General features: G+C 59.0%; 52 protein-coding genes, 1 tRNA gene and 1 riboswitch. Of the genes, 22 read left to right on the top strand and 31 right to left on the bottom strand.

What is annotated here, in order from left to right; genetic code table 11:
- Positions 1 to 34 precede the first annotated feature (34 nt).
- Positions 35 to 931, bottom strand: a complete 897-nt coding sequence (locus tag HYZ49_07875; protein MBI3242195.1) for a hypothetical protein — start codon at positions 929 to 931, stop codon at positions 35 to 37.
- 153 nt (positions 932 to 1,084) lie between these two features.
- Between HYZ49_07875 and HYZ49_07870 the strand changes: the two genes are divergently transcribed.
- Entirely contained in the window at positions 1,085 to 2,434 is a 1,350-nt protein-coding gene (locus HYZ49_07870; protein ID MBI3242194.1) for a tetratricopeptide repeat protein, read from the top strand.
- A 186-nt stretch (positions 2,435 to 2,620) separates the two neighbouring features.
- Positions 2,621 to 8,533, top strand: a complete 5,913-nt coding sequence (locus HYZ49_07865) for an Ig-like domain-containing protein (GenBank protein ID MBI3242193.1) — start codon at positions 2,621 to 2,623, stop codon at positions 8,531 to 8,533.
- Between the two features lie 182 nt (positions 8,534 to 8,715).
- Here HYZ49_07865 and HYZ49_07860 read toward each other — a convergent pair whose 3' ends face one another.
- Positions 8,716 to 8,862, bottom strand: a complete 147-nt coding sequence (locus HYZ49_07860) for a hypothetical protein (protein MBI3242192.1) — start codon at positions 8,860 to 8,862, stop codon at positions 8,716 to 8,718.
- A 41-nt stretch (positions 8,863 to 8,903) separates the two neighbouring features.
- Positions 8,904 to 9,059: a hypothetical protein gene (locus tag HYZ49_07855; protein MBI3242191.1), complete on the bottom strand. Its 156-nt coding sequence runs from the start codon at positions 9,057 to 9,059 to the stop codon at positions 8,904 to 8,906.
- Positions 9,060 to 9,257: 198 nt separating this feature from the next.
- Between HYZ49_07855 and HYZ49_07850 the strand changes: the two genes are divergently transcribed.
- From HYZ49_07850 to HYZ49_07830, 5 genes are all read left to right on the top strand, one after another.
- The gene (locus HYZ49_07850) at positions 9,258 to 9,581 is read left to right on the top strand and encodes a hypothetical protein (protein ID MBI3242190.1); all 324 of its coding nucleotides are present in this window, start codon (positions 9,258 to 9,260) and stop codon (positions 9,579 to 9,581) included.
- 63 nt (positions 9,582 to 9,644) lie between these two features.
- Positions 9,645 to 9,751: riboswitch (glycine riboswitch) on the top strand.
- Positions 9,752 to 10,034: 283 nt separating this feature from the next.
- Positions 10,035 to 10,424: a glycine cleavage system protein GcvH gene (gcvH, locus tag HYZ49_07845; GenBank protein MBI3242189.1), complete on the top strand. Its 390-nt coding sequence runs from the start codon at positions 10,035 to 10,037 to the stop codon at positions 10,422 to 10,424.
- A gap of 79 nt (positions 10,425 to 10,503) precedes the next feature.
- Positions 10,504 to 11,844 (top strand): aminomethyl-transferring glycine dehydrogenase subunit GcvPA, encoded by a 1,341-nt coding sequence (gene gcvPA, locus HYZ49_07840; protein ID MBI3242188.1) that lies wholly within the window; start codon positions 10,504 to 10,506, stop codon positions 11,842 to 11,844.
- Positions 11,845 to 11,914: 70 nt separating this feature from the next.
- Positions 11,915 to 13,396: an aminomethyl-transferring glycine dehydrogenase subunit GcvPB gene (gcvPB, locus tag HYZ49_07835; GenBank protein MBI3242187.1), complete on the top strand. Its 1,482-nt coding sequence runs from the start codon at positions 11,915 to 11,917 to the stop codon at positions 13,394 to 13,396.
- Positions 13,397 to 13,543: 147 nt separating this feature from the next.
- Positions 13,544 to 14,884: a PD40 domain-containing protein gene (locus HYZ49_07830; GenBank protein ID MBI3242186.1), complete on the top strand. Its 1,341-nt coding sequence runs from the start codon at positions 13,544 to 13,546 to the stop codon at positions 14,882 to 14,884.
- An 88-nt stretch (positions 14,885 to 14,972) separates the two neighbouring features.
- Here HYZ49_07830 and HYZ49_07825 read toward each other — a convergent pair whose 3' ends face one another.
- The 5 genes from HYZ49_07825 to HYZ49_07805 all read right to left on the bottom strand — a co-directional run bounded on the left by HYZ49_07825 (position 14,973) and on the right by HYZ49_07805 (position 22,119).
- Entirely contained in the window at positions 14,973 to 16,874 is a 1,902-nt protein-coding gene (locus HYZ49_07825; GenBank protein MBI3242185.1) for an AAA family ATPase, read from the bottom strand.
- A 76-nt stretch (positions 16,875 to 16,950) separates the two neighbouring features.
- Positions 16,951 to 17,565: a histidine phosphatase family protein gene (locus HYZ49_07820; protein MBI3242184.1), complete on the bottom strand. Its 615-nt coding sequence runs from the start codon at positions 17,563 to 17,565 to the stop codon at positions 16,951 to 16,953.
- Positions 17,566 to 17,640: 75 nt separating this feature from the next.
- Entirely contained in the window at positions 17,641 to 20,769 is a 3,129-nt protein-coding gene (locus HYZ49_07815; GenBank protein ID MBI3242183.1) for a serine hydroxymethyltransferase, read from the bottom strand.
- 637 nt (positions 20,770 to 21,406) lie between these two features.
- On the bottom strand, positions 21,407 to 22,030 hold the full coding sequence (locus HYZ49_07810; GenBank protein ID MBI3242182.1) for a DNA-3-methyladenine glycosylase 2 family protein: 624 nt from the start codon (positions 22,028 to 22,030) through the stop codon (positions 21,407 to 21,409).
- Positions 22,031 to 22,045: 15 nt separating this feature from the next.
- Positions 22,046 to 22,119: transfer RNA gene (locus HYZ49_07805), tRNA-Val, on the bottom strand.
- A gap of 123 nt (positions 22,120 to 22,242) precedes the next feature.
- Here HYZ49_07805 and HYZ49_07800 point away from each other — a divergent pair.
- The 3 genes from HYZ49_07800 (at position 22,243) to HYZ49_07790 (ending at position 24,821) form a co-directional block, all read left to right on the top strand.
- Entirely contained in the window at positions 22,243 to 22,995 is a 753-nt protein-coding gene (locus HYZ49_07800; GenBank protein ID MBI3242181.1) for a fumarylacetoacetate hydrolase family protein, read from the top strand.
- A gap of 51 nt (positions 22,996 to 23,046) precedes the next feature.
- Positions 23,047 to 23,601, top strand: coding sequence for a dCTP deaminase (locus HYZ49_07795; GenBank protein ID MBI3242180.1), 555 nt, complete (start codon positions 23,047 to 23,049; stop codon positions 23,599 to 23,601).
- A gap of 101 nt (positions 23,602 to 23,702) precedes the next feature.
- On the top strand, positions 23,703 to 24,821 hold the full coding sequence (locus HYZ49_07790; GenBank protein MBI3242179.1) for a site-2 protease family protein: 1,119 nt from the start codon (positions 23,703 to 23,705) through the stop codon (positions 24,819 to 24,821).
- Between the two features lie 419 nt (positions 24,822 to 25,240).
- On the opposite strand, the gene HYZ49_07785 is transcribed toward HYZ49_07790, so the two are convergent.
- The 4 genes from HYZ49_07785 to HYZ49_07770 form a co-directional block, all read right to left on the bottom strand.
- Complete coding sequence (locus tag HYZ49_07785; protein MBI3242178.1) at positions 25,241 to 25,465, bottom strand: type II toxin-antitoxin system HicA family toxin; 225 nt, start codon at positions 25,463 to 25,465, stop codon at positions 25,241 to 25,243.
- Positions 25,466 to 25,723, bottom strand: a complete 258-nt coding sequence (locus HYZ49_07780; GenBank protein MBI3242177.1) for a type II toxin-antitoxin system HicB family antitoxin — start codon at positions 25,721 to 25,723, stop codon at positions 25,466 to 25,468.
- An 85-nt stretch (positions 25,724 to 25,808) separates the two neighbouring features.
- The gene (locus HYZ49_07775; protein MBI3242176.1) at positions 25,809 to 26,723 is read right to left on the bottom strand and encodes a homoserine kinase; all 915 of its coding nucleotides are present in this window, start codon (positions 26,721 to 26,723) and stop codon (positions 25,809 to 25,811) included.
- A 42-nt stretch (positions 26,724 to 26,765) separates the two neighbouring features.
- A complete protein-coding gene (locus HYZ49_07770) occupies positions 26,766 to 27,815 on the bottom strand; it encodes a threonine synthase (GenBank protein ID MBI3242175.1) in 1,050 nt (349 codons plus the stop codon).
- 52 nt (positions 27,816 to 27,867) lie between these two features.
- Between HYZ49_07770 and HYZ49_07765 the strand changes: the two genes are divergently transcribed.
- The 6 genes from HYZ49_07765 to HYZ49_07740 all read left to right on the top strand — a co-directional run bounded on the left by HYZ49_07765 (position 27,868) and on the right by HYZ49_07740 (position 32,423).
- On the top strand, positions 27,868 to 28,545 hold the full coding sequence (locus HYZ49_07765; GenBank protein MBI3242174.1) for a hypothetical protein: 678 nt from the start codon (positions 27,868 to 27,870) through the stop codon (positions 28,543 to 28,545).
- Between the two features lie 143 nt (positions 28,546 to 28,688).
- Positions 28,689 to 29,333, top strand: coding sequence for a YdcF family protein (locus HYZ49_07760; GenBank protein ID MBI3242173.1), 645 nt, complete (start codon positions 28,689 to 28,691; stop codon positions 29,331 to 29,333).
- A gap of 60 nt (positions 29,334 to 29,393) precedes the next feature.
- On the top strand, positions 29,394 to 29,834 hold the full coding sequence (locus tag HYZ49_07755) for a hypothetical protein (GenBank protein ID MBI3242172.1): 441 nt from the start codon (positions 29,394 to 29,396) through the stop codon (positions 29,832 to 29,834).
- Positions 29,831 to 31,654 carry a hypothetical protein gene (locus HYZ49_07750; protein MBI3242171.1) on the top strand — a complete coding sequence of 608 codons (1,824 nt, stop codon included), beginning with the start codon at positions 29,831 to 29,833 and terminating at the stop codon, positions 31,652 to 31,654. The genes HYZ49_07755 and HYZ49_07750 overlap by 4 nt, the downstream gene beginning before the upstream one ends.
- Before the next feature lie 36 nt (positions 31,655 to 31,690).
- Positions 31,691 to 31,942, top strand: coding sequence for a UPF0175 family protein (locus HYZ49_07745; GenBank protein MBI3242170.1), 252 nt, complete (start codon positions 31,691 to 31,693; stop codon positions 31,940 to 31,942).
- Entirely contained in the window at positions 31,929 to 32,423 is a 495-nt protein-coding gene (locus tag HYZ49_07740; protein ID MBI3242169.1) for a DUF3368 domain-containing protein, read from the top strand. Before HYZ49_07745 ends, HYZ49_07740 begins: the two co-directional genes overlap by 14 nt.
- On the opposite strand, the gene HYZ49_07735 is transcribed toward HYZ49_07740, so the two are convergent.
- The 5 genes from HYZ49_07735 to HYZ49_07715 form a co-directional block, all read right to left on the bottom strand.
- Positions 32,420 to 34,855 (bottom strand): hypothetical protein, encoded by a 2,436-nt coding sequence (locus HYZ49_07735; GenBank protein MBI3242168.1) that lies wholly within the window; start codon positions 34,853 to 34,855, stop codon positions 32,420 to 32,422. The genes HYZ49_07740 and HYZ49_07735 overlap by 4 nt on opposite strands.
- Positions 34,840 to 35,487 (bottom strand): hypothetical protein, encoded by a 648-nt coding sequence (locus HYZ49_07730; protein MBI3242167.1) that lies wholly within the window; start codon positions 35,485 to 35,487, stop codon positions 34,840 to 34,842. Before HYZ49_07730 ends, HYZ49_07735 begins: the two co-directional genes overlap by 16 nt.
- Positions 35,484 to 36,059: an AmmeMemoRadiSam system protein A gene (gene amrA, locus HYZ49_07725; protein ID MBI3242166.1), complete on the bottom strand. Its 576-nt coding sequence runs from the start codon at positions 36,057 to 36,059 to the stop codon at positions 35,484 to 35,486. The genes HYZ49_07730 and amrA overlap by 4 nt, the downstream gene beginning before the upstream one ends.
- Before the next feature lie 23 nt (positions 36,060 to 36,082).
- Positions 36,083 to 36,562, bottom strand: coding sequence for a flavin reductase family protein (locus HYZ49_07720; protein ID MBI3242165.1), 480 nt, complete (start codon positions 36,560 to 36,562; stop codon positions 36,083 to 36,085).
- A gap of 72 nt (positions 36,563 to 36,634) precedes the next feature.
- Positions 36,635 to 37,837 carry an MFS transporter gene (locus HYZ49_07715; GenBank protein MBI3242164.1) on the bottom strand — a complete coding sequence of 401 codons (1,203 nt, stop codon included), beginning with the start codon at positions 37,835 to 37,837 and terminating at the stop codon, positions 36,635 to 36,637.
- Positions 37,838 to 38,205: 368 nt separating this feature from the next.
- On the opposite strand from HYZ49_07715, the gene HYZ49_07710 reads away from it, so the two are divergent.
- The 4 genes from HYZ49_07710 to HYZ49_07695 all read left to right on the top strand — a co-directional run bounded on the left by HYZ49_07710 (position 38,206) and on the right by HYZ49_07695 (position 41,724).
- Complete coding sequence (locus tag HYZ49_07710; GenBank protein MBI3242163.1) at positions 38,206 to 38,943, top strand: hypothetical protein; 738 nt, start codon at positions 38,206 to 38,208, stop codon at positions 38,941 to 38,943.
- A 79-nt stretch (positions 38,944 to 39,022) separates the two neighbouring features.
- Complete coding sequence (locus HYZ49_07705) at positions 39,023 to 39,334, top strand: hypothetical protein (protein ID MBI3242162.1); 312 nt, start codon at positions 39,023 to 39,025, stop codon at positions 39,332 to 39,334.
- 10 nt (positions 39,335 to 39,344) lie between these two features.
- Positions 39,345 to 41,393, top strand: coding sequence for a DUF262 domain-containing protein (locus HYZ49_07700; protein MBI3242161.1), 2,049 nt, complete (start codon positions 39,345 to 39,347; stop codon positions 41,391 to 41,393).
- A gap of 148 nt (positions 41,394 to 41,541) precedes the next feature.
- The gene (locus HYZ49_07695; protein ID MBI3242160.1) at positions 41,542 to 41,724 is read left to right on the top strand and encodes a hypothetical protein; all 183 of its coding nucleotides are present in this window, start codon (positions 41,542 to 41,544) and stop codon (positions 41,722 to 41,724) included.
- Between the two features lie 154 nt (positions 41,725 to 41,878).
- Here HYZ49_07695 and HYZ49_07690 read toward each other — a convergent pair whose 3' ends face one another.
- From HYZ49_07690 to HYZ49_07675, 4 genes are read right to left on the bottom strand one after another with little or no spacing between them, the layout of a single operon-like run.
- Positions 41,879 to 42,787 carry an alkaline phosphatase family protein gene (locus tag HYZ49_07690; protein ID MBI3242159.1) on the bottom strand — a complete coding sequence of 303 codons (909 nt, stop codon included), beginning with the start codon at positions 42,785 to 42,787 and terminating at the stop codon, positions 41,879 to 41,881.
- A complete protein-coding gene (locus HYZ49_07685) occupies positions 42,784 to 43,401 on the bottom strand; it encodes a class I SAM-dependent methyltransferase (GenBank protein ID MBI3242158.1) in 618 nt (205 codons plus the stop codon). The genes HYZ49_07690 and HYZ49_07685 overlap by 4 nt, the downstream gene beginning before the upstream one ends.
- Positions 43,398 to 44,003, bottom strand: coding sequence for a flavin reductase family protein (locus HYZ49_07680; protein MBI3242157.1), 606 nt, complete (start codon positions 44,001 to 44,003; stop codon positions 43,398 to 43,400). The genes HYZ49_07685 and HYZ49_07680 overlap by 4 nt, the downstream gene beginning before the upstream one ends.
- 48 nt (positions 44,004 to 44,051) lie before the next feature.
- A complete protein-coding gene (locus tag HYZ49_07675; protein MBI3242156.1) occupies positions 44,052 to 44,768 on the bottom strand; it encodes a hypothetical protein in 717 nt (238 codons plus the stop codon).
- A gap of 83 nt (positions 44,769 to 44,851) precedes the next feature.
- On the opposite strand from HYZ49_07675, the gene HYZ49_07670 reads away from it, so the two are divergent.
- Together HYZ49_07670 and HYZ49_07665 are read left to right on the top strand one after the other, a co-directional pair.
- On the top strand, positions 44,852 to 46,930 hold the full coding sequence (locus tag HYZ49_07670; protein MBI3242155.1) for an elongation factor G: 2,079 nt from the start codon (positions 44,852 to 44,854) through the stop codon (positions 46,928 to 46,930).
- 86 nt (positions 46,931 to 47,016) lie between these two features.
- Positions 47,017 to 47,325: a cupin domain-containing protein gene (locus HYZ49_07665; protein ID MBI3242154.1), complete on the top strand. Its 309-nt coding sequence runs from the start codon at positions 47,017 to 47,019 to the stop codon at positions 47,323 to 47,325.
- Positions 47,326 to 47,549: 224 nt separating this feature from the next.
- Here the strand turns inward: HYZ49_07665 and HYZ49_07660 are convergent, their stop codons facing one another.
- The 10 genes from HYZ49_07660 to acs all read right to left on the bottom strand — a co-directional run bounded on the left by HYZ49_07660 (position 47,550) and on the right by acs (position 56,931).
- Positions 47,550 to 48,113, bottom strand: a complete 564-nt coding sequence (locus HYZ49_07660; protein MBI3242153.1) for a hypothetical protein — start codon at positions 48,111 to 48,113, stop codon at positions 47,550 to 47,552.
- Positions 48,114 to 48,123: 10 nt separating this feature from the next.
- Complete coding sequence (locus tag HYZ49_07655) at positions 48,124 to 48,558, bottom strand: hypothetical protein (GenBank protein MBI3242152.1); 435 nt, start codon at positions 48,556 to 48,558, stop codon at positions 48,124 to 48,126.
- A gap of 194 nt (positions 48,559 to 48,752) precedes the next feature.
- A complete protein-coding gene (locus HYZ49_07650) occupies positions 48,753 to 49,100 on the bottom strand; it encodes a tetratricopeptide repeat protein (protein ID MBI3242151.1) in 348 nt (115 codons plus the stop codon).
- 105 nt (positions 49,101 to 49,205) lie between these two features.
- On the bottom strand, positions 49,206 to 49,883 hold the full coding sequence (locus HYZ49_07645) for a transcriptional regulator (GenBank protein ID MBI3242150.1): 678 nt from the start codon (positions 49,881 to 49,883) through the stop codon (positions 49,206 to 49,208).
- Between the two features lie 182 nt (positions 49,884 to 50,065).
- Positions 50,066 to 51,490: a CpaF family protein gene (locus HYZ49_07640; GenBank protein ID MBI3242149.1), complete on the bottom strand. Its 1,425-nt coding sequence runs from the start codon at positions 51,488 to 51,490 to the stop codon at positions 50,066 to 50,068.
- Positions 51,491 to 51,552: 62 nt separating this feature from the next.
- A complete protein-coding gene (locus HYZ49_07635; GenBank protein ID MBI3242148.1) occupies positions 51,553 to 51,837 on the bottom strand; it encodes a hypothetical protein in 285 nt (94 codons plus the stop codon).
- A gap of 55 nt (positions 51,838 to 51,892) precedes the next feature.
- Positions 51,893 to 53,056, bottom strand: a complete 1,164-nt coding sequence (locus tag HYZ49_07630) for a hypothetical protein (GenBank protein ID MBI3242147.1) — start codon at positions 53,054 to 53,056, stop codon at positions 51,893 to 51,895.
- A gap of 11 nt (positions 53,057 to 53,067) precedes the next feature.
- A complete protein-coding gene (locus HYZ49_07625) occupies positions 53,068 to 54,354 on the bottom strand; it encodes an ATP-binding protein (GenBank protein MBI3242146.1) in 1,287 nt (428 codons plus the stop codon).
- Between the two features lie 112 nt (positions 54,355 to 54,466).
- Positions 54,467 to 54,877, bottom strand: a complete 411-nt coding sequence (locus HYZ49_07620; protein ID MBI3242145.1) for an OsmC family protein — start codon at positions 54,875 to 54,877, stop codon at positions 54,467 to 54,469.
- A gap of 146 nt (positions 54,878 to 55,023) precedes the next feature.
- Entirely contained in the window at positions 55,024 to 56,931 is a 1,908-nt protein-coding gene (gene acs, locus HYZ49_07615; GenBank protein MBI3242144.1) for an acetate--CoA ligase, read from the bottom strand.
- Between the last annotated feature and the right edge of the window lie 179 nt (positions 56,932 to 57,110).

Raw genomic sequence — 57,110 nt, 5'->3', positions numbered from 1 at the left:
GGAGCTATCCGACGATACATAAGACGGCATGATTTCACGGGGTCGCCGTCTCTGTCGCAGTCGCCGTCGCTGTAGCCGACTCGTCAATTGTTGGAAACGGCGTGAGGGTTCCATCGGGTGTAGACGTGAACAGGGTCGGGTCGGGAGTCGGCGTCCCCGTGTCACACACTAGTTGAGCGGCGGCCCGTTTGTCCTCAGTCGGCTGATCAAAATTGATTTCGAGGGCCGCCGCATATTCCAGAGCCGCGCCGCACGGGTCGCCGCCTGCATCTAAAAACTGCGCGTAGCCCAGGTGGGCATCGTGCAGGCGGGTGATCGTATCACGGAAATAGGGGGCAAGGGTGTAAAGCAGTTGAAAGGTTTCAACCGTCTGGCCCCAGTTGAGGCCCCAGTACGACACGCCGGAGATGTAGATGGCCGCCCACTGTTGATATTGCCGGGCCTCTTCGTCGAGCAAGCCGTAGCGGGCGGCCTGATCAAGATCGGTCAGGCCTAGTTCCAGCGCCCCGTCGTTGATGGCCTGGATGCCGCGGCCACGATAGGCCTGATAGAGTCTGTTGCGAACGGCGGCGCTTTCGTAGTTCGGGTCGGCGATTTGCACGGCTTTGAGTTTTTGGATGGCTGCGTCCCAGCTTTTGGCGTCGAGGTCGGTCTGGGCTTCGGCGAACATGGCTGGCGCGTCCTGCGGCTCGACGGTGATGGCCGGCAGGGTGGGCGTAGTGGCTGGGGCGGGCGCAGTGGCGTTTAGGGTGGCGCGGGCCTCAACGAGGCGCGACGCGGCATCCAGATAATTGGGATTGAGGCTCACAATGTATTCAAACCGTTGAGCGGCCAGCAGGTAACGGCCCGCGTCCATGTCTTCCAGGCCCAGGTTGTATTGCCGCTCGATTTCTTCGACTTGAGCGGTGGCGGCGGCGTTGCGGGAGCGCATGATAACGGCCTGAGGCGGGTCGGGGCCAATTCGAGGGCGAAGCGGATGTTTGACTGTGAAGCGTATGATGAAAATAGGCTGAGAGCGAAGATTGACGAATCTTTTTGCCTTCTAGTGTGGTATAAAAGTAACGAAGGAGCACAGTACATTGTCATGTATCTGAGTCGCGGCGGCTTCAACTTGCGCAAGGTGCGGCGCAATAATCCCAATCGGATGGCGCTTTACCTCGTTCTGATTATTGCCGGGTTGTATGTGCTCAACTTGAGGAAGGAAGGCGTTATTGATCCGATTGGAGTGTTCACGCCCACTGCCACCCGCAACCCGGTGTCTTACAGCGAAGAGGCCGAGACCCAGTTCTCCGCCGGGCAGTTGGACAAGGCCGTTGAAGCCTATCTCAGGGCTATTCAGTTAGACACCAAAAATGTTGAGTACCGGATTCGGTTGGCCCGGATTCAGGTATACGCCAACAAGCCGGAGGACGGGGTGAAGACTGCCGGGGACGCCCTCCTGTTGGCGCCAGAGAACAGCACTGCCCATGCCGTCCATGCCCTGGCCCTGGATTGGACGAGCGAGTACGAAGCCGCCAGCGACGCCGCCGTGCGCGCTATCCAACTTGACCCGAACAACGCCCTGGCTCACGCCTACTATGCCGAGATTCTCACCGACCTGCAACGCTACGCTCAGGCGCGGGACGAAGCCAGGGAGGCCCTCAGGCTCGACCCGAACAGCATGGATGCTTACCGAGCTTATGGATGGTATCTCGAAAGCACCAGTAATTACGAAGAGGCGATTGAAGCTTACAAGTCGGCAGTTCAAATCAACCCCTATCTGCCGTTCCTGTACATGCAAATTGGCGTCAACTACCGGGCTATCTTCGAATACGATCTGGCCGTTCAATATTTCCAGCGGGCCAGTTCCATCAACCCGAACGACATCGGCCCCTACCTCTCGATCAGCCGCACGTATTTTCAGACCGGCGAGTATGGTCGCGCGTCACAGTATCTTGAGTCGGCGCTGGAGATTGACCCGGCCAACTCGGCCGTTCACGGCCAGTTGGGGCTGGTGTACTTCAAGTCGCTGAACTACGAGAGCGCCATTCTGGAACTTGGCTGTGCGGTGGACAGTTGCGCCTGGCAGGAAGGCAATGTAATCCGGGTGAACACCGACGTGGTTAAGTTAGGCTGTTCGTTTTTAGAGAAAGGTTGCCCGGAGAGTGACAAGCCCGAAGTTCAGGTGGAAGGGCTGGCGCTCGATAAGTCGTCGCTCGAAACCTATTACACCTACAGCTCGGTGCTGGCCGCCCTGGCCGTGCCCGGCGAAGGCAAGCCTTATTGCAACCGCGCCCGCCCGCTCTTCCAGCAAATTCTGGCCTCATTCTCCGACGATACGGTTGTAGTCAACATCATGCAAGAGAATGAAAACGTTTGCCAGATTGCCGACAACGGCGGAACCAACCCTGTGGCCGCCGCCACCCCCGCCCTGGCGGTTACTCCAACACCGTAGTTAACCACCCCGTAACCCCTCATTACCAAACCGTAACACCCCCCCGCGAAGCCACGTAACACAGCCTGAGGTACAATTCCCCTCAGAAACGGAACTGCGAACCGAGAAATCCGTCTTACCAACATATCTGTCGCGTCCGCTGCCCAATCTCTAATTCTCCAATTCTCTAATCTCCAAGAGTTCACCATGCGCCTCTCCCGCCTCTTCCAAGCCCTCTCCCTCCTCGTCATCGTCGCCCTCGCCTGCCAGTGCGGGGGCGGCATCACTACACCCACGCCCACAGCGCCGACCAAGCCGCCGCCCGTCGCCAACGTCACCTTCAAGCCGGTGGTGGCCGATCACTTCCCCGGACGCGGCGACGAACTGCAAATTGACGGCGCGATTGACGTGTACTTCGACCAGCCAATGGATCGGGCCTCGGTGGAGGCCGGGTTCGCCGTCTCCCCGACCATGGCCGGGTCTTTCGAGTGGCTGGACGACTCAACCGTGCGCTTCACGCCCTCCAACCCGCTGGAGCGGGCGACGCGCTACACCGTCACCGTCAACGCCGAGGCCAAAAACAAAGGCGGCCTGGCGCTGGGCGAGCCGTTCTCGTTCAACGCCGACACCGTCGGCTTCCTCGAAGTGACTCAGGTTCTGCCCGCGCCCGACACAATTGACGTGGAAGTGAACTCGATCATCACCGTCATGTTCAACCGCCCGGTCGTGCCGCTCGGCCTCTCGGAAGATGCCGGCAACTTGCCGAACCCGGTGACGTTTGAACCGGCGATTGAGGGCAAAGGCGAATGGCTCAACACCAGCATCTACGTCTTCAGACCCAAAGTGTTGGCGGGAAGCACGGCCTACACCGCCACCGTGAAAGGCGGCCTCACCGACACCACCGGCGGCTTGCTCGAAGACGATTTTAGTTGGTCGTTCACCACCATCCCGCCCCAGGTCACCACCTCCGACCCGTTCTTCGGCGCGTTCGACGTGGCCCTCCGGCAACCGATCACCGTCACCTTCAACCAGCCGATGGACAGGGCCAGCACCCAGGAGGCGTTTACGGTGAAGGCCGGCGATGAAGCAGTATCGGGCCGCTTCCAGTGGAATGATGACAATACGGTGATGACCTTCACCCCGGCGGGCATGGAGCTTGCCAAAACTTACGTGGCGACCGTCGCCACCACCGCAAAGGCGGCTGACGGTCAGACCCCGCTGGCCGAAGTATATTCGTGGTCGTTCAACACCGTTCTCTTCCCTGGCATCCAGTCCACCCGGCCAGCCGACGGCGGCACGCTGGACACCTACGGCGGCTTCCAAATTTTCTTCAACTCGCCGATGGACGAGAAGACGTTGATGGACAATGTCACCATCATTCCCGAAGCGACCGCCGTTTACACCTACTACAGCCAGTACGACAAATCGCTCTACATCAACTACAACTTCAAGCCATCCACCGATTACACGGTGACGCTCGGCCCGGACATGGCCGACCCATATGGCAACAAGATCGGCGCGACCACAATCGTCAACTTCACTACCCGGCCTTACGACCCGCTCTTCCAATTGAACACGCGCGGCGAGGCGGGCACTTACTCGGCTTACCTGCCGACCTCGCTTTACGCTACTTACCGCAACTTCTACGATCTCAACTTCACGCTTTACCGGATGAGCCTGAACGACTTTGGCAAATACACCAGCCCGGACAATTACATCTTCCGCCAGTCGTATCAGCCAGGTGACGTCCTTCGCGAGTGGAGTTTGAGCGTTGAGCAGTTCCCCAACGACAACGCTTACGTCAAAGTGCCGATGACCGAAGATGGGAGCGCCCTGACGCCCGGCCTCTATTTCCTGCGCGCCCGGACTCCCTATCCTGAACCTGCTCAACATCTCCTGGTGGTTTCGAAGATCAACCTGACCGTGAAGACCACGTTCGACGAAGCGCTGGTCTGGGCCACCGACCAGCAAACCGGCCAGCCCGTTCCCGAATTACCAATTACCGTTTACGACCGGAACTTCAATGCCGTCGCCAGCGGCACAACCGACGCCGACGGCCTCTTCCGCGCCGACACCCCCAAACTGCCCGACCTGTGGACGACGGTTTACGCCGTCGCCGGTTCCGAGGGCACCGACAATTTCTCGGTTGGCCTCTCGCAGTGGTCGAACGGCATTGACGGGTTCGACTTCCAGCAACCAACCGACTACTACCCGCGCTTCGGCCAAATCTACCTTTACACCGACCGGCCCGTGTACCGCCCCGGCCAGGAAATATCGTTCAAAGGCGTCGTCCGCGCCGAGAATGACGCCCGCTTCTCTCTGCCCGACTACAGCCGAATGTTCGTGAACATCACCAACGATCAGGGCGAGTCAGTTTACAACGAAGAGTTGACGCTGACCGAGTTCGGCACGTTCGCCGCCCAGTTCACCCTCGCCGACGAAGCCGGAACCGGCTACTACAACCTCAGCGCCTTCTTCGACGAGCGCGTGAGCAGTAACCTCGGCTTCCTCGTGGCCGAATATCACAAGCCCGAATTTCAGGTGACCGTCACCACCGACGAAACCGAAGTGGCCCAGGGCGACACCATCCACGCCACCGTCGAGTCGCAGTTCTTCTTCGGCGGCGCGGTGTCGAACGCCAACGTCGAGTGGACTCTGCTCTCGGCCAACTCCTTCTTCCAGTACGACGGCCCCGGTTACTACGACTTCATTGACTTCGACTATACCTCCGGCGAAGGCACGCCATTCTATGGCGCGTTCGGCGAAGTGATCGCCTCCGGCTCAGGTGTTACCGACTCTGCCGGGAAGCTGGCGATCAACATCCCCGCCGACATCGGCAAGAAGACAACGTCGCAGTTGTTCACCCTCGAAGCCACCGTCACCGATGTCAACAACCAGTCGGTGAGCGGGCGGACGTCGGTCACCGTGCACCAGGGCGATTTTTACCTCGGCGTCGGCCCCGAAGAATTCCTCGGCCTGACCGGAGAAGAATCAACGTTCAACCTCATCGCCCTCGGCTGGCACGGCGAGCCGCAGGCCGGCCAGCAAGTGACCGTCACTTACTACGACCACGAGTGGCTCAGCGTACAAGAGGAAGACGAGTTCGGCAACAAGGTTTGGACGTGGACGGTGAAGGACACGCAAGTGGGCGACCCCGACACGGTGACGACCGACTCGAAGGGGTTGGCCGTCTCAACCTTCACCCCCGAAACCGGCGGCACCTACAAGATCGCCGTCACCGCCAAAGACTCCGGCGGGCGCACGATCCGGTCGGCGACGTACATCTGGGTCGCCTCGCGAGAGTTCATCTCGTGGCGGCAGGAGAACAACAACCGCATCAGCCTTGTGCCAGATCGCAAATCGTACAAGCCCGGCGACACGGCCAGCATCCTGATTCCGTCGCCGTTCCAGGGTGAGACGACGGCGCTGATCACCGTCGAGCGCGGCGGCTTCTACAAGACCGAAGTGCTCACCCTCACCAGCAACAGCACCACTTACCAATTACCAATCACCGCCGACTACGCCCCTGATGTCTTTGTGTCTGTAGTCATTATGAAGGGCATGGACGAAACCAACCCCGTCCCGGCCTTCCGCATGGGTCTGACCAAGCTCACGGTCAGCCCTGAGCAACAGGTCATCAACGTCGAACTTACGCCTGACAAAACCAAAGCCGGGCCGCGCGACGAAGTGACCTACAAAGTGAAGGCGACGAACTACAAGGGCGAGCCGGTGCAGGCCGAGTTCTCGCTGGGGCTGGCCGACCTGGCCGCCCTGTCGCTGGCGGCCCCCAACAGCGGCCCGCTCCTCGACGCTTTCTACGGCGAGCGCGGCCTGAGCGTGCGCACCGGTGTCGGCCTCACCCTCTCGGTGGATCAACTGAACGTGGAGACGGCGGCCATCAAGGGCGGCGGCGGCGGCGGTGATGCCGGCTTCGCCGACGTGCGCGGCGACTTCCGCGACACCGCTTACTGGAACGCCACCGTCGCCACTGACGCCAATGGCGAAGCCTCGGTCACGATCAAGTTGCCCGACAACCTGACCACCTGGCGGCTCGACGCGCGCGGCGTCACGAAAGAAACCCTCGTCGGCCAGAACACGGTAGACATCGTCGCCACCAAAGATTTGCTCATCCGCCCTGTTACCCCGCGCTTCTTCGTCGTCGGCGATCAGGCCGAGTTGGCGGCGGTGGTCAACAACAACACGGACTCCGATCTTACGGTGGATGTGAGTCTAAGTGGATCGGGCTTCACGTTGGCCGACCCGGCGCAACAAACGGTGACGGTGAAAGCCAGAGACCGGGCGCAGGTGGAGTGGTCGGCGACGATTGCCGATGTAGCCGTCGCCGATTTGACCTTCTCTGCCGTGAGCGGCGCCCTGTCCGACGCCTCCAAGCCGCCTCTCGGCCAGCCGCCGGATCAATTGATTCCCGTTTACAAATACTCCGCGCCCGAAACTGTTGGCACGGCGGGCGAGTTGGACGGGCAGGGGTCGATCACCGAGTTGATCGCCCTGCCGCGCCGCTTCGACGCTTCGCAGGGCGACCTGACGGTGAAGCTCTCGCCGTCGCTAGCGGCAGGCATGATTGACGGCCTCGACTACCTCGAGCACTTCCCTTACGAGTGCACCGAGCAGACCATCTCGCGCTTTCTGCCCAACGTGCTGACGTATCGCGCCCTCAAAGAGTTGGGCGTGAACGACCCGGCGCTCGAACAGCGCCTCACGAGTCTGGTGAACTTTGGTGTGCAACGCCTGCTCTCGCAACAACACGCCGACGGCGGCTGGGGCTGGTGGTCCACCGATCAGTCCAACGCCTTCATCACTGCTTACGTGTTGTTTGGGCTGAATCAGGCGAAACAGGCCGGGTTCAACGTGGGCGACTCGGGCAGTGGCGGCGACACCCTGGATCGGGCGGCCAGTTTCCTCGAGTCGCAGATCAAGTCGCCGCAAAATCTCAAATCATCGTGGCAACTCAACCGGCAGGCCTTCATGCTCTACGCCCTGGCTGACTATGGCCAGCCCGACACCAGCGCCACGGTGCTGATGTACGAAGACCGCGACCGGATGGACACTTACGCCCGCGCTTACCTGGCGATGACGCTCCACAAGATTGACGAAGGCGACTCGCGCATCAAGACGATTCTCTCGGATATCAACAACGCCGCCATCGTCTCGGCCACGGGCGCGCACTGGGAGGAGAGCGGGCGCGACTGGTGGAACATGAACACCGACACGCGTTCGACGGCCATCGTGCTTTCGGCGCTGGCCAAACTTGATCCCGAAAACAACCTGAACCCAAACGTGGTGCGCTGGCTGATGGTCGCCCGCAAGGCCAACGGCGCGTGGGAGAGCACGCAGGAGACGGCCTGGGCGCTGATTGGCCTGACTGACTGGATGACAGCCACCGGTGAACTCAAGGCGAGTTACGATTACAAGCTCACGCTCAACGATCAGGAGTTGCAGTCCGGCTCGGCCAATGCCGACAATTTGCGGCAGACGGTTGACCTGCAAGTGAAGGTGGCCGACCTGATCAAGGATCAGGCCAACCGCCTGGTGTTCGACCGCACGGCGGGCGACGGCCGGCTGTATTACACCGCTCACCTGCAAGTGTATCAGGCCGTGCAGGACATCAAGGCCCAGAACAAGGGCATCATCGTCGCCCGGCAGTACACCATCCCCGGCCCCGACTGCGGCGGCAAGAATCAGCCGGCCTGCCCGGCGGTCACCTCGGCCAAAGTGGGGCAGGACATTCTGGTGAAGGTTACGCTCATCGCCCCGAATGATTTGTACTATGTGATCGTTGAAGACCCGATCCCGGCTGGGGCAGAGCCGGTGGACACGAGTTTGCTGACGACGAGCGTCGTCGGCGAAGCGCCGCAGTTGAATTTAGCCGATCCGCTTTACTACGGCTGGGGCTGGTGGTGGTTCTCCAACACCGACCTACGCGACGAAAAAGTGGTGCTCTCGGCCACCTACCTGCCGAAAGGCACGTACGAGTACACCTACACCCTGCACGCCTCGCTGGCTGGCACGTACAACGTCATCCCGACGACGGCCAACGAGTTCTACTTCCCCGAAGTTTCGGGGCGGGGAGATGGGGTAGTGTTTACGGTGGAGCCTTGAACCTGATGCTGTTTAGTTTGGCCGGTCTAATCCGCCCACTACCTTTGGCTCCAACTTCTCCCTGCCTCTGCCGGGAAGCCGCCGCCGTAGGAACAAAGGTGAGGCGAGGATCAGGAAGCCTAATGGATAGGGGAGTTTGTTGAGAATGAAAAAGAGCCGACGGATAAGTCGGCTCTTTTGATTCATATGCTAAAAATCAACCCCTGATTGATCTGCTGTATCTTATCCAACTCCGACACCAGCAGGTAGAGCAGGGCGCAGGTACACAGGGCCACAAAGGCCAGCATCAGGCTCACGCTTGCGAGTTTGAGGAGACGATCTCTGTTCATGTCCCGTTCAATCGTAAGGCGAATTGGCAATTCGCCTAACATTACAGCGTGGGCGTGATGATGTTTGAGAACACGTTGCCAATGGCCGGGCCTAAGAGAGCCAGCACCATGATTACGGCCACGGCCACACAACAGACCAAAAGCACCAGAATGACGACGGCGGCAATAATAATGGCAATTGTTCGTCCGGTATCCATTTACAAGCCCTCCTTTCAAGCCAGAGTGTAGCCGCTTTTGAGAGCCGATGCAAATTGCTGGCGGGTGGCCCCGGCGAACGCCTATGCCAAAACCTGCTTGAGGTATAAAATCGGAGGCAGGGGAGAGACCAGATCGCCGAAGACACTGTTCAACTTACAATACAGGTTGATCTCGAAGATGGCGACGACCAAGAATTGATGACGCTCACGAAACAGGTGGCGGACGAACTCAGGGAGTTGGAAATTGAGACGGTGGAGTTGGGCCGCAATGAAGCGCCGCCAGGCGCGATGTCTGGGCCGGGCATTGACTGGAGTCTGGTGCTGGTCACACTGGCGGCTTCGGGCGGGGTGCTCACCACCGTCATCAATTTGCTTCAGGCCCGGCTCTCTCGCGACGAGCGCCGCAGTGTCACCGTTGAGATCGGCGGCGACAAGCTGACGCTGACCGGCGTTTCTTCTGAACAACAACAGCAGTTGATTGACGAATGGCTCAAGCGGCAAGCGAAGGGCGGCAAGAAGTAGCTTTTGGAAGTTTTTGCTTGACACTTATCACGCCGGGTTATAAAATCCTCGGCGTACGAATTTGACGGTGGCGGGGGAGAGATTCCCGTTTTCGGGAGCGCCGAAGGGGCAAGACCAGGCTGTGCCGCAGGCTGGCCGAAACTCTCAGGCAAAAGGACCTCGCCGCCGTTTCCTCTGGAAAGTTATCGCCGCAATGGTGGCGACACCGATGGGGCAAACCCTTGCCCTGAGCGAAGTCGAAGAGTCGCTCAGGCGGGGCGAATCTCTCAGGTCCAAGACAGAGGGACGCAAATGGCTTCGGGCCGTTTGTGTCCCTTTTTGATTCTGAAGGGCTAATACCTTTTACCACGAAGACATCAGGGCACAAAGTTGCACAAAGAAAACTTTGTGGACTAGTGGCTTTGTGCCTTCGTGGTGAATCGTTCTAACTCTACACTCTAACAGGAGAAAGCCATGAACATTCCATCCGATCTGAAATATACCAAGAACGACGAGTGGGTGCGCGTCGAAGGGGAGACCGGCACGGCCGGCATTTCCGACTATGCCCAGAACCAGCTTTCCGACATCGTCTTCGTCGAACTGCCCTCTGTCGGGGCAACCCTCAAGCAGGGCGAGTCGTTTGCTTCGGTTGAATCGGTGAAGGCCGCCAGCGACGTTTACCTGCCCATCGGCGGCGAAATCACCGCCGTCAACGAAGCCCTGTCCGACTCGCCCGAACTCGTCAACCAAGACCCGTATGGCAAAGCCTGGATGGTGAAGTTCAAAGTGGCCGACATGAGCGAGCTAAATGGCCTGATGGACGCGACTGCCTACCAGGCTTATTGCGACGAGCGCGCACATTAATTCTCCAATTCTCTAATTCTCCAATGCTCGAAAAATCCAGATTGGAGAATTAGAGGATTAGAGATTGTCGGAGTACCCCATGTCCTACATTCCCAACACCGACGCCGACCGCAAGGCCATGCTGGCGACTATCGGAGTCAAAAGCGTCGAAGAACTATTTGACGACATCCCGGCCAGTGTCCGCTTCCCCGACCTCGATCTGCCGGGGCCACTCTCCGAGCCAGAGACTCTTCGAGAACTGGGAGAGTTGGCCGAGTCCAACGGCCACACCGGCAACTCGCTTTGTTTCCTCGGAGCCGGGGCTTACAACCACTTTATCCCCTCGGTGGTCAACCATACGATTTTGCGCGGCGAGTTTCTAACAGCTTACACGCCCTACCAACCCGAAGTGTCACAGGGCACTCTGCAAACCATCTACGAATATCAATCCATGATTTGCGCCCTGACCGGCATGGAAGTGGCGAATGCCAGCCACTATGACGGCGCAACTTCGCTGGCCGAAGCCGTCATTCTGGCCGTCAACCACTTCAAGCTTAAGCGCCGGAAGGTGCTCATGTGCCCGCGTGTTCACCCGCAATACCGGGCTGTGGCGCGCACCTACACTCAGGGCATGGGCCTCAATCTCACTGGCGATGACGAGGCCGACCTGCTGGCCCAGGACCTCCTGCCTCAACTCGATGCGGACACAGCCCTGTTCGTGGTGCAATACCCCAACTTCTTCGGCGGCATCGAAGACCTTAAACCCATTGCCGAAGCCGTTCACGCCGCCGGGGCTTTGCTCTGCGTTGTGACCAATCCGATCGCCCTCGGCCTGCTCACGCCGCCCGGCGCGTTCGGGGCCGACATTGTGGTGGGCGAAGGCCAGCCGCTCGGCGTTCCGCTTTCTTACGGCGGGCCGTATCTCGGCTTCTTTGCCACCAAGAAGGATTATGTGCGCAAGATGGCGGGGCGGCTGGTGGGCGAGACCACGGACGCCAACGGCAAGAAGGGCTACGTGCTGACTCTTGCCACTCGTGAGCAACACATTCGCCGTGACAAGGCCACGTCCAACATCTGCACCAACCAGGGCTTGATGGCGACAGCGGCGGCAGTCTACATGTCGGTGATGGGCAAGCACGGCTTGCGCCGGGTGGCCGAAGTGTGTTACCACCGCGCCCACCACGCCGCCGGCCGCATTGCCGAGATTGACGGTTACACCGTCATCCATGACCAGCCCTTCTTCCACGAGTTTGTCGTCAAGTGTCCGCGCCCGGTGTCCGACATCAACGCCGACTTGTTCAATGAGCACGGCATCATCGGCGGCTACGACCTGGGGCAGGACTACGCCCATCTCGACGGCCACATGCTCCTGTGCGTCACCGAGTTGAACACGCCGGACGATATTGAAGAATTGGTGGAAGCGTTGGAGCATTTAGCCTGAGGAATACCCAATACAGAATACCGAATACTCAATAATATTGGGTATTGAGTATTGTGTATTGAGTATTGAAATGAAAATGACCGAACCTCTCATCTACGAACTTTCATCTCCCGGTCGCGTCGGCATAGCCCTGCCTGAGCCGGACGTGCCTCTGGCCGAGTTGCCTGCCGGGCTGGTGCGCGACGCCGACTCGTTGGATTTGCCCGAAGTGTCGCAATTGGACGTGGTGCGCCACTTCAACCACCTTTCGATTTTGAACCACTCGATTGATCGCGGTTTCTACCCGCTCGGCTCTTGCACCATGAAGTACAACCCGCGCCTCAATGAAGACACGGCCCGCCTGCCGGGCTTTGCCTTCTCACATCCTTTGCAAGACCCCGGCACGGCTCAGGGCAACCTGGCCCTGATGTATCAATTGCAGGAATGGTTGAAAGAGATCGGCGGGTTTGTTGCGGTGACGTTGCAACCGGCGGCGGGCGCGCACGGTGAGTTCACCGGCATTCTGATGATGCGCGCCTATCACCTGGATCGGGACGACACGGCCCGCAAGAAGATTCTGATTCCCAATTCGGCGCACGGTACCAACCCGGCCAGCACGACTATGAGCGGCCTCGAAGTCGTCGAACTGCCGTCGGACGACCGGGGCAACATTGACCTTGAGGCGCTTCGCAACGCCTGCGGCCCGGACGTGGTTGGCCTGATGATCACCAATCCCAACACGCTCGGCCTGTTTGAGGAACACATCGAGCAGGTGGTGAAGCTGGTTCACGAGTGCGGCGGCCTTGTTTATGGCGACGGGGCGAACATGAATGCCATCGTCGGCGTGGCCCGCCCCGGCGACCTGGGCTTCGACGTAATGCACTACAACCTGCACAAGACGTTTTCCACCCCGCACGGCGGCGGCGGCCCGGGCAGCGGGCCGGTGGGCGTGTCTGAGCGGCTCAAAGATTTTCTGCCCGCGCCTCTCATCGGCATTGTCGAAGAAGGCGACGACGACGAGCCGCCACTGTATGGCTTCGTCACGCCCAAGAAGAGCATCGGACGAGTGAAGGCCTTCAACGGCCAGTTTGGCATGCACGTCCGCGCTTACACTTACATTCGCGTTCACGGCGCGTCTGGCCTGCGAGAGAACTCGGAAGCGGCGGTGCTGAACGCCAATTACCTGCTGGCCAAACTCAAGGGCGCTTACAAAGTCGCTTATGATCGCGTTTGCATGCACGAGTTCGTGCTGGAAGGCCACTGGGCCGACGCGCCCGACGTTCACGCCCTCGACATCAGCAAGCGGCTGATGGACTTCGGCATCCACCCGCCGACCAACTACTTCCCCCTCATCGTCAAAGAGGCGCTGATGATCGAGCCGACCGAGACCGAGAGCAAGGAGACGCTCGACCAGTTTGCCGAAGCGATGCTGGTGATTGCCAGGGAAGCGCACGAAAGCCCGGAAGTGCTCAAGACCGCGCCGCACGTCACGCCCGTGGCCCGGCTTGACGAGGTGCGGGCCGCGAAGGAGTTGGTGCTGTGTTGCCGGCCAATACCTGAGTGGGCGGAGTAACCTGATCCAGACCCCAAAGGTTTTTTGAAACCTTTGGGGTCTTTTTATCTGTCCAAATGGACGATACAGTCGCCGCTCCCCGTGTGATAAAATCCTCCCAATCTTGTATTCTTTGGGGCGCATCACAGGGGTGAAAGGCGGCTTACTATGTTCGGCAAAACCAAACTTTTCAGTTTCATCCTTATCCTCACCGCGTTCGTGCTCGCGGGCTGTAAACAGCAGGAACAAGCTACTGACCAGCGCGGCCTGCGCCTGCCCGAAAGCCCGCTCCTCACCTTCCTCGAGCACAAGTCGGGCCTAATTGCCTACGTCGGCTCCGACGGTAACGTCTACACCGTCAACCAGACCGGCAAGAACCCGGCCCAGATCACGGACGATGCCGCCGTCGAGGGCGACAGCCAGCGCTACTATCAATACCCCACCTGGTCGCCCGACAGCAAGTCGCTGACCTTCTTCAGCCTCAGCGGCTCGGACCAGAGCGATCTGGAGACGGCCATTTACGTGGCCGACGATGACGGCCAGAACAAAGTTGAGGTCTACAAGGCGGATGACGGCAGCCGCCCGGTCTATCTCTCCTGGTCGCCCGACTCGGCCAACATCACCTTCATCGCCACCATCGCCGGCAGCAGTGGACTGTCGTTCAACATGGTTCCGGCGGCAGGCGGCGAGATTCAAGTGCTCGACACCGGCTCGCCCTATTATTGGGACTGGCGGCCCGACGGCTCCGGCATGTTCATTCACGCTGGCGGCGCGCGGACGGCCGACCCGCTGGCCCGGCTCTCGTTCCTCAGTTTGGCCGACGGCGTGGTGGAAGACGGACTCTTGCTCAAACCCGCCACTTTCCAGTCACCCGCCTTCTCGCCCGACGGCGCCCGGCTCTTGCTGGCCGCCGAAAATGCCGACGGCAAGAATGCGCTTTTGCTCACCGACCTCTCCGGCGAAATTCAAAATGAATTGACGACGTTTGAAACCTCGGTGGCTTTCGACTGGTCGCCCGACGGCAAGCAGGTGGCTTTCATTCACAGCACCGAAGCGTCGTTCACAGTTGGCAAGTTGAATTTGGTGGACGCCGACGACCCGACGAAACTGGTGGAAGTGGATCAGGAAGACATTGTGGCCTTCTACTGGTCGCCCGACAGCAAGAAGGTGGCCTATTTTGTGCCGGTGCGAGCGCCCGTCACCGACTCGTCGGGCCAGCCTACCCAGGACACTCAGCTTATCTTGAAGATGTACGTGGCCGACGCCATCACCGGCAAAAGCACCTTGCTGTGGACGTTCGTTCCCACCCAGGAGTTTTTGCAGACCATGCTCTTTTTCGATCAGTATGCGCGCTCGTCCACTATCTGGTCGCCCGACAGCCAGAATCTCGTCGTCCCCATCTTCCTCCCGGATGAAAGCGCGGCGGGCATCATCCTGGTTCCAGCCAGCGGCAACGTGCAACCGCGCTTTTTGCAACAAGGCACCATGGCCTTCTGGTCGTGGAAATGAGAAGTTAGAGCGATAAGTAAGAAATAGAAGAGCCGCCAGCGATTGAAACGCTGGCGGCTCTTTTGTGTCCTGTTGTTCTAACTCTAACTCAATCTGCCGCCGGGGCCGGCTCAAGTTCTTCCAACTTCGCAGGTTGGCGCTGATGCTCGGGGAGCAGTTGCATCATCATCGGCGGCAGGCCTTCAGGAACATGTTCGCCTCGAGCGATAGCTTCAAGGCGCGCATTCTCCATGATTTCCAATGCTTCTGTTCCGCTCAAGTCGCTGCGTTCCAGCAAGGCATTGACTAAGGAGTGAACCTCCGACGCATGTGCGCGCAGCAAATTTTCTACCTGGGTTTCCAAAGTTCGCCAATACTGTTCAATTATTTTGTCTTTTTCGCCCTGTGATATGCTACTCTCGCCTGCCATCATTGAAACCATTGCCTGGCCTTTGAGTGGCGGGCCAAACATGCCTGACACATATAAGACCCAAAGATTGTTGCGGATATTAGCGTAATCCCCGCCTACGCTGGCAAAAGGCTCTCCAAAGAAAACGTTCTCTGCCGCGCGTCCTGCCAGAGAGACCATCATATCTACGACGAAACGACGCAAAGGGACGATGTGCCACTCCTTTGTATCCACCGGCAGTACGTAGCCATAAGCCCGGCCACGCCGGATAATGGACACTCGCACAATGCGCTGGTCAGGCATCACATAATGCTGAACGACTGCATGTCCGGCTTCGTGATACGCCAACACTCGTTTCTGATCTTCTTCCATCTCTTCAATTGGGTTCTCAATGCCAAAATACTGTTCCTGGAAAGCCAGGTCAATGTCGCGTTGGCCAACCAGCCTCTTTCCAGAGAACAACGCAATACGCACTGAATCTTTGGTGATGGCTGACATGATTCGCTCCGGCGTTGCGCCATTGGTGTCGGCAACAATTGCTTCAACATCAACTGTCTCATCATGAGTAATTTTGCTCAGGTAATATTGAACGATCTCACGGCGGCCAGTTTTGTCAGGAGCGCTGACTTCAATTGAACGATCAAAACGTCCAGGCCGGGTGAGGGCCGGGTCGAGCACATCAGGCCGGTTGGTGGAACCCATGTAAAGCACGTGCCAGTTGCGCACCGGCGGTTTTTTGCCAAAAAATCGGTAGAGGCGGCCTTGTAATTTTTCCCAGCGGGTCACTTCGCCGATACCGTCCATTTCGTACAACAAACGGGTGAGTGAGCCGCTGCCGCCGCCCATCATGCCCATCATACCGCCGCCGCCCATCACGCCGCCGCGGCTGGCGCCTACGGCATCAATCTCGTCAATGTAGGCGATGCAGGCCCCATACTCACGAGCCAGCTTCTTGGCTTTGTTGCAGAAAGCAATCATCTTCAGCACGTCTACGCCAAAAAACATGGCGCGGAAGCCTGAGCCTTCCATTGACATGAAAGCGATCCCGGCCTCGCCGGCCATGCACTTCGCCAGCATCGTCTTGCCGGTGCCGGGCGGGCCGTAGAGCAAGAGGCCGTTGATAAAGTTACCACCCATCTTCTGAAACTCGGTTCGGTCAGAGAGGAGCGAAATCCATTCTTTCACCAGTTTAACCAACTGCTTCTGGCCTTTGTAGTCGTCCAGGGTCAACGATTTCGGGTCGCCCGGCAGAATGACCTCGGTCTTGGAGCGGGCCATAAACCAGAAAATGCCCACGAACATAAGAATATTAATGCTGAGGGCAAAGATAAGCCGGAAAAGAAACTCTACGGAAACCTGCAACCCGGATAAATAAAAATTCAGGGCATCTCTGCTAATATATGACAAGATAACGGCTAGCAAGGCCAGGCCGCCGATTAACCATATCCACCAGAAAGACTTCACAAAGCGAAATAGCTGGTTATACCAACGGCGATGGCGGGAGCCGATATCGTTCTTACTTTTAGGTTGGCCTGACGGCTCGTCGGGCGATTTGAGAGGCTTGCCCAGCCAGTTGGTGCGTGGGGCGGGTAAATTACTCATGGCAGTCTCCAGTCCGGTGGCGGTAAAAAGGTTAAGAAAGTGTAACCGATTTTTCTCCGTCTGACACACACTCTAACTAATTTCTCATGCCTTCCAGGTGAGACTCTTCGCCCAGGCTGAGCAGGTAAACGTTCTCGCCGCGCACGCTCAGCCGGGCCAGACTGCAATTGCTAAAACGAAACCCGACCGGCTTTTCCGGCGGAATTCCCAGCAGGTAAGCCAGATAAGCATTTAGCGTGCCGCCATGACTGACGATGGCAACCGCCTGATCGGGGTGGACGGCGAGGATGCTCCCCACAACCTCGGCGGCCCGACCCGTCAACTCCGCCTGACTCTCGCCGCCGGGCGGCCCGTCTACTCGCCAGTCGCGCCCTCCGTTTTCGGGGAAGCGGTCTCTGGCTTCGTCGCCCGTCAATCCCGTCCATTCGCCCAGGTGGCGCTCCATCAATCGGTCATCAAAGACGAGCGGCGGCTGAACGGCACGGGAGGCGATTAGAATTTCGGCGGTCTCGCGGGCGCGGGCGAGGGGACTGCTGTACACGGCGTGAAAAGTTTCGTCCTTCAAACGCTCGGCCAGAGCTTGTGCCTGCGCCCGGCCCGCCTCGTCCAGTGGCGGGTCGGCCTGGCCCTGCATTCGGCCTGCGGCGTTCCAGGTAGAGCGGGCGTGGCGGATGAGGTAGAGAAGAGTCATGCGTATTGCGTATTCCGTATTGCGTATTGCGTAGCCACCTCGCGACGGAACACGCAATACGAAATACGATTGGCTCTATTTCTTCTTCAGAAACCTGCTCAACACCGTCGCCGCCTCCGGCAGTGTCACCTTCTCGCCCACCTTCAACCCTTTGCGCGCCTTCTCTGGCTTGTCGCTGGCCGACTGGAAGATATAAATCGGTGTGCCCTCGCTGGTGTGCCTGAGTTCGAGGTAGGCCTGGCCGGAGCGATAGCCCTCGGTGTCAATCGAGCAACAGGTCACTTCGCCGATGACGCGGCCTTTATCGTCCAGCACCGGGTCGCCGTTGTGAGCCATGCGCCCGCTCTTGGCGTTGAAGCGGAAGCGGGCTACTTCGCCTTTGCGATTCTTCTCTTGTGCGATAAAGGCTTTGCGCCCGACGAACCAGGGCTTGTGTGTCTTCACGTAGCTCTCAAAGCCGGCGTCGCCCACACCCAAATCCAAATGCCCGGCCATTTCGTCGCCGTAGAGCGGCAAGCCGGCCTCGGTGCGGAGCGAGTCGCGGCTCGCAAGACCACAGGGCTTCAGGCCTAGCGGCGCGCCAGCCTTCATCAGTGCGTTCCACAGATCAACCACATGATCAGGATGCACGAACAACTCGAAGCCCATCTGCTCGCCGGTGTAGCCAGTGCGGGCGACGATCAGATCGAATCCGCCGACGGTGGCCCGGCAGAGTTCGGTTCGTTTTAGTTTGGTGATGAGTGATTTGTTATTGGCGCCGAGCGCGAGGAGAATCTCACGCGACTTGGGGCCTTGCAGGGCAATGTCCACGCGCATGTCGGTTTCAGAGGAGTCGGCGCGCAGGTTGCGGAGAGTCACAGCTTCACGGCCAGGGGCGGCCACCCGGGGGCGGGCTTCGTCCACCATCACTTTGCCGTTCTTCACCGCGTTCACCCACGCCCAGTCCTTGTCGTCGTTGCTGGCATTCACCACAATCAAGTAATGTTCGGCGGCCAGCATGTAGATGTAACAGTCGTCGAGCACGTGCGCGTTCGGCGCGAGAAATTGCGAGTACATACTTTGGCCGGGCCGGAGCGCGGCGGCCTCGTTCGTCGTCACCGCGTCGAGGAAGGCGCACGCGCCCGGCCCTTTAGCGTCCCACACGCCCATGTGACTCACGTCAAACAGACCGGCGGCCTGTCGCGTAGCCAGATGTTCTTCCAGCACGCCGGAATATTGCACCGGCATCTCCCAGCCTGCAAACGGAACCATGCGCCCGCCGAGCGCCTTGTGCGTTTCGTTGAGGTGAGTCTTTTTGATGGGCGCGTCGGTCGGCTCTTGCCATTCAAATTTGGGCAGGGCCACCCCCTCGCCGCCGCGCAGACCGATGTAATACGGCTTGGTCGCGCTCATGCCCTCGCCCTTGACCGGAAGCTTTTCAACCGCCGCCCCGTCGCGCACGATCATCGGGCCGGGAAGTTTGGCGTAGAGATCGTAAGCATCGAACATGATGTAACCGTCGGATAGATCGCGCAACCAGGTCTTGATGTGGGTGGCCGACTCTGCCGGGACGGTGAGGGTGTAGTAGCGGCCATCCACGCGGGTGACGGCGCCTTTGCAGTGGTGGCTGGAGGTATGAATCTCGGTCGGCTGGCTCTGGCCGTCTTTCAAGGAGTAAATGTCGTTCGTCGTGGCCCAGTTCAAAAATTCGTCGGCGCGTTCGCCCCTGATTTCGATCTGGGCATATTTGCCGGCGGGCGATTGCTCGTCAATGTAATAGAAGTGCGGGTAGCCGTGCGTTGTCGGCGCGAAGTCAATGCCCACCGATTGGGCAAGATCGCGGATTTTGACTTTGACATCGTTGAGGGCGTCGAAGTCCACTTTGACGCGGAAGACATCGCCCTTGCGGCCAGAGTAAGCGTAAGGGCGGCATGCTCTGAGCGCCTGGGTGATCAGTTCGGCCAGGCGGTCAATGTGCCCTTCGTTGAAGCCGCGTTGGGTGATCCAGGGCGTGCCGAGGCGCAGGCCGGACGGGTTGAGGGCCGACTTGTCGCCGGGGATGGTGTTGCGGTTGACGACGACCCCGGCGATGTCGAGGACGCGGGCGGCCATGTCGCCCATGAGTGGTGTGCCGTCCAGGCCGGTGACGGACTTGCAGTCGAGGTTGAAAAGGTGCGACTCGGTGCCGCCGAACGGAATCTTGAAACCATGCGCCTTCAGTTGGTCGGCGAAGCGAACGGCGTTCTTGACGGTTTGCTTTTGCAGTTCTTTGTATTCAGGCGTGGCGGCGAGTTTGAAGGCCAGGGCCAGGCCGACGAAGACGTTGACGTGCGGGCCGCCCTGCTCGCCGGGGAAGACGGCGCGATCAATTTTCTTGGCCAGCGCCAGGTCGGTGGTGAGGATGCAGGCCCCGCGCGGGCCGTTGAGCGTCTTGTGGGTGGTGAAGCTGACGACGTGGGCGTAGCCGATGGGCGACGGATAGACTCCGGCGGAAATGAGTCCGGCCACGTGGGCCATGTCGGCCAAAAGGTAAGCGCCTACCGAGTCGGCGATTTCCCGGAAGCGCTTGAAGTCGGCGGCCCAGGGGTACGACGAGTAGCCGACGATGATCATCTTGGGCTTGTGTTCCTTCGCCAGCCGCTCGACTTCGTCCATGTCAATCTTTTCGGTTTGCGGGTTGATGGTGTAAGGCACAATTTTGTAATACTTGCCACTGCGGTTGACGGCGGAGCCGTGCGAGAGGTGGCCGCCGAAGAGCAGGTTCATGCCCATCACGGTGTCGCCGGGGTTGACGAGGGCGTGGTAGACGGCGTTGTTGGCCGGGCCGCCGGAGAGGGCTTGCACGTTGACGAAGATTTGGTCGGCGCTCACGCCGTTGGCGGCAAAAATTTCGGCGCAGCGGCGGCGGGCCAGGGCCTCGACCGTGTCGGCGTACTCCACGCCTTTGTAGTAGCGCGGGTCGGCGTAGCGGCGGTAGTGGCCCAGCCGCGCTTCGTGATCGAGAATCTCGGCCTGGGTCATGAAGCGCGACTCGTCGTCGGGGTAGCCTTCGGCGTAGATGTTGTGGAAGGCGGTGCTAAGCGACTCGCGCACGGCCAGGGGCGCAGTGCTTTCGGAGGCAATGAGAATCAGTTTGCGGTATTGGCGCTCGGCTTCGATATCGGCCAGTTCGGCCAACTGCGGGTCGAGGTCGCGAAGGGTGCCGCGAAAGAGGTAGTCGGACATGAGGAGGCTCCTGTGGCTGGAGATTAGTTATTGGCTATTGGTAAGGGGGATTGTAGGCGGGGGGAGGGGGGAAGTCAAGAAAGAGAAGCAGGCATGCCGGGTGATGTTTGTCGCCAGACCCTACCTTTACCAACTAACTCTCCCCAACTCTATCGTTAAACCAGCGTAAATGGCCGCATAATGCTGGCATCAAAGATTTTTCACCCCTCGCAATCAACCGGACTTATCCGAAGGAGGTGATGGCATCGAACGGTCAACCTGGCAACGGTTCTTTTCAGCAGTTTCGCACAAGGAGGCGCCCTATTCAGATATTCCAACACTCTGATCCCCCAAATTGGTTCGTGAGCAGTTGGTTTATTGGCCCTCGGTTCAAGGAGAATACATGAACGATCTAAAAAAACTAATTCTTCTCCTCCAGATTGCAGTACAAGGTTTTTTCTGCCCGCCAACTGCGCCAGCGTATGTCGTGATTAGGTATCGAAAGTGATGTGCCGGGTAGGCGCTGGTGGCGGTATACAAGCGGGGCTGGGAGAGCATCTCCCAGCCCCGCTTTTTTTAGATAAAAGGTTACTGTCACTGGCTTTGAGCGCCTGAAATTTCGCGGCCTTGTAGCCAGTGACAGTCACCTAACAGTGAATCATTTGTCTTCCACCACCCGCCACAAATACCACGAGGCCACTGTGCGGTGAGGCCGCCAGGGTTCGGCCAGGGTGATCATTTCATCGGCGGTTGGCAGATCGCGCAGGCCGTACAGCTTCTTGAAGCCATTGCGAATGCCCAGGTCGCCTACCGGCAAAACGTCCGGGCGATTGAGGCCGAACATGAGAAACATATCCGCCGTCCACTGGCCGATGCCTTTAACTTGAATGAGATGTTGCGAGATTTCTTCGTCGCTCATCTGGCCGAAGTTGCCGGGCCGGAGAGAGCCGTCGCAGAACTTGGTGGCCAGGTCGAGGAGGTAAGTTGCTTTTTGGGTGGAGAGTCCGGCGGCCCGCAGTCGGGGCAGAGGCACCGCCAGGAGTCGGGCAGGGGCGGGGAAGCGCCGATCCGGGAAAATGTCCAGAAAATGGTTGAAGATGGCCGCGGCGGCTTTACCGGAAAGTTGCTGATAGATGATGGACTCGGTCAGGGCGCGGAAGGTATTGTGAGTCGGGCGGAAAGTCGGCCGGCCGTGTTTGGCAATGAGGGGCGCAAGATGAGGGTTGCGGCGCAAGTGCCGCAATGCTTTGTTGAGGTTGAGGGCCTGCGCTTGAGAGGACATGAGCAAACACTGAAGTGGGCGAAATAGGACTCGAACCTACGACCTCCTGAATGTAAGTCAGGCGCTCTAACCAACTGAGCTATTCGCCCTCTGAAGCCCTTAAACTGATTGAGGCGGATTATACCATGCAGGGGCCGAAGCATTCACGCACAGTGACGCTGAAAGGCAAGGCGGTTTGACGAATGCTTCACCCCTACTATAGAATACTCACCATGATCTATCTTCGTTATCAAAAGAATGGCGAAGCTCACTACGGCTGGTTGGACGGCACACGGGTCGGCGCGGTGATTGGCGAGGTGTTTGGCGACTCGAAGCGCGGCGGCATTGTGGCCGACTTGCGCGAGGTGACGATTTTGCCGCCGGCCACGCCCAGCAAGATCATTGCCGTCGGCCAGAACTATGTAGCCCGCGCCCTCGAGCAGGGCCTGGAGCCGCCCGACATCCCGCCGCTCTGTCTCAAGCCGCCCAGCGCCGTGATCGGCCACTACGATGAAATTGTGATTCCGCCGCAGTCGGCGCAGGTAGAGCACGAGGCCGAACTGGCGGTGATCATTGGCCGCCGGGCGCGGTGGGTGTCGGTGGAAGATGCGCTCAAGTTTGTGTGGGGCTATACTTGCGCCAACGATGTCACCGCCCGCGATCTGGAGCGGCGCGATTCGCAGTTGACGCGGGGCAAGGGCTTTGACACCTTTTGCCCGCTCGGCCCCTGGGTGTCTACAGATGTTGACGCCGCCGATGTGGTAGTGATGTGCAAGGTCAACGGCCAGGTGCGGCAAATGTCGTCCACCCGTGAGCTACGATTCTCGGTGCCGCAGTTGGTGGCTTTCATCTCGTCGGTGATGACGCTGGAGCCGGGCGACGTAATCCTCACCGGCACGCCCGCCGGTGTCGGGTCGCTCCTTCCAGGCGACCAGGTGGAAGTGGAGATTGAGGGGATTGGGACGCTGGTGAACACAGTAACATGAATTCACAATGCACAATTCGCAATGCTCAATTGTGAATTAATGGGAGACTTTATGGGACTCAAGCCAGATCATTGGATCAAGAAAATGGCGCTGGAACACCGGATGATCGAGCCGTTTGTGGAAAGCCAGGTGCGCAACGGGGTGATTTCTTACGGCGTGTCGTCTTACGGCTACGACATTCGGGTGGCCGACGAATATAAAATCTTCACCAACGTCTTTTCGGCAGTGGTGGATCCCAAGCATTTCGATCCGCGCTCGATGGTGGACTTCAAGGGCGAAGTGTGCGTCATCCCGCCCAACTCGTTCGTGTTGGCCCGTACCGTCGAGTATTTCCGCATCCCGCGCAAGGTGCTCACCGTTTGTTTGGGCAAAAGCACGTATGCCCGTTGCGGCCTCATCGTCAACGTTACCCCCTTCGAGCCGGAGTGGGAAGGCTACGTGACGCTTGAAATTTCGAATACCACACCGCTTCCGGCCCGTGTTTATTCGAACGAAGGTGTGGCCCAGGTGTTGTTCTTCGAGGCCGACGAAGAGTGCAATATCTCTTACGCCGACAAGAAGGGCAAGTATCAGGCTCAACAGGGCGTGGTGCTTCCCCGGCTGTAGCGCTTTTTATCTCACCCGCTTCTCATCTCCTGCAAATGCAATTTTTACATCCGTGATCTATTTTTAGCGTGACGGTTTTGGATTTAGATACGGAGCTGACTATGTTTACCTACGAATCCCTTGTGCAACGCCAGTTTGATGTAGTAGCCGCCTTGCGAGCCGAAATTGAAGGCCTCATGCGTCTGGGCGATATTCAGGCTTCCGACCGGGGCGAGTCGGTTGTTTTTGTAGGCCGCCTGCAGACCAACGCTGAAGACACGTACCGCCTGGCGCGCGACCGCTTCCGCAAGCTGGGCTACACGGCCATCTTGCGCCACGAAAACGGCGAAGACATCATCGTTGCCCAGAAGGGTGTTTCCATCTTTACGCCCTCGAATCCGATCATCAATGTTCTGCTTCTGCTGGCGACGATTATTACCACCACTTTCGCCGGGGCCGGTTTTGCTGGAGTGAACATCGTCCCGGCTTTTCAGGCGGCGATGAGCACCGGGCAGTTCGGGCCGTTGCTCTCGGCCCTCGGCGCGGGCGCGTCGTTCTCGGCCACGCTCCTGCTTATCCTGGGCGTGCACGAGATGGGGCACTACATTGCCGCCCGACTGCATAACGTTCACGTCACCCTGCCGTACTTCATCCCGGTTCCGTTCGGCCTCGGCACGTTCGGCGCCTTCATTCAACTCAAGTCACCGGTCGAGAGCCGCAAGTCGTTGTTCGACGTGGGCCTGGCCGGGCCGGTGGCCGGTTTCATCGTGGCCCTGCCGCTGATGATCGTCGGCCTGATGGCTTCGGAGGTGGTTCCGGCAGTTGGTGTGGGTGGCCGACTCGGACAATCAATCTTGTTGAGCTGGTTGCTTAATTTGATCCAACCGCACGCCGCCGGTTATGCCGTAGCCCTGAATCCGGTGGCAATCGCCGCCTGGTTCGGCATGTTGGTCACCGGCTTCAACCTTCTGCCCATGGGCCAGCTCGACGGCGGCCACGTAGCTTACGCCGTGCTGGGCAAGGCCGCTCGCCCGCTGGCGTATCTCACGTTTGCCGGTCTGATTTTGGCGGGCTTCAGACTCTGGTCGGGTTGGTGGACGTGGGCGTTCCTGGCCTTCATCACCGGCCTGCGCCACGCCGAGCCGCTCAACGACATCACGCCGCTCGACCCGGCCCGCAAGTTTGTGGGCCTGCTGACGCTGATCTGGTTCTTCTTGATCATCACCCCCAGGCCGTTTTAGACAACGGATAATGAAAGCGCGGAGTGTCTGTCAACAGACACTCCGCGTTTTTGATTCGGGCGATATGAGAGCACCTTTTTGTGCCGACGAGTCAGGTAAGGCCGTGAGAAGTATCTCACGCATGGCGCGAACCGCGAATCGGTGACGTGGGCGCGATCAACCGCGACACGCTCGACGAACGACTTGCAGCGCTAGCAGCGGACGGTGCTACGGGCCATACTCAAGAAGCAGGCCGACGATGAAAATGAAAAGATAGATTGCGACGACGTCAGCCACGATAGAGCGCCAGAGTGCCTAGCCGGTTTTGCGCTGAAGCCAACGGGCGAGGGGCAGGACGACCACGAAGGGCGCAGAACAGATGCGATAGGCTCGTTCATCGTCCGACCTCACTGAGCCGAAGAGGAGGAACAACCGCAATTTCAATCTGTCTCAAACAGCGAACGCGGCAAACTAGATTGTTGGATGATGCCCAGCAATGTACCTCGCTTCAATTCGTCGTGGTCTGGCACAGGGACGGTGATGGTGGTATCTCGAACTTTCTTCTGCATCAAGATGTGACTGCTTTTTTGTCGTACCTTGCTGAAGCCATGCTTGGACAGAATTTTGCATACTTCCCGGCCTGAAAGGACGCGCAGTTTAGCCATTTATGCCCCACGCGCGGTTTGCTTGGCAAGCGCCGGCACTGTTGGCATGAGTGGCATGACATAGGTTTTTCTCTTCAACCGGCGCCGAATTTCGGAGGGTGAGGCAACCTCAAAGAACCCTTCAACCGCCTCTAGCAAATTCAACCGCGCCTTTTCAATCGTCTTCCCCTGACTCACGATTCCCAATTCGGGGCAGGTGGACACATAGCCATCGCCTTCTTGCTCAATTACGGCAGTCAGTTGCAGTATTTTCTTCATGATTTTGTCTCCCTGTGGCCTTTGATTCTATGGCGACCCTGTCGTCGTCCATCTGCATTGAGATTATAGCAGGTGTGAGTTTTTTTCAACCAACCACACTAATCTGCACCCCCTGCCGATCCACCGGCAGGACAAACGCGCGGCAGGTCACGCCGCTGGACTCGAAGGCGGCTTTCATCGCGTTGGCAATTTCCCAGTGATGGTCGGGAGCGAAGGCGGCCAGGCTGGGGCCGGCGCCGGAGAGAGCAACGGCTGATGCGCCAGCAGTTCGCGCCGCCTGTACCGCCGCGTCGAAGCCGGGGATGAGTTTGCGGCGGTAAGGCTGATGCAGTTTGTCCGTCATTGCAAAGCCCAGCATCTCGTAATCGCCTGACTGCAAAGCTCGCACCACAAACGCCGCCCGCCCAATGTTGAAGACCGCATCCTTGAGCGGCACGTTTTTGGGTAGCGCCTCTCTGGCTTCAATCGTCGAGAGCCGAACGCTCGGCAAAGCAATTGCCACTTTGAGCGGCGGCACTTCGAGCGTGGCGTGTAGCAACTCGTCGCCGGTCGCGCTCACCATCGTCAACCCGCCGAATAAGGCCGCCGCCGCGTTGTCGGGATGGCCTTCAAGTTGATAGGCGAGTCGAAGCAAATCGGAGCGGGACAAGGGGCCGCCGGTCAGGGCGTTGGCGGCGGCCAACCCGGCCACCACTGCCGCCGCGCTCGACCCCATCCCTGATCCAAGTGGAATGCCGTTGTGAGCTTTGATCGTGACTCCCACCGGCCCGTGACCGATCTTCTCCCAAACGGCGTTGGCCGCGCGGACGATCAAGTTGTTTTCATCCGGGCTAAGGCGATCTGCACCTTCGCCTTTAATCTCAACCTGCAAACCCTCAGCCGGGCCGAGCGCCGTCATCTCCACCGTGTTGTAAAGACTGAGGGCCAGCCCCAGGCAGTCGAAGCCGGGGCCGAGGTTGGCAGTGGAAGCAGGGACGAGAACGCGGACGCGGGAGGGCATAATTCTCCAATTCTCTAATTCTCTAATCTTGAAATTGGAGAATTAGAGAATTAGCTTCAATGCTTCAAGTTCCGCCGGGATGATTTTGATTTCGGGCGCGCGGCTGGTCACCGCATCCGGGTCTTTGAGGCCGTGACCGGTGACGACGGCGACGACGGTTTGGCCGACGGGATCGAGTCGGCCCTCGCGCACTTCTTTAGCAAAGCCGGCCAGCCCGGCGGCAGAGGCCGGTTCCACGAACACGCCCTCACGCGCCAGCCGCCGCCACATCGCCAAAATCTGATCGTCGGTCACGGCGATGATGCGCCCGTCGGACTCTTCGGCGGCTTCGAGGGCCTGCTCGCCGCGCGCCGGGCGGCCAATGCGAATCGCGGTGGCGACCGTCTCCGGGTGTTCGACGGGGTGGCCGACGACGAGTGGGGCGGCCCCGGTTGCCTGTGCCCCGAGCATGTGTGGTCGCGACGAAATTTTTCCGGCGGCATGATATTCTTTGAATCCCAGCCAGTAGGCGCTGATGTTGCCTGCGTTGCCGACAGGCAGGCACAACCAGTTGGGCGCTTTTCGGAGAGCATCGCAAATTTCAAAGGCCGCCGTTTTCTGGCCTTCGAGACGATAAGGGTTAATAGAGTTGACGAGGGCGACAGGCCGCTGTTCGGAAATCTCGCGCACCATTCGCAGCGCGTCGTCGAACGAACCGTTGATGGCGATCACTTCCGCGCCGTAAGCCAGCGCCCCGGCGATCTTCCCGGCGGCTACTTTGCCCTGCGGAACCAGCACGATGCAACGCAGTCCGGCCCGGGCCGAGTAAGCGGCGGCGGCAGCGGCAGTGTTGCCGGTGCTGGCGCAAATGGTGGTCTTTGCTCCCTCGAAGACGGCCTGGGTGATGGCCGCCGTCATCCCTCGATCCTTGAAAGAACCGGTCGGGTTCAGACCTTCATACTTGAGATAAAGGTCAAAGTTGGGAGCAATTTCGGCGGCCAGCCGCGCCGCCGAAATAAGGGGAGTATTGCCTTCCAGCAAAGTGACGGGCGTAGCCCGTTCGTCTATCTTGAGATATTCGCGATAATATGTGACAATTCCCGGCCATACCAACATGCCGCCGATTATAGCACGCGGCTTTTTCTACTTACTCAGGAGAGAAATGATGCGCAACAAACTTTTGATTGTCCCCATTATGGCGCTGACTCTGGCCGCTCTGGCCTGCTCGGCGCTAAGTGGGGGAAACCCCACCCCAGCCGGCCCCACTGAAGTGCCTGCATTGCTCAAGGACGACTTCTCCAATTCGAGCAGTGGTTGGAGCACGTTCACCGCGGACGAAGGTAGCGGCAACGCCGCAGTAGAATATATTGATGGTGAATACGTGATGAAGGTTTTCACCGACCAGTGGTACGTGTGGGGCAACACCGAAGAAAGCTTCGAGAACGTCCACATCGAAGTGACAGCCAAGAACACGGGCGGCAAGGCCGACACCTCCTTCGGTATCATCTGCAACTATCAGGACGACTCGCACTACTACTATGCAGGTATTGACACTCAGGGATTCTATGCCATTGCCAAAACCGTCCCTGGCCAGGAAGACTTCTTTCTGACAAACGATAACCAGTGGGGCACATCGGACGACATCACCAAAGACGCCTCCTCTTACCAGGTTGGGATTGACTGTGGCGGCGGCGCCATCACCCTGTACGTGGGCGGCAAGATCATCGCCTCCGCCTCTGATTCCGAATATGGCAAAGGCGATGTGGGCCTGTTTGCCTGGACGGATCAGGAAGCCAACGGCGAAATCCGCTTCGACGATTTTATCGTCACGGCTCTGCCGTAACGCACAAGCATCTTGATGAAACAAAAAGACTCTCAGAAGCGAGAGTCTTTTTGTTTGGAGACAAAGGATTTGGCGAATTACACGGATTCTGATCCGTAAATTCGCCAAATCCGTTGCCCTTCTACTTGGACTACAATACCCTCATGCCTTCTGCCCTCAACCCCGACGACTACATCCTCGTCCCCAAACGCGCCCTGCGCCGGGCCAGCGCCGGTTTGATGTTGACCCTGGCGCTGGCCCTCACCTTCCACTCGCTCTGGTTGCCCCTCCTGGCGCAGGCGCTAATTGTGGACGAACCGCTACAACAGGCAGATGCCATCGTGGTGCTGGGCGGCGGCATTGGCGACCGCGAAGCGACCGGGGCGCGGCTGTTCACTCAAGGCTACGCGCCGCTGGTAATAACCACTGGCGGCGAGATTCACCTCCCCGGCCTCGCTGAACTCACCGCCGCCGGGCTGGCCGCCGATGAGTTAGAGTCGCGGGGGGTGCCGCCTCCGGCCATCATTCAGTTGACCGAGAGCCAAACAACATGCGACGACGCCCGGCTGACATTGGCGGCCCTGCCCGGGGACTCGAAGCGCGTCATCCTCGTCACCGATCCGTTTCACACCCGGCGGGCGCAGTGGCTGTTCAACCGGGCCGCGCCCGAACTGGACGTGATTGCGGTGGCCGCCAGCCCGTCGTGGTTCGACCCCGCTCACTGGTGGGCGACCGACATCGGCATCATCGTGGTGGCGCAAGAGTACGTCAAGTTTGCCGTGACGCTGGCCCAGGGGTGCAACGGTTGAGTTGCCACAAAGACGCTGACGGGTTAAGATAGCCGGCATCCAGCGTCGAAAGGAATTGCGATGTTGAAGCGTCGTCGAGAAATTCTGCTGTTGGTGCTCCTCATGTTCGGCCAGGGCGCAATGTTCCTCACCTACTTCGCCCTCTACGTTTTCAACGTCGGCCAGCGGCCCGAACTGATGGCCTTTGACCCGCGCGGCCATTTGCAGGCCGGGCTGTCGCTCTGGTTCTTCACCGGAACCTGGCTGGTGTTGGGCGTGGCCTCGGTGCTCATCGGCGTGGGTCTGCGCCGCCTGCGGCCCTGGGCCTGGACAGCGGCCCTCACCCTCGAAGGCGCAATTCTGATCCTGGCCCTCGAGGCCTACTTCAACAAGCACGCCGATATGTCATTCTACGTGGCGATGATGGTGGCTGTGGTCGTCGTGTTCGCCCTCAATCAGCGCGAAGCGCAAATTCTCTACAAAGCACAACTCACGTCGTTTGAAGGGCCGTTTGGGAAATGAACGATCTCGATCTGCTCCGCCGCTTTGAACCCGTCATCCGTTTCACTCAGGGTGAGCATTTTTTCCCGATGGACATTGATCGTTACGTGGCCGAATGTTCGTTGTGGGAAACCCGCCCCGACCAGCCGCCGGCCTGTCTGGTTCCAGAAACAAAACTGACGTTGGCGAAGCTGGCCGCCCCGCGCCCCGCGCCGCACGGCACCGTCCACTACCTGCGCTTTGTCGAGTCGCTCACCCCGCTGGAAGCCGCCCGCTTCCTGGCCAAACACGGGCGCGCCTTTCATCGCTCGCGCGGGCGGCTGGCCCGCGTAGGGCTGATTTCGCGCATCGTGGACGCGCTCTTCAGTATCACTCTCATTCTGCGCGGGCGCGTGCCCGGCGGCACCGCCGCCGCCGCCGCCGATGCCTATCAGCGGTTTCAAACTCAGGAAGAAAAGTACGTTTACTATGGCCGGGTCGTTCGCGACGCCGGTTACGTTTGTCTGCAATATTGGTTCTTCTATCCGATGAACGACTGGCGCTCCAGCTTTCACGGCGTCAACGATCACGAGTCGGACTGGGAGCAGATCATTATTTACCTGGCCGACGACCTGACGCCGCAGTGGGTGGCCTACGCCTCACACGACTTCACCGGCGACGACCTGCGCCGCCGCTGGGACGACGCCGAACTTAAACGCGACGGCGACCACCCGATCATTTTTGCCGGGGCCGGATCACACGCCTCCTACTTCTCGCCCGGCGAATACATGCACGAAGTGGCTTTGCCTTTCAGCGGGCCGTTCACTCGCATCTTTCGCGTCGTCGAAAAATTCTGGCGCGACACGCTCCGGCAGGGCGGCCTCTCCAGCGAAGAAGCCGAGCGCGACAAAGCTTCGGGCGTCCTCGTCGTGCCGTTTGTGGATTATGCGCGCGGCGATGGACTCAGGATCGGCCCCGGCGGCGGCAAACTCTGGGACGCCCGCCTCCTGCCGGAGATGCATGATTCTTCGCCCGACCATCCTCAAGCCTGGGCGCATCACTATCGCGGCCTGTGGGGCCTCTACGCCCGCGACCCCATTGCCGGCGAGAACGCGCCCGCCGGGCCAAAATACAATCGTGACGGCTCGGTGCGGCGTTCGTGGATTGACCCGCTCGGTTGGGCTGGACTCGATAAGGTGACGCCGCCCGACGACGTGGCAACCGCCGTTGCCAGTGGGCGGCAGAAGATTGAAGCGCGGCTGGCGGCAGCCCAAACCGACATCGCCGATAAAACGACTCACTTACGCGCCCTGGGTCTGGAAGCTGAAGCCATGATTGACGCGCCGCACTTCAAGGACGTTTATTCAGCGCATCTCAAAAAGATGGTCGAACTGTCGAAAGAAATCGAGACGTTGCACGAGCAAGCGGCGGTTGACCAGACCATGCTGGAAGCGTTGACAACTTACGGTGAGCGCCTGACGCGCGGTGAGCGTTTGCCCTCGCGAAGCCACATTCATGCGGCCCATCACCCCACCACCGAAGAGACCGAGCAGTTGGGGCGGTTGGCTGAGGCCTGGGCGGCCCTGAGCATCGGCCTCCTGATTCTCGGCTTCATCTTCATCCTGCTCATCGCGCCGCGCTTCTGGGCCAACGGTCTGGTGAGCCTGGTGGCGGTGATCTCATTCCTCGAAGCCCTCTTCCGGCGGGAGGCCAAAGAACTGATTCAGCGGGCGGTGGTTGGCTTGAGCCTGGCCGCGCTGGCGGTGCTGGTTTACGAATTTGCCCTGCCGTTGTTGGTGGTGGGCATCATTGCCCTGGGCGTGTTTATTATGGTGGATAACTTGCGGGAGTTGGCGGGGTGAGACGCATGTATAATGACGGAAAGGAGCATGTTGAAAATGAGCATTCAACTTGAAATTCCCGACTCTATTGCCCATGCTTTGCGCCTGCCTGCCGCTGAACGCAAACGTCAGTTGATTTTGGAGTTGGCTGTCACGCTTTACGCGCAAGGCATTCTCTCTTTTGGAAAAGCCCGCGAGTTAGCTGGATCGGGCAAATATGAGTTTAGCCTTCTGCTTGGGCGAAGAGCGATCCCCCGCCACTATGGCGAAGATGACCTTCGGGATGATGTGAAGTATGCTCGTAGTTAGCGACACGTCACCCATTCTGAATCTGGCAATCATCGGGCAACTTGATTTGTTGAGGACGCAATTTTCTGAGGTATTAATTCCGCCGGCTGTGCTTGCCGAGCTAAAACCTGAGACTGAGTCCCCTGGAGCCGATGTAATCCGCCGGGCATTGCAGGCCCAATGGATTCGTACTACATCGGTGAGAGATGATCGCCTGATCCAAGCACTGAGGCTTGAACTGGACGAAGGTGAAGCCGAAGCGATTGCTCTAGCGTTGGAATTGAAGGCCGATTACGTTTTGATAGATGAGCATGAAGGGCGAGAGATCGCGAAAGCTATGCTGTTGACTCCAATTGGGATATTGGGCGTTCTGTTGCGAGCCAAAAGGGATGGCGCTTTGGATGCTGTTGAGCCGGTGTTAAGAGCGCTTCGACAGGAAGCAGGGTTCTACATTGCCGAAGATTTGTTTACAGTCGTCCTTGCAGAGGCCGGGGAACGCTAAACATCCTCGATGATCTGTTCCCGATCTTCCGTCACTGCTACTTCTCTGCCGGACGGAAATTTTACTAACGCGCCCTCGTCAATCTTCGTCACCGTCACCCCGCGCCAGCGCACCGTCACCGGCCACGGAAACGGATTCTGCCCCACCAGCCACACTTTGCGCGACGAGATGATGCGCACCCCCAGCGTCCGCAAGAAGAGATGCACAGGCGCGACACCCCACAAATAATCACGCTCCCCTAGCCCTTCAAGCGCGTCCGAGTTGTAAGCCTCGCGAAAGGCCTTCTCGGTTTTCAAAGTGTGGATCATCGCCGTCATCATTCGGCGGATGAGTTCGGCGGCCTCGGCGCGATAGCCGTTGTCGGCCAGACCTTCGCCGATCATGGTATTCCACATCATCCACACCCCGCCGCTTCCGCCGCGATTGTCGGATTTGTAGGCTGGGTCGAGGGCCGAGCAGTTGGGGATGCCATAAGGCCGCCAGTAGCGGGCCGGGTCGGTGATGGTTTTATGCGTCAGGTCGTAGAGATGGTCGCCCTGAGCCAGCCCGGCCCAGATCGGCAGGAGCAGAGTCTGATCCTGCCGGGTGTAATCCACCGTGCTGATGACCACCTCCCAGCCGGGCGGCACGCCCGCCAGTTCCACCTTTTCCACTTCAGCATAGAGTTTGTCGCTCGTCACCGAGCCGAGTCCCCAGTACCACGTCAGGCGGCGGGCCGGGAGCAGTTCCACCCGGCGCCGACCGCGCTGGCCGCGCCCGTGAATGGCGACGCTGATCTGGGGTAGCGTCGCGTCTCGGTCGCCGACCACACGCACCAGCAGGCGAGCCATCGGCGAGAACTTGCGGTTGATGTTGACGATGAAAGGCGAATTGTCAATTCGCCTTTCTAATCGGGCCAGCTCATAGCCCGGCGGCGACTCGTGCGTTTCAATGTCCACGTAATGATACGACGATGTTTCGTCGCGCCACATGGCGTCCACGGCAATGCGGATCATTTCGGCGCGGGCGATGAGGGGCGGCGAGTCCTCTTCCCTGCCAAGCAGGCTGGCCATGTTGATGAGCGAACGGCACTCGCGGTAAAGATAAGCGGCCAGGTCGGGCGACTCGGCCAGGGTGATGTCGGCGGCCTGGCCCCAGTTCTGCCAGCGCACAAACGACGGGCAATCGTCAAAGGCCGATTGAATCGTGTGGCTCCATTCCGGCAGGCCGTCCTGGTCGCGGTCGTAGCGTTCCTGGAACCAGGTCATCACAAACCGCCTCAGCCCGTCGTACACTTCGGCGATAAAGTCGTGGTCTTCGGTGTACTCGTAGATCGTCCAGGCAATCGTGGCCAACAGTGGGACGCACAAGGCGCGGTTGCGCTGGCCGGCCAGGCCGGGCTTCCAATCAATGAAGCCGTCCGGTTCCTGCACGGCCAGGTAATTGCGAAGGATGCCTTTGGCAAGTTCGGGCGCGGCCTGCGCGATCTGCGGCAGGTTGACGTAGGCCTCGGTCGCCACTTGCCCGTCCCACTGCCAACTGTGATCACTGCCGTCGCCGCGCGGCGAGTAGCCTTTGTTGATGTTGCGGGCGAAGATAAACGACGGGTAAGGCAGGTGAGAGGTCGGCCCGACGTAAGATTGAAGCGCCACTTTGTAGCCAAAGGCCAGGGCGGCGTCCCACTCCCGGTCGCCGGTGTGAATGTCGGGGATGTCGTCGTTGAGCGAATCGATCCGGGCAAAGTCGTCCACCCAATTGCGTTCAAGCAAAGCGCGGCACAATTCAAGCCCCCTCCCGCCTCCCCCCGTCTCACGGGGGGGGGCCGTTTGCGCCCAGCGGACGGTTTGCGTTTCGCCGGGAACGAGATCGAGAGAACGGGCCAGGGCCGCGCCGGAATCTAAGGGGAGGCCGCCTTCCAGAAGAATGACCGGCGTTAAGCCTCCCGTTTGGCCTTGCAGAAAGTGGAGCGGGCCGAGTTTGGCGTGGCCCATGTTGACTCCTGTGGGCGCGTCCAGCGGCCGCAAAATGGCGTTGAGGTTGAGGTGAATGGCCCGCGCCGCCGTGCTCTCGTTGGTGATGGTGAACTGCCCGGCCAGGCTGTGCGAGTCGGGAACCCAGCAGGCGGCCTGCACGTGAACGCCGCCAAGCGGGCTGAACGAGTAGTGGATGCGATTGACGGCAAAATGGTGCAGGACGGGCGGCGACGAAAAATGATCGGGGTCGGCCACGAGCGTTTCGCCCTCGAGGAAGCTGGGGAAGAGGCGCATCTCGCGCGCCCGCAAACCGTAAGTGGTGCGCAGAGCCACCGCCGCCGGCTCGCCGCCAGCCAGAGTCAATTCCCAGATCTGATCGTCGGCGTAATCGGTCGGCCCGAAGCGAACGTCGGCGGCCAGGCGCAGAGCTAGCGGGTCGTGCTGAGTCAGCTTCCAATCGCGCACTACGGCTTGCTCCACGTTCGCGTGGCTTCGTCTATGTGAATCAGCTTGCCGTCGAAGTCGGTGAGGGTGTGGACGAAGGACTGGGCCACGAACACGCCTGCGCCGTCAAACCGGCCGAGGGCGTAATCGGTGATGGTGGCCGGGTAAGGCAGTTCGATCTCGGTGGCCCAGCCCAGGGCGGCCTCCACCGGGCCGTTCTCGCGCCACACCTTGCCAAAGCCGCGCTTGGGTTGAATCAATCCTTCAGGCGCAGTGAGGGCCGGGTCAGTTTCAGGCTCGCCCTCTTTGAACGTGTCGGAGTAAGCCAGCCACAGCCCGGCGCTGAACGCGCGGGGCGTCGCCGCATCCGGCTGAACGAACACCCACACCGCTTTTCGATCCGGCACGTAGATCATGAAGCCGCGCTCGAATGGTTGATAAGCGGCAGTGAAGCCAATTTGATTTGGGGTGGGATAGCTTGAAGTGGGAACGGCCACCGCCGTGGCCGCCACCGGGGTGGCGGCGTTGGATGGCGCTCCGGCGCCGCCGTTGGCAGTGACGACGACGGTGACCACGAGCGGCGGGGCCACTTCGGGAACAGAGGTGGTGCAGGCGGTGAGAGTTAGAGCAAGTAGCAGAAGTAAAAACGATAGAAGGCGGAGAGTCATGCGGGTTTGCTCTCTTCAAACATTTCAACCTGATAGCGTAAAACTTCGACGTTGGGGAAGCGCCAGGCGTTTCGGGTCGCGCCCATTTTTTCGCTGAGCATCTCGAGGAACGTCACCGGGTCTTCGACTTTTTCCCACACCTGCGGCAGAAAGGTCGCCCGGCGCGCCCCGGCGCGAAGAACGACGCCATCTATGCCAGGCCGCAGGGTGGCCAGCAACGCTTCGGGCGTGTTGTGCGGAACAAGTTCGGGCGCGGTGAGCACCGAGATTTCGATGCGCAGGCCTGGCGCTTCGTCCGGGCTGACGGGCGGAAAGCGCGGGTCGTCGAGGGCGGCGCCGGCGGCGTGCTGTTGCACGTCGAGCGCCAGCGGCAGTTGAGCTTCAAGGCCACCAATGCAACCGCGCAGTTCGCTGTCTGGCAGGGTGAGGGTCACAAAGCTGGCGCGTGGTTCAAGAAGATCGGGTGAGAGCGAGCCGGAGTCGAGCGGCGGCGGCGGCTTCCCCGTCGCGGCGGCGGCTACGGCCTCGCGAGCAATCCGTAACAACGTAGAGCGATCCAACTCGGAGAGCATGGCAGAAAACCTTCAACTCCAACTCAGGACTCTAACTTTCGATAACCCCGATTCCAGTACAACAGCGGCTGGCCGTCGGCGCGTTTGGCCGCCAGCACCCGGGCGACGAAGATAGTGTGGGTGCTGGCCGGGTGTTCGACCTCGAGGGCGCAATCGAAGTAGGCCAGAGCTTCGTCGAGGATGGGCGCGCCGGTGATGACGGTGTGGGTGGGTACGCCCTCAAAACGATCCACGTTTTCGGTGGAGCGCCCGGCGAAGCGGTTGGAAAGTTCGGCCTGATCGGCTCGCAGAACCGAGATGGCGAAGGCCTGGGCTTCCTTGATCAGCCCCAATATTCGCAGGTTGTTTTGAATACAGACCAGGATGAGGGGCGGGTCGAGCGAGACGGAGGTGAACGAGTTGACGGTCATGCCGTGTCGGGCCGTCGGCGTTTGGACGGAGATGATGCTCACGCCTGTCACCCAGGAGCGCATAGCGTCGCGGAAAGTTTCGGAGTCTATCATGGAGAGAAGTATACCTTAGTGCGCTCAGGAAAAAAGGGAAAGGAAGGAAATTTCCTTTCTTCTTTCCAAGATTTAAGCCCAGAGAGCCAACGCCAGGCCAGCCAGGAAGCGGAGGGCGGCGGCGATCATCAGGCCGTTGCGCAAACCGGCCCAACCGCTTAAACCAGCGCCAAGCAGTGAGCCGCCGAGGATGCCAAGATTGAAAGCGACGTTGTGCCAGGCCATGTGCGCCGGGCGGTCGTCGGGCGGCACACGCTCCAGGAGCCGGTTGAGGAGGCCGCCGTTGGCGAAGCCAAAAACAGCGCCGCCGATGATTGAGGCGGCCCAGAACAAGGTGGTGTCTTGCGCCAAACTGGTGAATAGAGGATACAGGCTGTAGAAAAGCGCGCTGACGACCAGCACCCGGCGGTTGCCGTAACGCGCTGTGAGCCGCGAGAGCATCATCGAAGCCAGAGTCATCATGGCGTAAAACATAGAGTTGCCGAGGCCGATCACGCCGTCGGTGAAGCCCAGGTCGTTTACCCAAAAGAGGGGGTTGATGGGAACCGGGACGTTTTGGGCCGAGTAAAAAGCAAAGTAGGCGAACAGCATCGGGCCGAACGCCGTTCTTAAAAGGTCGAGGCGGATGAGGCGGCTTCCACTGGAGGCGACAGGGCGAGGGGCCGAGTTGGGTGAGGACGGGAGCGGGCGGAGCCGGCCAAGATGATAGGTGGTCATCGCCCCGCCGATTGCCCCGATTCCAAACACAAGCTGATAGTTGGTGGGGAAGGCGACTCGATCCAACAAATAGCCGCAGAGCAGGGTGGTGGCCGTGAGGCTGACGGCTACCAGCGCGTTGCGCCGCCCGACGACATCAGCTCGCCAGCGCGCCGGCACCACTTCGGCAAACATGGAATTGAACGAGATTGCCAGCAGGGTGCCGGGCACGGCGGCGAGCAAAGCAATGAGGGCCATAGCCCACACTTGCCCGGCGTGGGGCAGAAGCCAGGGCAGGGGGATCAACGCAAAGTAGCCGAGGCGATTGAGAATAGCCGTGTTGAATGTTGTTTTGATGAGCGAGCGATTCTCCAGCCAGCCGACGGCGGGCAAAGAGACCAGCAGGTTGACGACCGCCGGGCCGCTGATGAGCAAGCTGATTTGAAAGCTAGTGGCCTGGATGCGGGCGGCGTACACCGAGAGAAAGGCAATGACACTGCCGGCCAGGACGCCGAACCAGAAAATGTCGGCATATAGCTGATTTGCGTTGTGTCGTTCTAACGTTGGCGTTTTAGACATGGGCGCAAGTTTATCATCTTGACAGGCGAAAAAACAAACGCGGCCTGGCCCATTAGGCGCAATCCATTGGCGGCGCGGGCCTTGCCTAGCTGGCCGAGGCGCTATTCGCTTCGGCGGGCGCGCCTGTTAGGGCTGAGTGAAACTGTAGGCCGCTGGCTGTGACCGGCGGCCTTTTTTGTTTGAGCAAGACTAAAAGTATATTGCAGAGGAGTTGAATTGGACTATACTTGGCACGTAAAAATTACAGCCAACCAGTTGCAGTCTTTTGGGCCCGTGAGGGGCGGCAGTCTACTAATGTGATTGGGCCGCCAAGTTAGGATACGACCCAACCAGACAAGTACTGCTTTGTGGAGGCCGAGGTGAGCATTATGCGTAAAGCGCAAGGCGATTTCTTTGGAAATCGATCACGGTTAGACTCATTGGCATTTATCCTTGTTGGACTCCTTTTCACCCTCTTGATTCTAGTTATATGTAAGGGAATGTCCCAGCAAAACGTGGCAGATAGAGTACAAGCTGCAATAGCAATTTTGACTGGCGTAAGTGTTCTTACTGCCCTCGCACAGGCAATACGTGCCAGCAATCAGATAGCCCAATTGCAGAAGAAGGATATTCTCTTCTCGTTATATGAAATGTACATGCGACGTGAGATGCATAGAGCGATTGGTGACGTTTGGGAAACCATGAAACAAAACGGGGCTGGGATTTCAGACATAGCTGATTTCTTGGAAAATCCCGATAGATACCAATTTCTAAAGAAGCATCTTGACGAACTAATCCCTGAGCAAAGGCGCAAAATCGATGAAAGCCGTCGGATGGTAACTCACTTCTGGTATTTGATTGAAAATCTATTAGCTAATGGCATGTTGCGCGACAAGGAGGTTTTTGAATGGTTCGGCAACCCAGACGTGATTTGGATCCTTGAGAGCTTAGAGGTCATCAAACAGTATGTTGACATGACGGGGGCCTCAAAGACACGATGGCCGCCTTTATTGGTTTTGAGCAGGTATTACAGGTTAAAAGGAATGGACATCAAGATTCTGGACGGAGAGCGTATCCCGCTTGCCAGAATTGACAAGGCAACGGTTGCTCAGATCAGGAAACTGTAAGGTCAGGCGCTATGATTGTGGGCGGCCCAACCCAGCGATGTGGCCCACGCGCTGCGCTCCATACACAACTTGTGTTGCCATGCCCATCACCTTTCAGCAATCGCTTGATGAAATCGCCGCGTTAGCCAAACACTTTCAAACGAACCGGGCCGCTTTCCTCAAGGTCGATTACAAAGAGGCCCATGCCCGGCAAGAGTTGATTGACCCGCTGTTTGTCGCCCTGGGCTGGGATGTGCACAATTCCCAACAGACCACGCCTGATTACCACGAGTGGCGGCAGAAGAAGACGCCATCGAGGCGGAGAGGCAAAAGAAAGCGCCAGATTTCGTTTTTCGATTGGGGCGAGGCCGCAAGTCTATTGCCGAAGCCCCCCGTCGACTGGCAGAACTAGGATACCAACGATGAAAACAGACAGTCTCAAACTCGCCAAAGTATTTAGCAGTGGCGGCGATGTACTCTACCTCCTGCCGCATTTTCAGCGCGAGTATGCTTGGGAGCAGGATAACTGGGACATCCTGCTCAAGGATATTGAGAGTATCTATGACGAATATGCCGTTGGTAGTGAGCCTGAGCATTTCATGGGGTCGCTGGTGGTCATTAATGACGGCACACGTAGTGGCACCATTCCCGCCTTCAAACTGGTAGACGGCCAACAACGCCTAACCACACTTTCGCTCATCCTGTGTGCTCTGCGCCAACTATGCCTGGAAAAGACACCAGCACTGGCTAAGAAAATTGACAAACTGCTTATGAACCTGGATGAAAGCGGGGATTACCGCTACAAACTCTTGCCTACCAAAAAATATGGTGACAGGGATGCTTATCTGGCATTGCTGAATGACGTACTATTGGCCGGGCCAGTCGAGTCGAAAATCCCGGCGGCTTTTCGCTTCATCCACAAACGGCTATCGGCCTCGCTGGAAGCGGGTCAACTAGAGCCGGAGAAGTTATTTGTCGTGCTGAGTACGTGCTTGCAAGTAGTGTTTATCGAACTGGAACAGCGGGACCGGATTTACGAGATTTTTGAAAGCCTAAACGCCAAAGGCAAACAACTCAGCCAGGCAGACTTGGTGCGAAATTACATTGCCATGCGACTGCCGTCGGCCAAGCAAGAAGACGCCTTTGAACTTTACTGGTCGCGCATCGAGGGTCTGTTGCAGGAAAAGCGCACCGTCGGTCGTTCCAGGCTAGGTGAACTCACAGCCTTTTTGCGCCACTATCTAGCCATGCGCACCGGCAAACTTTGCAACGAGGAGCATGTGTATGCCCGCTTCCGCGACCGGAGCCATCAGGAATTTGCCGTCACTGATCAGTTTGTAGATGAGTTAGCAACCTTACGCCGCTATGCCGAGCACTATGATCGCCTATTGCGCCCGGAACAGGAACCCCGTCTCGAAGTGCGTCAGGCTGTCACGCGCCTCAATGTGTTAGAGATTTCTACGGGAGCGCCGTTTCTGTTAGCCGCCTACGATGCGGTTCACCGTGAGGATTTGGCGCTGGCCGATTTTCTGGAAGGCTTGGCGGTGTTGGAAAACTATCTGGTGCGCCGTTTGCTGGCTGATGAACCAACCAACTACCTGAACAAAATGTTCCCAACGTTGTGGCGGGAAATTGACTTGAAAGAGTTTGCGCCCTCACTCCGGCGGGCGCTGGCGACCAAGAAATACCCGAGCGACCCCCGCCTCAAACAGGCTTTGCTGACCGAGGACTTATATGACAAGCGGAGCGAAACCCGTCGCAAAGTCAGCCTAGTCTTGGAAACAATCAATCGCCATATCTCTAGTGGAAGTGGCGGCTTTACCCTATTGGATGGCAACCCAACGATTGAGCACATCATGCCGCAGCAGGAGCCTAACTCAGACTGGAAACGCGAGTTGGGCGATAATTGGAATCAAGTACATGAGACACAACTGCACACGCTGGGCAACTTGACGATTGTGACACAGGAGTGGAATTCCGCCTTGTCCAACAGCGCATTTGCTATTAAAAAATCAAAACTCAGCACTCACGCGTTACGCTTGAACAGCGACTATTTCTCCGGCCCCATCAAACGCTGGGATGAGCGGGCCATTCAAGCGCGGGCAGACTATCTCTATCAGCACATCCTTCAAATCTGGCCAGCGCTGGGAGGCGATCTAGCTACCCCCGTAGCCAACGCTCGACCAGCAGTATTCACCATTCTGGGGGATATCCATGCGGTCAAGTCCTGGCGCGATGTTGCATTCCATACAGTAGAAGCCCTTATCGCCGTCTCGGATGATTTTCCGCACCTGGCTAAGGATTTTCCCAGTTACTTAAGCGAGTCGAAATTCGATGGTGCTTGCAGGCAGCTCTCCAACGGTTGGTGGCTCTACGTGAACTTAAGTGCAGAAGCGGCTAAGCGCTTCTGTCGACGCCTGTTAGCCGCCGCCAAAATCAGCGAGGATAACTGGAATGTGGAGGAAGCGTAGTGCTCTGCGGCTACTTGACTACTGTTTGAAGTAGGTCTCCACAATTTTTCGCGCCGGCTACTTCGCCGCCAACAAGCAATACATCGAGTAACTCCCAATCCGCCCCATTAATTTCGCCGACCCTGCCGACAAAGCGCGGCACGACCGCATGTTGTCCATCGTCAAGTCCATGCTGGAATTGCACAAACGCTTGGGCGCGGCAAAGCCTCCGGTTGATCGTGAGCTATACCAATGGCAAATAGACGCAACGGATAAGCAGATTGATGCGCTGGTGTATGAACTGTACAGGTTGACGGATGAGGAGATCGCGATTGTGGAGGGGGCAAGTTAGGCGGGGTGGTAGTTGTACTGAAAGCAAAGAGCCGCAGGGGTTGCCCTGCGGCTTTTGATTCGTGATCATGACATGCGTCCATGAACTGCCGAGCACCAACACACCCTCACCATCTAGCCGCACGGCGACTGTGACTGAAACCGTCAATGTCGTTTCAACCGGCGAGGTAGTTGAGGATGGCCGGGACGAAGCCGGTGAGGTCAACGATAAACGGGATGGCGTTGCGATTTCGGCCAATGATCAGGGTGGGCACTTTGTTGATCGTATGATGGCTGTGGGAGAGGTCTTCGAGGTTGCCGTGATCCGAGGTGATGATGATCAGGCCGTCGTCATCCCAGTTGGCGAGCAGGCCGCCAAGCATGGCGTCAAAACGCTCCAGCATTTTTGCCCCTTCTTCAACCGTGCCGCGATGGCCGACCAGGTCGGTGATCCAATGCTCGAAGAAGGTGAAGGAACGCTGGCGAGAGACTTCGGCCAGCTTTGCGCCCGCTTCGGCGAGGGTGTAGACAGGCGTGTCGGTATAGCCGAGTTCGCCGTGCCAGCCTTCGCCAGTGAAGTCGGCGGAGAAGGCGCGACCGGCGCGCAGGTCGTCCACCGTCATCAGCGGAATGCCAGCGGCGTCCACGGCCATGGGGATGGCCGAGTACATGCGTTTGCCGCGAGTGATAGCTTCAAAATAGCGTTGCGGATAAGCGTTGATGAGGGTGGTAGTTTGACCGCGCCTGATGAGCGTTTTGAAAATGTTCTCGCGGCGCAAAATGTTGCTGACGGCTTCGTTGGGCTTTGGCCCCCAGTGCCCGCCGACGAGGGCGGGGACGTTGAGGCCGGTGAGGATGGTTGCCTGGCCGGTAGCAGACTGCGGCGGCCCGGCCACGCCCAGGCCGGCGTCGGTGGGGATGAAACTCGCCTGACCGTTATCGGTGGCCGGGGTGCTTCGCAATAGTCTTTGCCCGTTCAGCAAGCCGTGAAGGGTTGGCAGTTCGGCAATGGCAAACGGATTGATTTGCGGGTCGGCTTCGCCCAGGCCGATGCCGTCGAGGAAGAGAAAGAGGATGTGTCTCATTTTCGGATAAATGTATACCAGGCTGACGGCATTCCTTCGCCATGTTCGATCTTGAGGTTGGTGAAACCGTCACTGAAAAGAGAAAGCATCTCATTCACCTCAAGGCCGCCCATCGGCCCTTCGGGTTTGAAAGCGTAACACAGGAAGTGGCCGCCGGGGCCGAGCAGGCGGCGCAGACCGGCGATGTAGGCCGGGCGGCGATTGGCCGGGAGGCTGTGAAAACAGCCAATGTCGAGAACAAGGTCAAACGAGGGCGAGAGAAAATCCAACCGGGTCACGTCGCCCTGAAAAAAGTCGGCGGCGACCCCGGCAGCTTTGGCCTTGTGTTTGGCCGTCTCAATTGCCTTGCCCACAAAGTCCACGCCGGTTGTTTGCCAGCCGTGCTGAGTCAAATAGATGACGTTCGTGCCTGTGCCACAACCCAGGTCGAGGGCGCGGCCCGGTTTGAGGCCGGAGGCGATCAGGCTGATCAACTCTGGCGGGGTGATGTTCGTGTCCCAGCGGGGTTTGCTGAACCAGTAGGTGAGGGCGAAGAAGAGGCGGCGCATGAGAGTGAGTAGTGAGTAGTGAGCAGTGAACAGTGAGCAGTGGCAAATGCGCTCGTCACTGTTCACTGAACTTTCGGGCGAGGTATTGAAATCACTTCGCCAAACTTGGTGTACTCGTCGCGGGCCAGGCGGGCGATGGGGCGAATGCGGGCAATGTCCACCAGGCCGTCGGGAGCCAGGTAGCCGTCGGCCACGTGCCAGCGGACGATTTCGCCGACGACGAGGGCATAGTCGGAGCCGGTGAGATGGACAAGCTGGAAGAGCCGGGCCTCCATGTTGAGCGGGCTTTCGGCTACGCGAGGCGCTTTGACGACTTCCGAGGGGGAGGGTGTGAGTCTAGTGAGTTCAAACTCGTTCACGTCCGCCGGCCATTCGCCGGAAGTGAGGCTCATCCTCTCGGCCAGTTCTTCGGTGACGGTGTTGATCACAAACTCACCCGTCTCTTCGATGTTGCGCAAGGTGTCTTTGGGCGCGCCTTTGCGTTTGCCAATCGAGATGACGACGAGCGGCGGCGTGCCGCTGAGGGCTTGAAAGAACGAGAAGGGCGCAAGGTTGAGCGAGCCGTCGCGGGCGCGAGTCGAAATCCAGGCGATGGGGCGCGGGGCGACGGAGGAGATAAGGAGACGGTAGCGGTCGCGAGGGGCGAGGGAGGAGGGGTCAATGATCATGGTGGTTAGAGGTTGGACGCTTCGCGTGGAGATTGGAGAATTGGAGAATTAGGGGGCGTAGAGGTTTTGGCGTTGAATTTCGGCGCGGGCGGCTTCGGGGAGTTGGCCGAGTTGTTTAGCGAGGGCCAGGATGGCGTCGGCGGTGAGGTGGCTCAGGTAGTCGTCGTTGGCTTCGAGCGAGGCGGGCAGGCCGGTGAATCGCGGCGAGGGATAAACAAGCTCGCCGTTGACGTTTGCCTGTGGCAGGAATTGCAGGACGACGACGGCGCCCGGCGGGCAGACCCAACGTTCGCAGGCGGCTTCCAGCGCCGGGTCGGCGGCCTTTACCAAGTTTTCCACCAGCCGTGAGTCGCGTTGCATGTAATGGACGATCAACCTGTCGCCGCCGGTCGTGGATCGCGAGTCGCCCCAGAATGAGTCGGGCATGGACACAAGTTGCCAGCCGTTTGTCGTCGGCTGATAAAAGTAGGTGACGGTGAATTGTGCTTCGGGGCGGCGGGCAGTCTGGTAGCGGCGGGTGATTTGCACCTCGACGGCGTTCGCGTCGCCGTAGCGGGCGACGGCTTCCACTTTGACCGGCGGTTCGTCGTAAGCGGCGCTGGCCGGGAGCGGTTGTGGAACGGACAATTCACCCGAGTGAGCGACGGCGTAGGCGGCGGCGGCATTCATAGTGTTGGCGACGGTGATCATCCGGGCGGCGGTGACCCCGACGACGATCAGCACGACTCCGATGAGCGCTAACAGGACAAGGCGGCGTTGGATCATATTTTGACTTCCCTTCATCTATGGACTAAAATCTTACCACTGTTCTTCAACTATTCCCCAACATTGGAGGCTGACGCCGTATCATGAAAGAGTATGGAACCGAGTTTATCCGAAACGTTGCCTTGATCGGTCACGTGGGGTCGGGCAAAACGTCGCTGGTGGAGGCCATTTTGTTCAACACCGGCGCCATCAACCGGCTGGGCAAGACCGAGGACGGCACGACCGTCTCTGACTTCGAAGATGAAGAGCATCGCCGCAAAATTTCCATCAGCACCTCTCAGGTCGTCGTCGAGTTCGACAATTACAAGATCAACATTCTGGACACGCCGGGCTTCACCGACTTTTTGGGCGAGGTGAAGGCGGCTTTGCGAGTGGCCGACGCGGCCATTATTCTGGTGGATTCGGTGGCGGGCGTGGAGGTGGGCACCGAACTGGTGTGGCAGTATTGCGACGAACTCAAACTGCCGCGCTTCGTGATCATCAACAAAATGGATCGCGAAAACGCCAACTTCCAGCGGGCACTGGAGTCGGTTCAGAACCTTTCCCGGAACGTGAAGCTGGTGCCGGTGCAGTTGCCCTGGGGCGAGAAGCACGATTTCAAGGGCGTGATCGGCCTGCTCTCGATGAAGGCTCGCAAGGGCGCGAAAGGTGAGGCGACTGATATTCCGGCAGAGTATGTGGAAGCGGCCCGGAAGGGCCACACCGACATGATGGAAGCCGCCGCCGAGGGCGAAGACGCCCTGCTGGAGAAATATCTGGGCGGCGAGGAATTGACCGCCGATGAGATCAAGCACGGCTTCAAGACGGCGGTGGACAACGGCACGTTCGTGCCGGTGTTTGTGGCTTCGGCCACCGGCAACGTGGGCATCCTGCCGATCCTGGAAGGCATCACCCGTTACCTGCCGTCGCCGGTCGAGATTCCGGTTCCGCACGGCGAAGGCAGGGGCGGCGACGAAATAGTGGCCGCCAGCGACGCCGGGCCGCTGGCGGCGTACGTGTTCAAGACGACGGCTGATCCTTTTGTGGGCAAGCTTACTTACTTCCGCATATTCTCCGGCTCGCTCAATTCGGACACCCGCGTTTGGAATCACAACAAGGGCGCGGAAGAACGGCTGGGAGCATTGCACGTCATGCGCGGCAAGGAACAACTTTCGGTGAAGGCGCTTCACGCCGGCGACATTGGCACGGTGGCGAAACTGAGCGCAACGGTGACGGGCGACACGCTCGGTGACAAGACTCACCCGATTCAATTGCCGGCTCCCAAATACCCGGCGGCGCTTTATACAGTGGCGGTTCACCCGAAGACTCAGGGCGACGCGACCAAGATGGGGCCGACTCTGTCCAAGTTGTGCGAAGAGGATCCGACTCTGCACTGGCGCACCGAAGCGGCCACCCGCCAGACTCTGCTGGAGGGCATGGGCGATCAACACATTGACGTGGCTATTCGCCGGGCCGAGGGCAAGTTCGGCACCTCCATTTTGACCGAGACGCCCAAAGTGCCGTACCGCGAATCGATCACCAAAACCTATTCAGCCCAGTATCGCCACAAGAAGCAGACCGGCGGCGCGGGCCAGTTCGGCGAAGTGCATTTGCGCATTGAGCCTCTGCGCGAATCCGAGTTTGAATTTGACGACGAACTGACGGGCATGAATCTTTCGAAATCGTATCTGGCGCCGATTGAAAAGGGCATCAAGGCGACGATGGAGCAGGGGGTGATCGCCGGCTACCCGATGGGCAACGTGAAGGTGATTGTGTACGACGGCAAGATGCACGAAGTGGACTCGAAGCCGATTGCCTTTGAAATTGCCGGGCGCGAGGCCTTCAAGCTGGCCGTGCAGGGGGCCGGGCCGGTGATGCTGGAGCCGATCATGGACGTGACGATCACCGTGCCGGAAGCGAACATGGGCGACGTGTTGAGTGACCTCAACACCCGTCGGGCGCGGGTGCACGGCATGGAGCAGGACGGCGGCAAGAGCATTGTCACTGCCGAAGTGCCCCAGGCCGAGATGCTGAGGTACGTCACCGACCTGCGCTCGATCACTCAGGGCCGGGGCGTGTTTACCATGACTTACCTGCGCCACGAAGTGGTGCCCAACCACCTGATGCAGGCAATCGTTGCCAATGCCAGGAAGGAAAAGGGCAAGGGTGAGGAAGAGGAGTAGGGAATGACAAATGACGAATGATGAATGACGAATGACAACCGTCGTCTATCGTCCTTCGTCCGTCGTCCATCGTCAGGGTTGTTATTATGGCTGACTCAGAGTGGGTGACAATGACGGAAGGGGTGAAGCGCCGGATCAGGGCCGACGGCGAGAAGATGATGCTGGTCGAGGTGCGCTTTGAGGCCGGGGCCGCCGTGCCTCAGCACTCGCATCCGCACGAGCAGATCAGCTACGTGGCGAGCGGGCGCATGGCGTTCACGGTGAATGGCGAAGCGGTGGAAGTGGCGGCGGGCGAGAGCCTGCACTTGCCCTCGAATGTGCCGCACGCGGCGCGGGCGCTGGAGGCCAGTGTGGTGCTGGACACGTTTAGTCCGCCGCGAGAAGATTTTCGGTGACTAATCAGTTCATGGCATTAGGACGCGGATGAACGCTGATAAACGCAGATAAGATCAAATATGATTTCCGCAAGTAAACAAAACGCCGGCCTTTGAGAGAGGGTCGGCGTTTTTTATTGGCTGAAGTTTGGCAAAGGGCGCCCAGCGATTGCGCCACAGGCGTCCCTGTGGGAAAATCGCGGCAACGAGAGGCGCGAAGTCCACCTTCGTGGACTATTTGAACATCATCCCTCCAGACTTGCTTTCAGGGCATTGAGAGCTTCGCCCCAAAACTTCTTCATGGCCGCCGCCTCTTTGGCGCTCTTGAGCTTGCTGTGCTGGACGGTCACCTGAGTCTTGGCCTCGCCTTTGACGTAAAGGTTCACGTCCGCGCTTGACTTGCCATCGCCCCACTTGAGGCGCAGAGACTTGCCCGGCGTGGCTTTGCTGACGGCAATCGGCTCGGCCAGCCATTTCTTGCGGGCGCGGGCGTCGTGCCAGGCCTTGAAAACCGTCTCGACCGGCGCGGCCAGCGTCTTGCTGGCGCTCACCTGGAAACCTTCCGGCTTCTGATGTTTCTGGCGCAGGCCGCGCGCCTGCTCGTAGCCGACTGTCACCATCTGTTGCCACCAGTCGCCCACGCCGAACTTGCCGCCGACGACGGCGACGATCTCTTTGTGAGTCATCTTCCGACAACCTTCGGCGTCGAGGGCTTTAAGCCACTCGGCCCAGGTCTTGCCGGTTTTGGCTTTGACGGCTTCAGCGCTGATTCCGGCGACGGTGTCGGGGTGAGGGTCAGCGGGTTTCATCTTGGTCACTTTAGGATAGCAGATAAATGAAGCCGATTATCAATGCTACAGCCAACGCACCAGCAACTATGCTGGAAAGATTCATTGCCAGACTGGCGGAGCTTGCCTGCTTGAAAGACAAACCCGTTTTCTTGTTTGTGGCGTGCAGAAACAGTGCTTCAAATATTACCGCGAACGTTTCTGCCAGCACGAACACCCAAACTGCACTGAGGTGTAGAAATGGGAAAACGAACCATACGATTGGTAACGACAGAGCATTAGCGTAACCAACCCATTTTATGGACGTTTTTATTCCTCTCGAAAAGAGAGCTGCCGCTATGGTTTCCGCTATTACAGTTACAGCCAAAGCGGGTAAAAAGCCTAGCACCTGAATTGGGCTAAAGAATTCCAGTATAGAGTCTGGGAAAATTTCTCTGACATATAGGCTGTCGTCTTTGACTGTCACTAAATACTTGGCAGAGTAAGCAATCTTCGAAAAGGGATTGCTTTCTCTCTTTGCATCGGCAAAGTTGATAACTATTTTCTGATAAGGCGTGTACCCTTCGATAATACCAATGGAGAAGCAGCTTTGTTCATTGCAGTGAAATTGTGCCGGAATGGCAGGCCTGTTTTGGGCACATGTTATATCATCGCAATGTATCAGGGGTTGAGGAGGGAGATGGACTCGTTGAGCGAGTCGGCGGCGCGTTTCAGGTCGCCGGTTTCGAGGAGGACGGCGCCGAGGTTGCCGAGGGCTTGGGCCGTTCGCGAAATGTCGCCCAGAGCGCGAAATTCGGCCAGGGCGGTTTCGATGGCGGGCAGGGCGGCGCTGTAGTTTTTGGCGGCGCGGTGGGCCACGCCGAGGTTGTTTAGCATTTCGGCGGCCATGGCCCGGTCGCCCTCGGCGCGAAAAGCGGAAGCCGCCTCTTCAAACCGGGCGGCGGCGCTGGCGAAGTCCCCGTGTTGGTAAGCGGCGAGGGCGGCGGTTTGGAGCGAGGAAGCAGACAAAAGTCAATTTCACCGCCAAGACACGACCCCGCAAAGAGAAGCGGGGCAGGCGAGCGCAAAGAGTTTACAAAAAATCTTTGCGCCCTTTGCGCCTTTGCGGTGAGATCAGAAAGTAATGTCGAGAATCCCGGCGGCGATGTCGCGCAGTTTGTTGGCCGACATGTCGGAGAGGCGCATGGCGACCTGGACGTAGGCTTCGTTGACCGGGTTGGCGACAAACTCCTGCACTTCGGGCGGCAGTTCCTTGAATTTGTCGAAGGCGCGGCGGGCGGCGTCCCACTCGCCCACCGGCCCCTGCTTCTCGAAGAAGCTGTCAATGTTCAGGCCCAGAATCCAGCCCAGGGTTTCAAGCTCCGGCACGGGCACCGGTTGCTCGCCGAACTCGTAGGCTTTGAGGCGCGAGGAGGGGATGCCGACGGCGGCGGCCAATTCTTTGAGGGAGATGTTTCGCTTGAGGCGGGTCTCCCGGAGTTGAGCGCCGATGATCCGGTGGCGAATTTCGATCAGTTCGGCGGTGTTGATGTTACTGCCGCGTTCCTGATCGTCGCTGATGATGTTGTCACCCCAGAAGTGGGAGAGGGGGGTGTCGAGGTAATAGGCCAGCAATTCCAACTCTGGCAGGGAGACGGGCTTCTTGCCAAGTTCGTAGGCGGCGTAGGCGCTGGCGCTCATGCTCAGCACTGTGGCGCAGTCTTTGGGGGTCTTGCCAGCGGCCAGCCGCGCATCGCGTAACAAGACGCCGATGATTTTGGCGCGGATGGCTAAGGATTTTTTATCGGCCATAAAGAGGCTCCGAAGAAAGATTAGCTGGCGGGATTATAGCATGGGCTAGTGTTGTGCTCTCTAACCCGCCCTTTGCCTTTGGTCTTAAATTACACTTGGTTCTGCCGGGAATCTTCCCCGACAGAACCATAGGTAATGTTTAGAGCCAAGCTACTTGGCGGATTAGAGCGAACAAATCTTCGTTATCGTCGCCGCCCGCCAAACATGTCGCCCGCCGCGCCGCCGCCAAAAATTTCGGGCGGCAGTTTGAAGCCGTGTGATTCAAGACGAGGCGTGAAGAACGGGCGCAGGCCGGTGGGCTTCATGCCAATCGGACGGCCATCCGCGCCCAACGACTCGTCGTACTTGAAGATGTCCTGCGTCACCACCGACTCGCCTTCCATGCCGCTGATCTCGGTAATGTAGGTGATCTTGCGCGAGCCGTCGTTCAAGCGCGCCTGCTGGACGATCAAGTCCACCGCTTTGGCAATTTGCTCGCGGATGACCTTGAGCGGAATCTCCAGCCCGCCCATCAGGGCCATCGTCTCAATACGAGTGATGGCCTCGCGCGGGTTGTTGGCGTGCAGGGTGGTGAGCGAGCCGTCGTGGCCGGTATTCATGGCCTGCAACATGTCAATGGCCTCGCCACTGCGGATTTCGCCGACCACGATCCGTTCCGGCCTCATGCGGAGCGAATTCTTCACCAGGTCGCGGATGGTCACCGCGCCCGTGCCGTCGGGGTCAGCCGGGCGGGCCTCCAGGCGCACCACGTGCGGCTGGCCCAGTTGCAGTTCGGCTGAGTCTTCCAGGGTGATCACCCGCTCGTCTTCGGGGATCATGCCGGAGAGCACGTTGAGCAACGTCGTCTTGCCAGAGCCGGTTCCCCCGGAGACCACGACATTAAGACGCGAGACGACGCAGGCTTTCAAGAACTCGGCAATCTGCGGCGTCATCGAACCAAAGCCGATCAAGTCCTGCATCGTCAGCTTCTTGGTGGAAAACTTGCGGATGGTGATCGTCGGCCCATCAATGGCGCTGGGCGGGATGATGATGTTGACGCGGCTGCCATCGGGCAGGCGGGCGTCGGCCATCGGCACCTTCCGGTCAACCCGCCGCCCGAGGGGGCGCAGGATTCTTTCGACCACCCGCATCACGTGCTCGTCGTCGTCAAAGATCACGTCCGAAATCATGAGCTTGCCTTTGCGCTCGACGTAAACCTGTTGCGGGCCGTTCACCATCACTTCGCTCACCGTCGGGTCGTTGAGCAGTTTCTCAATCGGGCCGTAGCCCACGATCTCGTCCACCACTTCGCCAAAGAGCGCGTCCACCATGTCGTTTGGCAGGTTGACGTTGGCCTGGCTGTAGATCACGTTGAATCGCTCGCGCAACATCTGAGTGACGGCCGGCGAACGCTTGAGGTCGGTCTGGTCTTCCAGCCGCCCGGCGATCTTGCTCAACAACCACTTCTTCAAGCGGTTGTAATCCTGATCCGAGATGCCAGTGGACTTGGGCCGGGCCGGGTCAGGCGCGGCGGCCTGAGGCGCCGCCGGGGAGGCCGGGGCCGCTGCCGGTTGCGCGGCAGGCGTTTGTTCTTTGGGCGTCTGGGTGAGGCGGTTGCGAAGTGACATGTATATACTTTCGATCAAGCGGCAGACCTCACAAGTCTCTTAAGACCTGTGAGGTCTGAGGCCTAATTTGAAGGCTCGTCTTCAAGCGAGAGCCAAATAATATGATCCCGGTTGAGGGTGATGAACGTCGCATCGTAGGCCAGTTCGCCGTCGAGCTTGTACACTTTGGCGCTGGTCACAGCAATGAACTTGTCGGCAATCTCAAGCTGGTCTTTGATGCGCTCGTCCTGCCGCAAATACATCTCGCCGGTGATCTGGTGAGTGACGGTTTGAATGCGGACGTACACGGCGTCCTTGCGGACAACCTGACTGAAGACTTTGCCTTTTGGATCGTATTCAATTGACATGGGCGGCCTCTCAAGAGATAGTGTGTTCTGTTGTAGAGCGAGTTGCCAACGCGCTCTACGCCGGGCGTTTCATCATGGGCAATTCAAATGAAAACATGGAGCCTTTGCCGATATTGCTCTCGACGTTGACCTTCTCGTCGTGCGACTCGATGATCTGGTGGACGAGCGCCAGCCCCAGCCCGGTGCCGCCGTAGCGCCGGGTCGAAGAACCGTCGAGCTGATGAAAGGGCTGGAAGAGTTCCGGCATGCGCTCGAACGGAATGCCGATGCCGGAGTCTTTGACGGCCACCATCACCCGCGACTGGTCGGCGTTGGTCGTGAGCGTAACCAGCACACTGCCGCCAGCCGGGGTGAACTTGACGGCGTTGTCCACCAACTGCAATAGCACCCAGGCCAGTTTCTCCTCGTCGCCGCTGGAATAGACGGGCGAGGCCGGAACCTGGCTGGCCAGCGAAACGTTGGCCTTCGTTGCTTTAGCGTCTGAGCGATTGAGAATCGTGTGCACCACGTCCGAAAGACAGAACACGGCGGAGTTGATCACCAGTTCGCCTCGCGAGGCGCTGGCAAACCGGATCAGGTCTTCGATGAGACGCTCCAGTTGATCCACCGCGCCGGCGGCGGCTTCCATGGCTTCGGTCTGCTCGTCAGTCAGGTCGCCAATCAGGCCGTCGGCAAACAAATAAACATAGCCTTTAACCCGCGCCAGCGGCGTGCGTAGCTCGTGCGAGATGTTGGAGACGAAATCGGTTTTGAGCTGGTTGACTTCGTTGACTTTCTTGAGGGCGCGCTCCACTTCGGCGGTGCGCTCGGCCACGCGCTCCTCAAGCTGGCGGTTGCTGGCCTGCAGGGCGGCCTGCAATTCCATCACCTGAGCCATGATGGCCTTGTCGAGATTCTCGCGTGTGAGCAGGCCCAGTTCGATGAGGGCCTCGCCCAGCATCTTACTTTGGCCGGCCTCGGCCTTCTTCTTTTGCTGGTAGTCGAGCGCCTGTTGAATCTGGGCCACCGAGAGCAGGCCGCGCTTGAGCAGAAACTCGCCCAGGCGCGGCACAGCGGTGTCGGGTAGGAAGGGCGAGACCTTGCTGGGAATCTTGGCCGCCGCCGAGTATTCGAGCAGGAGGGTGACAACAGCCAAATCCACGCCACAGCCGGAGCAAAACCGGTCTCCGGCTTTGAACGGGGTTTGGCATTGCGGGCAGAGGACGTTGCTGGTTGCCATGTGCTGTTTGCTCACAGGTCGGCGAAATAGGCGTCCGCCGCCATGTCCATGTATTGCGGCAGGGTTTCGGGTTGCAGGCTTTTGTAACGGGTCATGTCAATTAACTGCTCCAACAGATCGCGCGGGTGCGACATCTTGAGGGCGCGCTTCTTTTCGATATAGTGCTTCTTCATCAGATGGACAAAGCCTTCGTGATTATATTTGATCTTCAGCCGCTCGCACATCACCTGAAAGACCTTCTGGAATTCCTGCGGGCTGGGGTCGTCCACCTTGATTTTGTGGCGGATGCGGCGCAGGAAGGCGGCGTCTACCAACTGTGACGGGTCGAGGTTGGTTGAGAAGACGACCAGTTGCTCGAAGGGGATTTCGATCTTCTTGCCGGTGTGCAGGGTGAGGAAGTCAATGCGGGTTTCGAGGGGCACGATCCAGCGGTTGAGCAGGTCTTGCGGGTCCATGCGCTGGCGGCCAAAGTCGTCAATGAGGAAGAGGCCGCCGTTGGCTTTCATCTGGAACGGGGCTTCGTAGTATTTGGAGTTGTCGTCGTAGATCAGGTCGAGGCTTTCGAGGGTGAGTTCGCCGCCCACCATCACCGTCGGCCTCTCGATCAGCACCCAGCGGGCGTCAATGTCGGGCGATTGTTCGCCGGGTCGGCGCTGGTGGTTAAAGTCGTCGTAGACTTTGATAAGGTTGCCGTCAATCTCGGCGGCGTAAGGGATGTAGATCGGGCTGGTGGCAAGCAGGCGGGCCATGCGGGTGGCGATGGTGGTCTTGCCGTTGCCGGGCGGCCCGTAGAGAAAGACCGAGCGGCCCGAGTTCAGGGCCGGGCCGATCTTGTCAATCATCGCCGCATTGACGGTCAACCCTTCAAACCCTTTCTGCACATCACTTTCGTGCAGGGTCAGGCCGCGCAAGGCCTGAGTGCGAATGGCGGCGTTGTAGCGTTCGAGCGGCACGGGCGCGGGGCCGACGTACTGGTTGCGGTCGAGGGCCTGCCGGGCGCGGGTGATGCCGGCGTTAGTGAGCACGTATTGATAGGCCTGGGTGCTGAAGCCGCTGGAGCCGGTGACGTTGGTAAGCTGTTCGCGATCCAGCGATTCAAGCACGGTTTGCAGAACGCCCACAAATGGCAGGCACAACATGCGGGCCAGGGCCAGGCCGGTGATCTCGCCTTGCAGGTAGATCGTTTTGAGCGCCAGGTCGGCGATGATGCCGGACGAGATTCCGCTTTCGTGGACGTTTTGCGGCGCGGTCAGGAAGTCCAGCTTGGCGGCCTGGGTTGCGGCCTGTTGGGCCAACACGGGCGCTGAGGGAGTGGACGAGGCCGCGGGCGGGGGTGCGTCCGCCGCTTGTTGCGAGCGTTCTTGCGGCGGGCGGCTTGGCTGGGGCTGGTTCGCGCCCATCAGGCGTGATCTAGGTGATGTCATAATCGCTAGTGATCCTCACACTGGCTTTCAGAGTGTTGACGACCGAGCAGTATTTGGTCTCCGAGAGTTCGATGGCCCGCGCCAGTTTTTGCGGGTTGACGGCCCCTTTGACCGAGTAATGCAAATGAATGGCCGTGAACTGGTACGGCGGCTCCGGTTCCTGCGTTCCGGCGCATTGAACTTCCAACGCTTCGAGCGGCTCGCGTTGCTTGCTGAGAATCATTGCCACGTCGTAAGCCGAGCACGAAGCCGCCGCCAGCAGAAGCAGATCGCTCGGCTTCAGCCCGGCCCACTCCGGCTTTTGCTCCGGCCAACTGCCGATGACGAGCGGGTGGCCGAAGGAATCCACGCCGACCATGAGTTGGCCTGCGACGAGTTTGAGAGAGACGGTTCCCATTAATGGTTAATGACAAATGACGAATGACGAATGGCAAATGACAAATGACAAATGACAAATGACGAATGACAAATGACGAATGACGAATGACGAATGGTAGAAACACGCGCATTTGTCATTTTACATTTATCATTTTGCATTTTTTGTCATTCTTCCAATGTGCTAATGTCGCCCTCGGGCAGGCCCTGTGCCCGCGCCTTGAGCACGCGCCGCATGATCTTGCCACTGCGAGTCTTGGGCAGTTTGTCCACGAACTTCACGTCTTCGGGCCGGGCAATTGGCCCCATGTGTTTGGCAACGTGCTGGCGCAGTTCTTCAGCCAACGCCTCAGAGGGCGAATGACCGGCGCGCAACAAACAGAAGCAGTGGATGGCCGTGCCTTTGACTTCATGCGGCAAACCAATTGCCGCCGCCTCGGCCACTGCCGGGTGACTCACCAACGCCGACTCGACCTCCGCCGTGCCCAATCGGTGGCCGCTCACTTTGATCACGTCGTCCACCCGGCCAATGATCCAGAAATAGCCGTCTTTATCCCGTTTGGCCGAGTCGCCAGTCAAATACTTGCCCGGATACTTGCTCCAGTATTGCTGCACGTAGCGATCGGGGTCGCCATAGATCGTGCGCAACATGGCCGGCCAGGGATTCTTGAGGACGAGATAACCTTCTTCGCCATCCGGAACGGGGTTGCCGGCATCATCCAGAATTTCTGCCTCCTGACCGAAGAAAGGCCGCGTGCCAGACCCCGGTTTGAGGGCCACGGTTGGGGTGGGGGTGATCATGAACATGCCCGTCTCCGTCTGCCACCAGGTGTCCATGATCGGGCAACGCTCCTTGCCAATCACGCGGTGATACCACTTCCAGGCTTCGGGGTTGATCGGCTCGCCCACAGTGCCAAGCAGGCGGAGCGACGACAGGTCGTGCTTGTTGGGCCAGGCTTCGCCGAAGCGCATCAGGCCGCGAATGGCGGTGGGGGCGGTGTAGAAGACGGTGATACCGTAACGCTCCACGCACTGCCACCAGCGGTTGGGGTAAGGATAGGCCGGGCCGCCTTCAAACATGAAGGAGGTGGCCCCGTTGAGCATCGGGCCGTAAACAATATACGAGTGCCCCGTCACCCAACCGGGGTCGGCGGCGCACCACCAACGATCATCATCCTTCAAATCGAACACGTACTTGAGCGTGGCGTAGATTCCCACCATATAGCCGCCGTGCGTGTGCACGATGGCTTTGGGCTTGCCGGTGGAGCCGGAGGTGTACAAAATATACAGCGGGTCTTCGGCATCCATCACTTCGGTGGCGCACTTGCCGTTGGCGATTGGGAGAACCAGCAGGTCGTGATACCAGTGATCGCGGCTGGCTTCCATAGGCACTTCGTGGCCGGTGCGCTTAATGACAATCGTGTTTTCGACTGAGGGACACTTCTTGATGGCGTCGTCCACCGTGCGCTTGAGTTCAAAAATTTTGCCGTTGATCCAACTGCCGTCAGCCGTGATGACGAGTTTAGACTGGCTATCTTCGATGCGGCCCTGTAGGGCGTCAGTGGAGAATCCGGCGAAGACCACCGAATGCACCGCGCCAATCTTGGCGCAAGCCAGCATCGCGAACACAATCTCTGGAATGCGGGGCAGGTAGATCGTCACCCGGTCGCCTTTGGTGATGCCCATAGCTTTGATGATGTTGGCGAAGCGGTTGACTTCGCGGTTGACGGCGAAATAGGAGAAGGTGCGGTGTTCCTTGCCGTTCTCACTCTCCCAGATCAGGGCCAGCTTGTTCTTGCGCCAGGTCTTCAGGTGGCGGTCAATGCAGTTGTGAACGATGTTGGTTTTGCCGCCGGTAAACCATTTGAAGAAAGGCTTGTTGGAGTCGTCAAGGGCTTTATCCCACTTCTGATACCACTCCAGTTCGTCGGCCCGCTCGGCCCAGAAACCGGCCAGGTCTTTGCCGGCGCGCTCGGCCAGCGCTTCCCAGTCCTTTATGGTGGCCTGGGCAATCACTTCTTCGGACGGAAAGTAGACATCGCCTTCGAGTTGGGGTTTGTTGTTGGTAGAGGCCATATGTGAACTCCAGGAAGAAAAATGTTGAGGATAGTATACGGCAAGATTGGTTAGGATTGTAGTAGGGTGCGGCGAGATTAGCAACCTTTTACAGCGGCTTGAGTGCCCGTCAAAGTTTTGGTTGGCTAACAACACTAGCAGGTAGGAAGCGAGCGCGACCAATCGGCGAACGCCGCCAA

The organism is Chloroflexota bacterium (assembly GCA_016197225.1).
In the GTDB taxonomy this organism is placed as follows: Bacteria; Chloroflexota; Anaerolineae; order Anaerolineales; family VGOW01; genus VGOW01.
Note: the sequence above shows the minus strand (reverse complement) of the source record. Positions and strands in the feature narration are given on the sequence as shown.

Excerpts from the sequence above, each read along its gene's own strand:
- HYZ49_07875 (MBI3242195.1), bottom strand. The coding sequence starts at position 931 with ATGCGCTCCCGCAACGCCGCCGCCACCGCTCAAGTCGAAGAAATCGAG.
- HYZ49_07870 (MBI3242194.1), top strand. The coding sequence starts at position 1,085 with ATGTATCTGAGTCGCGGCGGCTTCAACTTGCGCAAGGTGCGGCGCAAT.
- HYZ49_07865 (MBI3242193.1), top strand. The coding sequence starts at position 2,621 with ATGCGCCTCTCCCGCCTCTTCCAAGCCCTCTCCCTCCTCGTCATCGTC.
- HYZ49_07860 (MBI3242192.1), bottom strand. The coding sequence starts at position 8,862 with ATGAACAGAGATCGTCTCCTCAAACTCGCAAGCGTGAGCCTGATGCTG.
- HYZ49_07855 (MBI3242191.1), bottom strand. The coding sequence starts at position 9,059 with ATGGATACCGGACGAACAATTGCCATTATTATTGCCGCCGTCGTCATT.
- HYZ49_07850 (MBI3242190.1), top strand. The coding sequence starts at position 9,258 with ATGACGCTCACGAAACAGGTGGCGGACGAACTCAGGGAGTTGGAAATT.
- gcvH (MBI3242189.1), top strand. The coding sequence starts at position 10,035 with ATGAACATTCCATCCGATCTGAAATATACCAAGAACGACGAGTGGGTG.
- gcvPA (MBI3242188.1), top strand. The coding sequence starts at position 10,504 with ATGTCCTACATTCCCAACACCGACGCCGACCGCAAGGCCATGCTGGCG.
- gcvPB (MBI3242187.1), top strand. The coding sequence starts at position 11,915 with ATGAAAATGACCGAACCTCTCATCTACGAACTTTCATCTCCCGGTCGC.
- HYZ49_07830 (MBI3242186.1), top strand. The coding sequence starts at position 13,544 with ATGTTCGGCAAAACCAAACTTTTCAGTTTCATCCTTATCCTCACCGCG.
- HYZ49_07825 (MBI3242185.1), bottom strand. The coding sequence starts at position 16,874 with ATGAGTAATTTACCCGCCCCACGCACCAACTGGCTGGGCAAGCCTCTC.
- HYZ49_07820 (MBI3242184.1), bottom strand. The coding sequence starts at position 17,565 with ATGACTCTTCTCTACCTCATCCGCCACGCCCGCTCTACCTGGAACGCC.
- HYZ49_07815 (MBI3242183.1), bottom strand. The coding sequence starts at position 20,769 with ATGTCCGACTACCTCTTTCGCGGCACCCTTCGCGACCTCGACCCGCAG.
- HYZ49_07810 (MBI3242182.1), bottom strand. The coding sequence starts at position 22,030 with ATGTCCTCTCAAGCGCAGGCCCTCAACCTCAACAAAGCATTGCGGCAC.
- HYZ49_07800 (MBI3242181.1), top strand. The coding sequence starts at position 22,243 with ATGATCTATCTTCGTTATCAAAAGAATGGCGAAGCTCACTACGGCTGG.
- HYZ49_07795 (MBI3242180.1), top strand. The coding sequence starts at position 23,047 with ATGGGACTCAAGCCAGATCATTGGATCAAGAAAATGGCGCTGGAACAC.
- HYZ49_07790 (MBI3242179.1), top strand. The coding sequence starts at position 23,703 with ATGTTTACCTACGAATCCCTTGTGCAACGCCAGTTTGATGTAGTAGCC.
- HYZ49_07785 (MBI3242178.1), bottom strand. The coding sequence starts at position 25,465 with ATGGCTAAACTGCGCGTCCTTTCAGGCCGGGAAGTATGCAAAATTCTG.
- HYZ49_07780 (MBI3242177.1), bottom strand. The coding sequence starts at position 25,723 with ATGAAGAAAATACTGCAACTGACTGCCGTAATTGAGCAAGAAGGCGAT.
- HYZ49_07775 (MBI3242176.1), bottom strand. The coding sequence starts at position 26,723 with ATGCCCTCCCGCGTCCGCGTTCTCGTCCCTGCTTCCACTGCCAACCTC.
- HYZ49_07765 (MBI3242174.1), top strand. The coding sequence starts at position 27,868 with ATGCGCAACAAACTTTTGATTGTCCCCATTATGGCGCTGACTCTGGCC.
- HYZ49_07760 (MBI3242173.1), top strand. The coding sequence starts at position 28,689 with ATGCCTTCTGCCCTCAACCCCGACGACTACATCCTCGTCCCCAAACGC.
- HYZ49_07755 (MBI3242172.1), top strand. The coding sequence starts at position 29,394 with ATGTTGAAGCGTCGTCGAGAAATTCTGCTGTTGGTGCTCCTCATGTTC.
- HYZ49_07750 (MBI3242171.1), top strand. The coding sequence starts at position 29,831 with ATGAACGATCTCGATCTGCTCCGCCGCTTTGAACCCGTCATCCGTTTC.
- HYZ49_07745 (MBI3242170.1), top strand. The coding sequence starts at position 31,691 with ATGAGCATTCAACTTGAAATTCCCGACTCTATTGCCCATGCTTTGCGC.
- HYZ49_07740 (MBI3242169.1), top strand. The coding sequence starts at position 31,929 with ATGCTCGTAGTTAGCGACACGTCACCCATTCTGAATCTGGCAATCATC.
- HYZ49_07730 (MBI3242167.1), bottom strand. The coding sequence starts at position 35,487 with ATGACTCTCCGCCTTCTATCGTTTTTACTTCTGCTACTTGCTCTAACT.
- amrA (MBI3242166.1), bottom strand. The coding sequence starts at position 36,059 with ATGCTCTCCGAGTTGGATCGCTCTACGTTGTTACGGATTGCTCGCGAG.
- HYZ49_07720 (MBI3242165.1), bottom strand. The coding sequence starts at position 36,562 with ATGATAGACTCCGAAACTTTCCGCGACGCTATGCGCTCCTGGGTGACA.
- HYZ49_07715 (MBI3242164.1), bottom strand. The coding sequence starts at position 37,837 with ATGTCTAAAACGCCAACGTTAGAACGACACAACGCAAATCAGCTATAT.
- HYZ49_07710 (MBI3242163.1), top strand. The coding sequence starts at position 38,206 with ATGCGTAAAGCGCAAGGCGATTTCTTTGGAAATCGATCACGGTTAGAC.
- HYZ49_07705 (MBI3242162.1), top strand. The coding sequence starts at position 39,023 with ATGCCCATCACCTTTCAGCAATCGCTTGATGAAATCGCCGCGTTAGCC.
- HYZ49_07700 (MBI3242161.1), top strand. The coding sequence starts at position 39,345 with ATGAAAACAGACAGTCTCAAACTCGCCAAAGTATTTAGCAGTGGCGGC.
- HYZ49_07695 (MBI3242160.1), top strand. The coding sequence starts at position 41,542 with ATGTTGTCCATCGTCAAGTCCATGCTGGAATTGCACAAACGCTTGGGC.
- HYZ49_07690 (MBI3242159.1), bottom strand. The coding sequence starts at position 42,787 with ATGAGACACATCCTCTTTCTCTTCCTCGACGGCATCGGCCTGGGCGAA.
- HYZ49_07680 (MBI3242157.1), bottom strand. The coding sequence starts at position 44,003 with ATGATCATTGACCCCTCCTCCCTCGCCCCTCGCGACCGCTACCGTCTC.
- HYZ49_07675 (MBI3242156.1), bottom strand. The coding sequence starts at position 44,768 with ATGATCCAACGCCGCCTTGTCCTGTTAGCGCTCATCGGAGTCGTGCTG.
- HYZ49_07670 (MBI3242155.1), top strand. The coding sequence starts at position 44,852 with ATGAAAGAGTATGGAACCGAGTTTATCCGAAACGTTGCCTTGATCGGT.
- HYZ49_07665 (MBI3242154.1), top strand. The coding sequence starts at position 47,017 with ATGGCTGACTCAGAGTGGGTGACAATGACGGAAGGGGTGAAGCGCCGG.
- HYZ49_07660 (MBI3242153.1), bottom strand. The coding sequence starts at position 48,113 with ATGAAACCCGCTGACCCTCACCCCGACACCGTCGCCGGAATCAGCGCT.
- HYZ49_07645 (MBI3242150.1), bottom strand. The coding sequence starts at position 49,883 with ATGGCCGATAAAAAATCCTTAGCCATCCGCGCCAAAATCATCGGCGTC.
- HYZ49_07640 (MBI3242149.1), bottom strand. The coding sequence starts at position 51,490 with ATGTCACTTCGCAACCGCCTCACCCAGACGCCCAAAGAACAAACGCCT.
- HYZ49_07635 (MBI3242148.1), bottom strand. The coding sequence starts at position 51,837 with ATGTCAATTGAATACGATCCAAAAGGCAAAGTCTTCAGTCAGGTTGTC.
- HYZ49_07630 (MBI3242147.1), bottom strand. The coding sequence starts at position 53,056 with ATGGCAACCAGCAACGTCCTCTGCCCGCAATGCCAAACCCCGTTCAAA.
- HYZ49_07620 (MBI3242145.1), bottom strand. The coding sequence starts at position 54,877 with ATGGGAACCGTCTCTCTCAAACTCGTCGCAGGCCAACTCATGGTCGGC.
- acs (MBI3242144.1), bottom strand. The coding sequence starts at position 56,931 with ATGGCCTCTACCAACAACAAACCCCAACTCGAAGGCGATGTCTACTTT.